The following is a 40,722-nucleotide window of genomic DNA, read 5'->3' as shown; positions in this document are numbered from 1 at the left end:
CGACTGCTCGACCGGCGGTTCGGCCGAGCGTTCCGCCACGCCGGCCAGGAACTGCGCGAACAGCGCGTCCAGCACAGCGACCAGTACCTCGTCCTTCTGTGCGTGGAAGCCGTCGTGCCATACCCGCAGTGACTCCGATGCCGCGACCCTGGCGTGCACCGTCGTGATCAGCCGATCGACCCGCCGCAACTCGCTGACTGCCCACAACGACTGCTCGACCGGCGGTTCGGCCGAGCGTTCCGCCACGCCGGCCAGGAACTGCGCGAACAGCGCGTCCAGCACAGCGACCAGTACCTCGTCCTTGAAGTACCAGTAGACGGTGTTGGAGGTCACCCCCGCCTCACGCCCGATCCGCGCCACCGTCGTGGGGTCGTAGCCTTCTTCCACGAACAACCGCGTGGCCGCGGCGACGATTTCACCACGCTTCTCTTCCCGGTCCTGCGGGCGTCGGTTACGCGGCATCCCCCACCTGGCCAGATCGGTCACGCTGGAACCCCACTGTAAAGGGACACAGCGCCACAGGCGATCTCGACCCGGCACGGCCGCACCGGACACCCTGGCAAGGTCGCCCTTCGACGTGCGGCCGCTGCTCCTCATGATCGGTCGGCCCGCAAATCCGGACTGGATCTGCCAGCCGCCCCAGCCTTGCCGCATCCCGACCGCCGACCATGAACACTAGCTGCTTCGGCGGGAACCAGGATCGACCGAGACCGACTCGAAACGGCTCGAACCAATCACCGGAGGGTTCTCCGCCCCTGACGGTCAGTGAGCCGCTGACCTTCGTACCGGTCATCCGGAATCGGCACCACCCGACATCGTCGGCCGGTATGGTCACCCGCGCGAGGTTTGCCGGGTTCGACGGTTGGCGAGGGAACGGGTGGCGGGGGAGGCCGGGCGGCTGCTGACCAGTTTCGGTCACCGGTATGCCGTCGTCGTGCGGGTCGCGACCTTGCCGCCCATAGCGGCGATCGGCCTGCTCAGGAGCTCACCCGCCGCATTCGCGGCCACGGCCGTGGTGGTCGCCGTCGCCGTGGTCTGGACCTGCGCGCGGGGATGGTGGCTGCGGCGGGCCCCGATCGCCGTGGACGTGGCGGTGCTGCTGAGCTTGTGCCTCACCGTCTTCTGGACCGACGCCGAGGCGGACGGCAACACGGGCTGGCTCCGGCTCCTGGTCGTCTTCGCGTGCGTGACCTGGCAATGGCACACCCCGCTGCCGGCCGGTGCCCTCGCGGCGCTGATCGCCGGTGGCGGGATGCTCGTCGTCTTCGCCGCCGCGGGGCTCACCCTGAGCGCGTCGCAGGTGTGGGTGCCGGCGATGGCCGCGATGTCCAGGGTGGCCTGGGTGCTCGTCACCCGCGCGGCCGAACGCGCCGATCGGACGGCGGCCGAGGCCGAACAGGTGCGCCGAGAGGCCGCCGTGGCGGCAGCGGTCCGCGCCGAGGAACGTGAGCTGGCGAACTCGCTGCACGACACCGCGGCCACCACCCTGCTGATGGTCGGCCTCGGGCAGGTGCCCCCGGACGCGGATTGGCTGGCCCCGCAGGCACGCCGCGATCTGGCCCGGTTGCGTTTCCTCGACGACGGGCGGACATCGCCGGAGGCCGACCTCGTCGAGTTGCTCCGCGCGGACCTCGGCACCGGCCACCTGACCGTCGCGCTCGACGTACCGCCGCGGCTGTCGCTGCCGTCCGAGGTGGCGGGTGCGATCGCCGGAGCCGTCCGGGAGGCGCTCAACAACGTGCGCCGCCATGCCGGGACGGACCGGGGACGGGTCCGGCTGCGCGGCGACGCGCAGGCGCTCTCGGTCGAGATTTCCGACGAGGGAAAGGGGTTCGCCGGCGACCGGGTGACGGCGCGACGCGGGTTGCGGGAATCCGTGCACGGCAGGATGAACCGGGTCGGTGGCACGGCGACGATCACCTCCGCCGAAGGGGCCGGCACGGTGGTCCGGCTGAAGTGGTCGGCATGAGCGGCGGCGAAGCGACCCAGGACCAGCTGAGGCGCGGGCTGCGGATCGCCGTGCTGCTCGTCGCGATACTGACCGTTGACGTGCTCGGGTCGAGTAATCTCGTGCGGGGCCTGAAATCCCACGAACTGCCCGCCGTCCAGTTCGCCGCATTGGCCGCGCTGACCGCGGTACTGGCCGTCGAAGTGGTGCTGGTCGTACTGCGGCGGCCGTGGGGCGTGGCGCGGTGGCCCGCCGTCGCCCTCGTGCTGGCCGCGTCCGCGCTTGCGTACCTGACCTTGCCGGACGGCAAGACGGCGACCACGGTGGACTGGATGTTCGGCGCGGCCAACTGGGTCGGCATCGTCGTCCTGCTCGACCGTCCCTTGAGGACGATGCTGGCCTTCCTGGTGGCACACGAGTCGCTCGCCTTGGCGAACCTGCTGCTTTTCCAGGACGTGAGCCGGAGCGTGCTGGCCCGGTTCGTCACCGGTTCGGTGACGGTGATCGGCCTTCCGCTGTGCGTCGCCGTGGTCGCGGCCGTGCTGGGCCGGATCGGCGCGCGGGCGGCCGAGGCCACGCGGGAACTGGAACGGTTGCGCACCGCGGAGGCCGTAGCGGCGGGCGCGCACAGCCGTCGCGAGCAGCGGCTCGCCGAGCTGACCGACACGACCGTACCGTTGCTGACAGGTCTGGCGGACGGTTCGCTCGCGCCCTCGGATCCCCTGGTGCAGCGCGGATGCGCGATCGAAGCGGCCCGGATGCGCCGGCTGTTCGCCGAAACCGACGAGGTGGAGAACCCGCTGCTGCACGAGCTGAGACAGTGCGCGGACATCGCCGACCGCAAAGGCGTCGAGGTCGATCTGGACGTGCGTGGCCACTGGCCCGTGCCACCCGTGGCCGTTCGGCGGGACCTCACCGATGCCGCGCTCACCGCGCTGGCGACGGCCGGATCCTGGGCGCGGGTCACCGTGGTCGGAAGCCCCGGATCGGTGTCGGTCAACGTGGTCGCGGACTGCGCGGAGCCGATCGCGTCCACGCCGAGGACACCGGACGTGCGGATCGAGATCTTCGACGGTGACGGAACAGTCTGGATGGAGGCACAATGGCAGCCGGTGGAGAGCTGATCACCGCGGTGATCGTGGACGACCACGCGGCGATCGCGGCGGGTGTGCGGTACTGGTGTGAGCAGGCGGACCCGCCGATCGGTCTCGTCGACGCCGGAGCCCGCCTCTCCGACGTGTGGACCGGCCCCGGTGCCGCCGCCGACGTGGTGATCTTCGATCTCGAGCTGGTGCCCCGCAAACCGGATTTCGGCGAACTCCGCCGTCTGGTCGAGAGCGGCCGCCGCGTGGTCGTGTACTCCCAGCACGCGGACAACGCCACCGCGATCAAATGCATCGATCTCGGCGCGCTCGCGTATCTGACCAAACGGGAGGGGCCCGAGCACCTCGTGCCCGCGATCAGGGCCGTCGCAGGCGGGCAGACGTACACGGCGCCGTCGCTGTCCGGCGCGCTCGCCGCGGACGACTCCCCGGGCAGGCCACGCCTGTCCCCACGGGAAATCGAGGTACTGCGGGCATGGTTCGCCGCCTCCTCAAAGGAACTCGTCGCCGCGAAACTCCACATCACGGTCAAGACCGTCGACACGCATATCGCCCGGGTGCGCGTGAAGTACTCGAACGTCGGACGTGAGGCCCGTACCAAGAGCCAGCTCGTCACCAGGGCACTCGACGACGGTGTCATCACGCTAGCCGAGCTCAACGAGGCTTCGATGTAAGGCGTTCACCGGACATCCCGGGAGCCGCGACCGGTCTAGCGTCACCGGAGCAGGGGGCGCCGCGGGCATTCGGTGTCGAGGGGACCGGATGCCCGCGGCACCGCTTCGAGGAAGACGTCCGAGGGAGTTCGATGAGCCAGCCCGGTCCGCCAGGGTCGTATCCCGTGCCGCAACCGGGGTGGCAGTACCACCGGCAGCCACCTCGCAAGAAGAAGACCGGGCTGCTGATCGTGCTGCTGGCGCTGGGCACCGTCATGGTGCTCGGGCTGGCTTTCGGCGGGTACTGGATCTTCGTCAGGGAAGGCGGCTCCGACGCGCCACCGCCCGTGGACGCCTCGCAGGACGTGGCGAAGGCGCCGATCGGTTGTGCCGTCTTCGACAAGAGCGAGGTGGCCCGCTACATTCCCGGCCGGACGGATTTCGAGGCGGGATCGGCCAACTCGACCTCGGACTCCCTGGAACAGGGGCAGTGCGCCTGGAACAACACCGACACCTTCATCAAGGACAAGGTCCGGGCGGCGCACGTGATCGTCACCAGCTACGTCTACCACGCCACCCGCACGAAGTCCGGGGTGGACGCCGCGACGGAACACCTGAAACGCCGGGTCCGGAACGGGGTCGCGGTGAACGTGCAGGACGCTGACGAGGCTTTGCTCGTCGAGCAAGGGAAACGCGGCCACTCGGTGGCGGTCACCGCTCGGTATCGCAACATCGTGTACCACGTCGACTACACCAACCAGACCGACGGCGCGCCGGTCAAGGACGGGGTGACCGCACTGGCCACCGCCGCCATCGGCAAGGTGGCGCCGAAGCGCTGAGCGCGGTCACCTCCGGGGCTGTTTCACGGCTGGTGTGGTTCGTTCGACCGACAGTGCGCCGGCGCGTTTTCGCCGTTCTGGCCACCGCCGGCCTGGTCATTTCGGTCCTCGGCGCGGGCTCCGCCTCCGCCGCGACCAAGGGCAAGATCTACATTTCCGACATCTGCGGCAAAGTGGTCTCCACCACGATCCACCGCACCAACGGCTCGATGATCGCGGACACCTCGTCAGCGCCCTCGGGCAGCTACTTCGGCTACCCGGTCGACACCGGCACCTACCAGGTCCGCGTGCCCGCCGGGAACCGGGACGTGACGATCCTCGACCTCGGCGGCAAGGCGCACTCGGTCATCGTCAGGGCCTGCTGACCTTCCAGCAGGTGTTCGCCCGGCGCAGACGTTCGGCCACCTGCGCGCGGACGACGTCATGCGAACCCGGGGGAGCGCCGTGCAGCACTTCCCAGCGGACGTCGTGGGCCGCCGGCCACAGGCTCGCCGCCCACGCGACCTCCTGCTCCTCGGTGGTGAACCGGCGGCCCCGGATGTCCTGATAGGCCGACAAGAACGCCTCGGAGCTTTCGATCGGCGGCAGTCAGGCGGGCCCGGTCTTGGGAAAGACCGCGCTCGCCGCTCCCGCCAGTGCGGCCTCCGGCTGCCACGCCAGGCTGTCCCAGTCGTGCACGGCCCAGATGCGGCCGTCGCGCCAGCGGAGGTTCTGCGCTTCGAAGTCGGCGTGGCCGAGTACGCGGGGCAGGTCGGCGGAGAGCAGCCGTTCGCGGATCCGTTCGGCCGCTTCGACGACGTACGCGGGCACGGCGTCCTGGTCCCGCCGATCGAGGTCCCCGATGGACGGCCACAACCCGGGATCCGTGTGGTCCCACCGTATCCAGCGGGGATTCGGCAGTGGCGGCGGGACGGTCACGTCGGCCAGTCCGGTCATCAGCCGGGCGAACACCGCCGCGTAGCGCGCGGCGACGTCCGGTGAGTCGCCGCGCAGCAGTTCACCGCCGGGCCTGGATTCCTCGGCGTGCACGGCCAGCGTCCCGACGCCCGTCGCGGGCGTGATCGGCCGGGCGCACGGAAATCCCCGGTCGGCCAACCGCAGCCCGAACACCGCCGAGATCGACCGTGCCTCGAACAGCACGGCGACCGGCTTGTCGCCCAGGTGATCCACACACCACCCGGGCAGCCAGTCCGGCAGATCGCCCCCTGTCACGTATCCGTCACCTACCGGAGACGTTCATGGTCGTACTCGGCGAAGGCCTCCGCCGCGTCGCCGTCCAAGATCATCGACAGCGCGTAGGAGATGGTCCAGATCCACTCATCGAGGCGAGCCGCGTCCTCGTCGTCGATCAGGCCGTTCCCGCGGAGCATGCCGTCGGGCGCGACGCCCCAGGCCCGCGCGAAGTGGCAGATCCCGACCACGGCGGAAACGACTTCACGCGGCACCGAGTCGGCCTGCAGCTGTTCGGTGAGAGCGCGCAACGCGGCCATCACCTCATGATAATTCTCCTCGCGCAACCCACTGAAGGGTCGCAAAGACCCGAGAAACCCTGTCCGCCACCGCGGATCGTCCACATCCGGGTGCGCGCCGGAGTGGAACAGGAGGGCTTCGCGGGCATCGGCAGGGCTCACGAGGGGACCGTAGCGCGAGACCGCACACGTCGCTCAGTCCGCCAGCGCCGAGCCGAGGGTGCGGGCGGCGCGGGCGACGGTGTCGGACATCGTGACGGGTGACTGCGGCAGCGTGAGCACGGTCGCGATCGAGCCGACCGTCCGGCCGGTCGGCAGCCTGACGGACGCTTCGACGGCGACGAGTTCGTGTTCCGCTTGCCAGGTGGGGCAGAAGCGGCCGGTGCGCTGGGGCACGGTCGATCCGGGCCGGAGAAGGACGCCGTCCTCCGGCCGGGTGAGGCTGGCGGCGGCGATCAGGATGCGGCCGTCACAGGGTACGGCGAGTACCGAACTGGCTCGGGTGGCCGCGGCCAGGCGCCGGAGCTCGCCGCGCGCGAGTTCCAGCAGCCGCGGATAGGGCTGCCACGATTGGCCGAGCCGGAATGCCTGCGCGCCGACGCGATAGCGGTTTTCGTTGCGCTGGACAACCTCCAGTGCGGTCAATTGCTCGAGTAATCGGTAAGCCGTCGATTTCGGTATCGAACAGGAATTGGCCAGCTGGGTCAATCCTGCTTCACCTTGATGTCGTACCAAGGCATCCAATAGGGTGAAGGCGCCTTCGAGGACGCTTCTGGCTCTTCTCTTGGTCTCCACTGAAATCCCCTCGCGCGGTCCGCTGGACGGAATCCTTGCTGACAAGGCCATGCCGCCGGTGTCAGGCTGGAACTGCCCCGGTCCGTATCTTCGGTCAAAAAGCGCGGGCTGGGAAGAGCACGTCAACCGAACGGAAAGAGGTACCGGCAAAATGCGAAGATCCATTCGGATGGGTACGGCATTGGCGGGTCTGCTCGCGGGCCTGCTCGTAATGCCACCGGCCGCGGGCGCGGACGATATCGGTATCGCCGCCTCGCCGGCGTCTCAGAAGCCCGCCGCGGATTTCGATGGCGACGGGTTCGCCGACAAGGCGGTTTGGCGGCCGGGTAACGGTGTCTGGTACGTGATCCGCAGCAGCAACGGCAGTGTCGTGACCCAGCAGTGGGGTGTCTCGGGCGACGTGCCGGTGGCCGCGGACTACGACGGCGACCATCGGGCCGACTTCGCCGTGTGGCGGCCGAGCAACGGTATTTGGTACATCATCCAGAGCAGCACCGGCGCGGTGGTGACCCAGCAGTGGGGCGTGTCCGGCGACGTTCCGCTGACCGGCGACTTCAATGGTGACGGCCGCTCCGATTTCGCGGTGTGGCGGCCGAGTAATGGCACCTGGTACGTGCTCGGTATCGCCACGGTGCAATGGGGTGTCGCCGGTGATGTTCCGGTCGCCGGCGATTTCAACGCCGACGGGCGCGCGGACTTCACGGTTTGGCGCCCGAGCGACGGCGTCTGGTACGTGCGGGGAATCGCGACCCAGCAATGGGGTGTCGCGGGCGATATTCCGGTGGCCGGCGATTTCAATGCGGACGGGCGCGCCGATTTCGCCGTTTGGCGGCCGGGTAACGGCGTCTGGTACGTGCTCGGTATCGCGACCCAGCAATGGGGTGTGGCGGGCGACGTGCCCATGGCGGGCAATTTCGGCGGCGACCCGCGGGCGGACTTCGTGGTGTGGCGGCCGTCGAACGGGACCTGGTACGGCCATGGCCTGTTCACCACCCAGTGGGGGACATCGGGCGACACCCCGGTCTGAGCCGTGAACGGGAACCTCCGTCTTCCGTTCGCGGAAGGCGGAGGACCGGACGCGGGCGGCTACCCCCCTGACGAGCAGCCACTTTCCGTCGCGCAGCCTGCCCTCGTGAGCAAGTACGCCGGCATCGCCGCGGGCGGAAACGGAGAGCCGTTGGCGTATCCGGTCAAGAACTGAGTTCCGCGTCGCGGAGATCGGGCATGTCTCTCAGCTGCCTGCGCGACGTGATGCCGAGCTTGCGGAAGATGTTGCGGAGGTGGGCGTCCACCGTGCGGGGGCTGAGGAACAGGCGGGTGGCCACTTCCTTCGAGGTCGCGCCTGCCGCGACCTGGCGCGCGATATGCGTCTCCTGCATGGTCAGGTGGTCGTAGGAATGCCCGGAGCGGCTGCGGGCGACCTCCCCGGTCGCGCGCAGCTCGTCGGCCGCCCGCCGGGTGAACGCCTCCAGTCCGATCCGCGACAGCTGTTCGTGCGCGGCGCGAAGGTTTTCGCGCGCCTCGCGGCGGCGGCCCGCGCGGCGCAGCCACTCGCCGTACCGCAGCCGCGCCCGCGCGAGATGCACCGCGAGCGGGTCGTCCGCCAGGTACCGGAGTGCCTCCAGGTGGTCGGGTTCCTCGTCGCTGACCATGGCCCGCGCGCCCGCCGCGATTCCGAGGGCGAAGGCGGTTCCCGCGGGCTCGGTGCGGGCGGTCAAGGAGTCCAGCGCCGATCGGGCGACGGAGTCCTTCCCGCACCGCACCGCGGCTTCCACGAGTTCGGGCAGCGCGATGCCGGTGAGGAAAAGGTCGCCGCTCGCCACGGCCCGGGTCGCCGCGTCCAGCGCGGCCGGGTAGTCGGCGAGCCCGTTGTACAGCACGGCCGTCGCCCAGTGGGCGTTCGCGGTCAGCTGCCCGTTGCCGCGGGTCGTCGCTTCGGCGAACAGGTCGAGCACTTCCCGGCGGCGGCCGCGCATCGCCGCCAAGTGCACGCGTGGGTACAGCTGCGGCGGATCGCCGACGGCGTCCGCGATCGCCTCCTCTTCGGCGATCGCGGCCATCGCCCGCCCGAAGTTCCCGGTGAGCACCGCGTGCGACGCGACCTGGGACAGGCCGAGCCGGATGGTCATCGGCGATCCGGTGTCCCGGCCGGTGCGCACCAGCCAGCCGACGATCGTCGCGTGCAGGCCGATGTCCCACAGTTCGCCCGCGAGCACGGTGGCCAGGGCCGGTGTCCTGGTCCAGCCGGCATCGTCGCCGGTGAGAACCCGGCGAAGCGCCGGCACACCGGAATGGTGTCCTTCGGTGGTCAACCGCACCAGCGCGTCGAGGAGATCCGGCGGTCCTGAGGCGGGAGGCGCCGTGCGGGCCGCGTCGAGAACCCGGTCCAGGACTCCCGCGGCCCGTCCGACCACGAGCCCCATTTCCAGTGCCGCGACGAAGAACTCGCGTGACCGCTCCGGATCGACGGCGGCGAGGCGCTCCGCTGCCCGCAGGATGAGTTCCGGCCCCCGGACGGCCCCCTCCGCGCCTTGGACGAAAGCGATCTGCCCGCGAAGCAGGTCGACCGAGGCGTGCTGGGGAACATCCAAGGTCTCGGTGTCGACGCTGGCCAGCAGATCCGCCGCCGCGTCCGTCGCGCCCGCCTCCAGCGTGGTCCGCGCGGCCGCGAGTGTCCGCTCCGTCTTTTTGACGAGGTCGAGTGAAAGCGCCGCCGCACGTTCGAGGAACGCGGCCGCGGCCGCCACACCTCCGCGCGCCTGCGCACGCGACGCCGACAATTCCAGCTCCGCCGCGACCTGTTCGTCCGGCCCGGTGGTGGCCTGGGCCCGGTGCCAGGCCCGCCGGTCTCCGGCGGTTTCCGGGTCGGTGACTTCGGCCAGCGCCCGATGGGCCGTGTGGCGCTGCCCCGGTTCGGCCGCGCGGTACGCGGCGGAACGCGCCAGCGGATGGCAGAAGCGCGCCCGCGTGTCGAACCGGATCAGCCCGGACGCCTCGGCCTCGGCGCTCGCGGCGGGAACGTCGATGTCCAGCCGCCGCGCGGCCGCCCACAGCAGGCCGGGATCGCCGGTGGGATCGGCGCTCGCGAGGGTCAGCAGCCGCCGCGCGTCCGCGGGCAGTTCCGCCATTCTCGCCCGGAAACTCCGCTCGATCCGGCTCGCGATCGGCGACGGAGCCGGTGGCGCGAAACCACCCGCCTTCGGCAGCTCGATGAGCGCGAGCGGGTTGCCGCGTGCCTCGGCGAGCAGGCGATCGCGCACGCGTTCGTCCAGCGTCACGGTCTTTTCCCCGGCCAGCAAGGCACGCGCCTGCGTATCGCTCAAACCGCCGACCGTCAGCCCCGGCAATTCGTCCAGCCCGCGAACCGGATCCTGGTCACGGGCGGCGAACACCATCGCGATCGGTTCGGCCGCGATCCGCCTCGCCAAGAACGTCAACGCCCTCGCCGACGCCGTGTCCAGCCAGTGCGCGTCGTCGACCACGCACAGCACCGGACGCGTCCCCGCGGCGGTCGCCAGCAGTTCGAGCGCGGCGAGACCGACCCGGAACGGATCCGGCGCCCCGTCGGCAAGGCCGAAAGCGACGAGGAGGGATTCGCGGTAGGGAGCCGACAGCGTGTCGAGATGCGCCAGCACCGGAACACACAGCTGATGCAGTGCCGCGAACGGCAGTTCACCCTCGAATTCCGACCCGGACGCGCGGATGAGCCGGAACTCCTCCGCCGTCGCTCGTGCGACGTGGTCCAGCAGCGCGCTCTTGCCGATCCCCGGCTCACCACGGAGGACGAGCACCCCGCCCTCGCCCCGGCCCGCCGCGTGGAGGAGGGCGAGGAGGCGATCGATCTCGGCTCGTCTGCCGACGAGCGAACGGGGGGACGTCGTGGGCATGGTCTGAACCCTAGCGAGGCGAAGTAGGTGATTGTCGCCGACGCGAACGGACGGGTTCCCGCGCGATCGTGGCGGCATGACAGTACGAGCGACGAAACGGATCTCACGCGGGGTGGCGATGCTCGGCCTGGCGAGCGCCATGTTCCTGGTCATCCTCGACGCCGCCATGGTGAACCTCGCCGGGTCCACGATCCGGCAGGGCCTGGCGCTCAGCGCCGCCGAACTCACGGTGGTCGTGGACAGCTACCTGGTGACGTTCGCGGGCCTGCTGCTGCTCGGTGGCCGTCTCGCCGACGTGCTCGGGGCCAGGAGGGTGTTCCTGGCCGGAATGGCCGTCTATCTCGCGGCGTCGGCCTTCTGCGCGCTCGCCACCAGCGGCGGGCTGCTGATCGCCGGGCGGATCGGGCAGGGAATCGGGGCGGCGGTCCTGATGCCCGCCGCGCTCTCACTCGTCCTCGGCCTCTACTCGTCGCCCGCGGAACGCACGCGCGCGATGGGGATCTGGGGCGCGGTCGCGGGGGCGGGCAGTCTCGTCGGCGTCTTCCTCGGCGGAACGCTGACCGAACTGCTCGGCTGGCAGGCGGTGTTCGTGACCCCGGTGCCGTTCGGCGCCGTCGGGGCGATCGTCGTGTGGCGCGCCGTGCCGCCGGTGCCCGGCAGGCCGGGCCGGTTCGACGCCCTGGGCGCCGTCACGATCACCCTCGGGATCTCCGGGGTCGCGCTGGGCATGGTCTCGGCTTCCGACGCCGGCTGGACCGCGCCCGGCACGGTCGCCGGTCTCGTGGCGGGACTCGTTTCCCTGACGGCGTTCGTGTTCGTCGAGCGGCGTTCCTCGCGCCCACTGGTCCCGCTGGGCGTGTTCCGCCGGAAGCCGGTGGTCACCGCGAACCTGGTGATGGTGCTGATCGGCGGAACCCTGACCAGCCTGTTCTTCTTCCTGCCCCAGTACCAGCAGGACGTACTCGGGATGAGCCCGCTGGCGACCGGCATGGCCCAGCTCCCGCTCGCCGTCATGATCATCGTGGGCAGTGTGCTCGCGCCGATACTGGCGAAACGGATCGGGCTCGCCCGCGCGCTGCCGTCCGCCCTCGCCGTCCTGCTCGCGGGATTCCTTTGGCTGGCAGGGGATCCGACGACCAGCGGCTTCTCCGTCAGCCTGCTGGGCGCGTTCCTGCTGATCGGCACCGGGCTCGGCCTTGGTGCCGTCAACGCCACCGCGATGGCGGTCCGCGACAGCGCGGACGGCGAGTCGGGTCTGCTCAGCGGCCTGGTGAACGCCGCGCAGCAACTGGGCGGCGCGGTCGGGCTGGCCGCGCTCGCCGGAATCGCCATCGGCGCCGCGGGGACGCACGGGGAAATCTCGTTCACGACCGCGTTCCTCGGTGAAGCCGTGCTCGTCGTCATCGCCCTCGCGGTGTCACTCGTCTCCGCAACCAGAACCCGTAACTGAACTTTGTCGAGAAAGGATATTCCACAATGGACACTGTAGTGGTGACCGGCGCGACCGGAACCATCGGAACCGCCCTGATCCCCGCCCTGCGAGCCCGCGGCGTCGCCGTCCGCGCGATGACCCGGGACCCCGGTCGTTCCGTTCCCGGCGCCGAGACCGTCGTCGCCGACCTGCGTGACCCGGAAGCGGTCGCCGCGGCACTGAAAGGCGTCGACGCGGCGTTCCTCAACAGCCCTTCCGCTCCCGACGCCGCCTCGCTCCAGATCCGGTTCGCCGACCTCGCCCGGGAGGCGGGTGTGAACCGGCTCGTGCTGCTCTCGCAGTACGCGGCGCGCGCCGACTCACCGGTGCGGTTCCTGCGCTGGCACGCCGAAGTCGAGGCGCACGTCCGATCACTCGGGATCGAGCACACCGTGCTGCGTCCCAATCTCTATTTGCAGGCGTTGCTCGCCTTCGCCGGCACCATCGCGCAGGGATCCTTCGCCGCACCCATCGGCGACGCCGCCGTCAGCGCCGTGGACACCAGGGACATCGCGGACGCCGCCGCGGCCGTGCTGACCGGTACGGGGCACGCCGGCCGGACCTACACGCTGACCGGACCGCGTGCGGTGACCCACGGCGAGATCGCCCAGGCGCTCTCGGCCGCCATGGGGCGGAACGTCACCTTCCACGACACCTCCGCCGACCAGTTCGCCGCGGCGCTGACCGGGTTGCTCCCGCCGTGGCAGATCGACGGTCTCATCGAGGACTACGCGCACTACGCCAGGGGCGAAGCCGCCGAAGTGCACACGGCCGTCACCGACCTGACCGGAAAACGCGCGCGCGACGTCGCCGACTTCGCCCGCGACCACGCCGCCGATTTCCTGTCTGTGTGAAAGGGAACCCCGATGATCTACCACTGCGTCCGGTTCACGCTCAAGGCAGGCGTCTCCGAGGAGGAAAAGGCCGCGGGGCTCGCGCGGATGGGCGAGCACATCCACACCATTCCCGCTATCAAATCACGTGCCGTCAGCCCTGACTTCGGCGGTGAATTCGATTACGGCGCCGTCACGGTGCTCGAAGACATCGAGGCTTACGAGGAATACGTGAATCATCCGGCGCATCTCGAAATGGACCGGTCCGGACTTCCGCTGATCGACACGTTCGTGTCCCACGACATCACCGACGACCCGGATTCGGAGATCGGCGCGAAGATCGCCGACGTGCACCGGCGCCGGTTCGAGAACGTGCCCGATGTGGCGGGACTGGTCGCCGATCTCAAGGAGTACAGCGGCAGTGCCGCACCTGGCAGGCATGGGCCACCGACTACCCCTTCCGGTGGTTCTCTTCGAAATTAGTCGACTAAGTGCGAGGGTTTTCGGCCGCCTTGCTCTAGGTGATGCAGCTCGGTGGCCGGTTCACCCTTCAGTGTTGTTCGCGCGTTTCGCTTGTTGCTTAAAATTGCGAACGCTTGTTCGATTGTTTTGCGGTATCGTTGAGGGGTGTCCGAGACTTTCCTTCCCGAGTTGCCGCAGGAACTGTGGAAGCCGAAGCGCTGCCACGCTCATCACATTCACCATTGGGAAGATGGTGGCCCGACGGATCTTCGGAATCTGGTGCTGCTGTGCGGTTTCCATCACCGGCTGATCCACCACGGCGACTGGCAAGCCCGCATGACAGCCGACAGGCTACCGGAATTCATCCCACCCCAATACCGAGATCCGCTCCGACAACCCCGACACAACACCCCGCACCACCGCTGAACCCCGAAGAGCCCGCCAGTCACACCGGCGACGGGCCCCTCGGCATGTCCACGTCCCGACGCTCCGTGAAGGCCTCCTTGCCTACCCTCAGGGTAGTGAAGGAGGCCTTCACTACCTGCCACGCTCGATCCTGAAGTCCATAAAGGACTCCCGGCTCACCATCAGGTGCCCACAGGCCCAGGGCCGAGCGGCCGCGCCAACTCCGGAACCGGCGAGAGCAAGACGAGGCAACCAGCAGAAATCGACGCCCCGTTCTACCGGTAAGGCTGCATGGACCCGGATGTCCTACCGGCCTGGGTTTGTGCCAGTTGTTCAGCGGCGACACGAAGCCGATGGCCACCCGGACACAGCCACCGGGCTTCGAACCGGAACCCTCCGGCGAACCGGTCCTGGACAACGAAACCCAGGCTGGGGCTTCGGCCGCCGGACCCCGCGCCTGGACCGGGTCGTCCGCGACGTCCCCGCGCACGCCGAGGTCGACGGGATACCGGCGATCGGCCGGTGCGCCCCATCCCGAGCCGGCCTCGGCGTGCCGGCGGACCAACGTCAGCTAGGAACCGTAGTTCGGTTTGACCGCTTCGGAACGACCGAGCCGGTCACGGAGACCCCGCGCGCGCTCCCTGTCCGCGCGGGCCGATGCCGGGTCGTCCATCTCCTCGGACAACGCCGCCCTTTCGTTGAGCGTGTCGATCTGAGCCTGTGTCAGTCCGATGCGTTCGTAGAGTTCCTCGGCCTCGGACAACCGGCGGCGCGCGTTCGCGTGGTCGCCCTGGCGTCGCATGAAGCGTCCGGTCTCCTGCAGCGCGCGGGCCTGGCCCATGGCCGCGCCGTGACGACGGAACAGGCCGAGTGCCGTCTCGCACTGGGTGAGTGCCCGATCGGCAGCGTCGAGCGCGGCCAGGTTCTGGGCCGAACGCAACAGCACGTACGCGTAGTTGGTGTCGTCCACCGGAGTACGCGAGCCACCGTGTTCCGGCGCGAAGTAGCGGACGCAGGCGTCGAACTCTTCGGCGGCCTCGTCGAACCGGCCCTCCCGGTACCGGTACGAGGCCCGCATCGTCCGTGCCACATGGACCCCGAGCGGATAGCCCGCCTCCTCGAACAGGCGCACCGCCTCGTCGAAGAGTTCGGGCGACGTCTCGCGGGCATGCGCGCTCGTCAGGTACACCCGCGCCCAGCCCTGTTCGCGCCGGTCGCCCGCCTTGACCGCGGCGTCCCAGGCCAGCCGGGCCGTCCGGACGGCTTCTTCCGCCTGATCGCACAGCGAGGCCTGCACCCAGGACAGATAGTTCCGGTGGACCGCTTCCTCCCGGTCGCTGCCGAGCGCGATGGCCGCGTTCACGGCGAGTTCGAACACGTCGTACCAGGTACTCGCGGTCCCGCCGATCTCCGAGTACCAGTGCATGGACTCGGCCAGGTCGAGCACCGGCCGGTGGTCACCGCGTGAGGCGACGCTTTTGACCGCGGCGTGCCAGTTCTTCAGTTCGACCTCGAGCCACCTGCCCGCTCCGGAATGGTCGCCGAACGACGGCGTCGCGACCGGGAGGGGGCTGACTCCGTCGGTCGGGTGGAAGTAGCGGCCCGCCGCCGTCGCGGTGCGCACCAGCCAATCGGCCAGCCGGGTTTCCGCCGCTTCGACGACCTCGGGGGCCTCCTCGCGGGACAGCCGTTCGGCCGCGAAGACCCGCAGGAGGTCGTGGAACTGGTACCGGCCGTTCTCCTGCGACGTCTGCAGCAGGCTCGCGTCGGTCAGTTCCTCCAGGAACACGGCGGCGTCGTCCTCGTCGGCCGCTTCGATGAGCGTCATCGCGGCCCCCACCGAAAAGTCCGCGGCCGGGACGAGAGACAGCCGCCGGAACACCGCGGCGGCGTTCGGGCTGAGCTGGCGGTACGACAGTTCGAAGACGCTGCGCACGTCGAGATCGCCGGCGGTCAGCGTGGTCAGCCGTCTGCCGCGGTCCCGGAGCTGATCCACCAGACGCGACAGCGGCCAGGTCGGGCGGCTCGCCAGCCGGTTGCCCGCGATCCGCAGCGCCAGCGGCAGCCGCCCGCACAGATCGACCAGTTCGAGTGCCTCCCGTGGCTCCCTCGCGACCCTGTCCGCCCCGATGATGGTCGACAGCAGGGCGACCGCGTCGTCCTCGCCGAACACGTCGAGGGCGAGCCTGTTCGCGCCTTCCAGCCCCACCAGCATCTGACGGCTGGTGACCAGGGTGAGACACCGCGGCCCGCCGACCAGCAGCGGCCGGACCTGAGCCTCGTCGGCCGCGTCGTCGAGGACGATCAGGGTGGCCCGGTCGTGCAGGAGGGAGCGGCACAGGCTCATCCGGTCCTCCTGATCGGCCGGGATGCGGACGGCGTCGACGCCCAGCGAGCGCAGGATCAGATGCAGCACGTCCGCCGGGTTCGCCTGCTCGGCGGACATCCCGCGCAGCTTCAGGAAAAGCCTGCCGCCGGGGAACTCCGCGGCGAGGTTGTGCGCCACGCGGACCGCGAGGGTGGTCTTGCCGGTCCCGGGAGGTCCGCTCAGGATCGCGACCCGCCCGGACCTGCGGCGACCGCCGCCCAGATCCGCGGAAAGGGCGCACAACGCGTCGAGATCGCCTTCGCGGCCGGTGAGGTCGTCGACGTCCGCCGGCAGGATGCCGATCAGGTGCGCGCCGGTGATCCCGGCGGGTGCGGGCGCGGGGGCGCGGCCCTGCCGCGCGACCTTCTGCAGGCCCGTCAGCTCTTCGTCGGTCAAGGACAGTGGCGCGGCGAGCGCTTCGATCGTCCGGCGTTGCGGGCTTTTGGCGATCCCGCGCTCCATGTCGCTGATGGCGCGGACACTCACCCCGGACCCCTCGGCGAGTTCCTCCTGCGTGAGGCCGGCTCGGACGCGATAACCCTTCAGCAGCACCTTGAACGTCGTGGCTGCCTTTCCCAGGGCGGCGTTCGTCATGGCCGGATTATCCCGTCCCGGCCGGCGGGCTCAACTTGACGTTGGTCTCAAAAGCACGCGCGGATCCCGTCCTCGACTGTCCACTGTGGTCAGTCAGGCCGGCCTCGACCGCCGCCATAACGGCTGGTGATCGCCTCGGCCCGGTCCCGCAAGGAGGCGCGTAACCAAGGCGGCTCAAGGGCCTCCGCGTCCGTGGCGAGTTGCCACAACGCCCATTCGGCGTGACGCGCGTCCTGGAAGGTCACCTCCATGCGCAGACGGCCGTCCTCGGCGGCTTCTTCCGTGAGTACGGCCAGCGCGGTGCCCACCAGTTCGTCCCGCCGCACCGGATCCACCAGCACCGACACGGCGACCTGGTCCCCGCCGCTCCGGAACCGTGTGCCGCGTTCCTGCCAGGTCCGGTCCAGGTCCACCCGGTCCGGGCGTTGCGCGGGTTCGGGGAGCTCCTCGGCGGCCCGCACCCGGGACAGCCGGTAGGTGCGGTCCTCACCGGACCTCGTGGCCAGCAGATATCCCCGATCCCGGACGGTGACCAGACCGATCGGATCCACCGTGCGCCACCGCGGTGCCCGGCCCTCGGCCGCGTAGTGGATACGCAGTTTGTGTCCCGCGAACACCGCGCGCCGGACCTCGGAGACGACGGCGTCCGGCACCTCCTCGGCGGGCACCCGGCGCGAGAGCAGATCGGTCTCCGGGTCGATGAGCAGGCGCCGGGCCGCGCCCGCCGCGGTGTCCCGCTGGCCTTCCGGCAGCGCGTCGACCACCTTGAGCATGGCCGACGCGAGTGCCGAGCCGAGGCCGAACGCCTGAGCGCCGCGCCGTGATCCGGCGATCAGCAGCGCGAGCGCCTCGTCGTGGTTCAGCCCGGTGAGTTCGGTCCGGAAACCGGGCAGCAATCCGAAACCGCCGTGCCTGCCGCGTTCGGCGTACACCGGGACACCTGCCGCCGACAGCGCCTCGATGTCACGGAGCACGGTGCGGGTGGAGACCTCCAGTTCGCGCGCGAGCGTGGTCGCGGACAGGCGGCCGCGGTGTCGCAACAGCAACACCAGTGAGACCAGCCGGTCGGCGCGCATGGCCGGAACTCTAGCGGAATACACGACACAGGATGTCGTGATTGGCTGCGAGGCTCACCCTCATGACAAGCAGGACTGTGGCCACCGAGCCGAACGATCTGGGCAAGTTGTTCATCGAGCGAGGCAACGCGGGCGATGTCGACGGACTGGTGGCGTTGTACGAACCGGGCGCCGTACTGGCGTTCCCGCCGGGCAACATCGCGACGGGGCACGCGGAGATCCGCAAGGTGTACGAGGAGTTCGTCGCGGCCGCGCCGGAACTCCTGCCGGGCAGGCAGCATCCGGCGCTGGTGGGCGGCGACCTGGCGCTCACGGCGTCCACGCTGACCACCGGTGAGGCGACCATCGAGGTCGCCCGCCGTCAGCCGGACGGGTCCTGGCTCTGGGTGCTGGACCAGCCGGTGTTCGTGCCGTGACGGGACGGCTCGCCGGTGACGGACCCGGGTCCGTCACCGGCGAGCCGTGCGCGGCGTCAGAGTGTGCAGTTCCTGGCCGAACCCGTGTTCACCTTGGCTCCGGTGAACTCCTCGATGATCGCGATGTTCTCCGGGGCATAGTTCTTGGCGACGATCTTGGCCACGTCCGCGCTGCCGAGTTTGGCGGCGTGGGGCGCGGATTGATCCAGCCAGTAGGCGGTACGGAGGAATTCGATGAGTACCAATTCGCGCAATTCGGGCTGGGCCTTGATCTTGGCCCAGTAATCGGGATGTTCGGTCTTGGCGACGCGAAGGTAGAGCTGAAGGTAGCGCAGGTTCGTCGCCGCGATGTCCCGCGAATTGCTCGCGCCCACGCCCTGGATGTACTCCGCGACGACCGTCGCCGCGGGCAATCCCATGAGCCCGGCGTTGAGTTCCGCGATGACTCCTTGGATCCGATACGAGCCCTGCTGCTGATCCCGCAGGTAGATGTCGTCCATCGAACGCGTGAGATCATCCGTGATCAGCGGCAGGATTTCGCGACGGGGGAATCCGCCGTGGATCGGGACCTTCATCGCCTTGCGGGAAGCGTCGATCCACGCCGAGACGTACACGTCCCACGATGTTCTCGAAGGATCCAGGTCCCACATGTGGGTCTCTTCGTGGATCGCCACCATCAGGGACTCCGCGAGCGCGTTAAAGCTGGTCTTGTTGACGAACTGGCTGAAGTACTTGTCCTTGGCCTGGGCGATCGCGAGGCCTTCGCCGCTCGGCCAGCGCCGCTTGTACACGGCTTGGATCGTCTGCAGCCACTTCGTGGACTGGAAACCGGCCTTTATGTCACTTACATCGGCTTTCGGTTGTACGGGTTCTTCATAACAGAAGGGGGCTCGGGCGGTCGCCGTCTCTTGAGCGGAGACGGGGAATGGGGTGAGGGACAGGGCGAGGCACGCGGTCAGCACGGTAATGCCATATCGGCGCATAAGGACCTCGGTTCACGGTAGGGTTTTCCGTGGGTCGGACGGAAGTGTCCCCCACCGATCACCGTCATTCAATGATCAGGCCCGGACTGCGGCTGTACAGGCTAGGAATTATGGCGGCGAACGGGCGAATCCGCGGCCAGCCGGGATCGGCGCATGCTGTAACCGAAGTAGATGAGCAGGCCGAGCGCCATCCAGCCGGCGAAGACGATCCAGGTCTCGCCGTCGAGGCTGAGCATCATGTAGCCGCAGCACAGCACCCCGAGGACCGGCGTCACGGGGGAGAACGGCACGCGGAACGAACGCGGGGCCTCCGGTTGCCGCTTTCGCAGCAGCAGGACGGCGACGTTCACCAGCCCGAAGGCGAACAGGGTGCCGATACTGGTGGCGTCGGCCAGTTTCCCGAGTGGGATGAACGCGGCCAGCGCCGCGACGAAGCCGGAGACCACCAGGGTGTTGATCCGGGGCGTGCCAGTCTTGGGATCCACTTTGGACAGGGAGGCGGGCACCAGTCCGTCGCGGGACATCGAGAAGAGGATGCGCGTCTGTCCGTAGAGGACGGTCAGCACGACACTGGAGATCGCCACGATCGCGCCGACGGCGAGCAGCCCGGCCCACAGCGGATTGTCGGACACGGCGCCGAGCACGTGCGAGAGTGCGGCCTCCTGGCCGTCGAAGTCCTGCCACGGCAACGCGCCGACCGCGGCCACGGCGACAAGGCAGTACAGCACGGTGACGATGGCGAGCGAGAGCAGGATCGCCCTCGGCAGGTCCCGCTGCGGGTTCTTCGCCTCCTCGCCCGCGGTCGACGCCGCGTCGAAGCCGATGTAGGAGAAGAAGAGCTTCGCGGCACCGGCGCTCAGTCCGGCCAGGCCGAGCGGCAGGAACGGGGTGAAGTTCGCCGCCCGCACCGCCGAGAACGCGATCGCACAGAACAGCACCAGCGTGCCGACCTTGATCACGACCATGATCGCGTTGGCCCGCGCGCTCTCCTTCGCGCCGGACAGCAACAGGAACATGGCGAGCAGCACGACGAGGATGGCCGGGACGTTGACGATCCCGCCCGAGCCCGGGGGCTGGCTGAACGCGTCGGGGATGGCGAAACCGAACGTCAGCCGCAGCAGTTCGTTGAGGTACTGCCCCCAGCCGACGGCCACCGACGCCACCGAGACGCCGTACTCGAGCACCAGGCACCAGCCGCAGACCCAGGCGACCAGCTCGCCGAGCGTGGCGTACGCGTAGGAGTAGGACGAACCGGACACCGGGATCATTCCGGCGAGCTCGGCGTAGGAAAGCGCCGAGAACAGCGCGGTGATGCCGGCGAGCACGAACGACAGCACGACCGCGGGGCCCGCCACGGGGACCGCTTCGCCGAGCACGACGAAGATCCCGCTGCCCAGCGTCGCGCCGATGCTGAGCATGGTCAGCTGCCCAAGGCCGAGGGATCGCTTCAGCGTGCCGTGATCACTGTCGGCGATCAGATCGGCGACCGGTTTCCGCCGCACCGCCGCGGCTCGCAGAGTCATGCCGAGGACCGTATCTGCCGTGCCGGACACGCAGAACAGGAGATCGTTGCCGGGTTACCTGGATTACAGGCGATTCGTTGAATGGTACCGGCGACGCTCAAGCACCCGAAAGTTGCCGATCGTGCACCCTGCGCCAGATCAGCAGGGAGAGCACCGCGCCGCACAGGCAGAGGAACATGTCCCACTGCGTGTCCCAGACATCTCCCTGGGTGCCGAGGAAATCGTCCGCGCCCGCACCGGCGACCATCGCGCTGAACCATTCCACGAACTCGAAACCGGCGGCGATCGTCACGCAGACGCTGACGGTCAGGAACGCGACCCAGGCGCCGGGCCGCAGCGGGGTCCGGCGCAGCAGCACCTCGCGCACGGCGATCGCCGGGACGAAACCCTGGACGACGTGGGCGAACCGGTCGTAGTTGTTCCGCTGAGTGTCCATCAGCCCCTGCACCCATTCCCCGGCCGGGGTCTCCGCGTAGGTGTACTGCCCGCCGTAACACAGCACGATCGCGTGCAGCACCAGTAGCCAGCACAGCAAGCGGGTCAAGGGAAAGCGCTTGCGCAGGGCCACCACCAGCGGCAGCCCGATCAGCACCCAGACGACTTCCAGCAGCCAGGTGCCGGGGGACCTGGCCAGGACACCGGTCACCACGAGCACGACGACCACGGAGCCGGCCAGCAGGATGCCTTCCGTCCGGCCGACTCCGCGCACCATGCGTGGGACCCTACTGTGACGGGCCCCGGCTCGCTCAGTTCAGCTTGCGCATGTCGGCGGGCAGGCCGCCGCCGGCATAGACGTCCTCGGCGAGCTTCGCGAGCGCGGTGAGCGCGACGTTCTGGCTGAACGGCCCGTAGGACACCCGGGAGACGCCGAGCTTCTGCGCGGTGGCCAGCGGGATCGAGCCCGGGACGCCGATCAGGTTCACCTTGCGCTCGCCCAGCGCCTCGACCAGCCTGCCGACCTGGGTCTCGTCGAGCTTGCCGGGCACGAAGACGTTCGACGCGCCGGCGTCCAGGTACGCGCGGCCCCGGGTGATCGCGTCGGCCAGCACCTCCTCGGGGTCACGGTCGCCCGCCCGGAGGAAGGCGTCGGTGCGGGCGTTGAGCACGAAGTCGATCCCGGCGGACTGGGCGGCGGCGACCGCGGCCTCGACGGCCTTGACCGACTCGTCCAGCGGTTTCATCTGGTCTTCGAGGTTGCAGCCGGCCGCGCCCGCCTCGATCGCGCGGGCGACCGTGCCGCCCGGGTCGCCGTAACCCGCTTCCAGGTCCGCTGTGACCGGCAGGTCGCCCGCCACCCGGACGATCAGGGCGACCTCGGCGATCATCTCGTCGCGGGGGATCACCTCGCCGTCGGGGTAGCCGCGGGCGGCGGCGATACCGTGGCTCGGGGTGGCGAGAGCTTGTGTACCAGGGGTTTCGGCGACGACCTTCGCGGTGATCGCGTCCCACACGTTGACGACGAGCAGCAGTTCGGGGGCGGCGTGCAATTCCTGCAGCCGGGTGGCCTTCTCGGCGATGGAAACCATGCCTTCAATGTAGAGGTTTCGCCCGGCGGCGCCGATTCCTGTTACACGCCGGGCCGGAGCGGCGACTGGTAGGGATAGCACTTCGAGGGAGGTCCCGTGGAGCTGACGATCAACGCCGCCGGCGACGAACAAGCGCTGACCGAGTTCTACAGCTGGCTCCGCGACGACGTCGGCGTGACGCGGTCCGCGACGAACAGCCTCGCGGGCTCGCGGAGCACAGGGGAGATGGGGGTCTTCGAGGTCATCTGCCTGTCCATCGGCTCGCTGACCGGGCTGGCGAATCTGGGCATCGCCTGGAGCGACTTCCTCCGCTTCCGCAAGGAAACGCCCCCGTTCACCATCACGGTCGAGAGGGAGCTGACCGCCGAACAGCGCGCCATGCTCCGGAACCTGGACCTGCCGCTTTCGTGGTGAGGGGAGTCGGACCGCGCGACACCAAGGGCTCCGGTGAGTGCGCCCGCAGGTGGTCGTGAGTGGCGTTTCGGGTTCTAACCCGAAACGCCACTCACGACCACCTGGACCGAACGGCCACCGACGGCCGCACCTTCGCCTTACGACCCCGCGCCGCTTCCCAGCCACCGCAACGTTTCCAGTGCGACGGCCACGTCAACCGCGTTCTCCGCCAGCGGCCGGGGGAGCAGTTCGTCGGCCCGTGCCAGCCGCCGGACGACGGTGTTCCGGTGGGTGTAGAGCCGTTCCGCGGTCCGTGTCGTGTTGCCCAGTTCGTGCACGTAGGCCCGCACCGTCTCCCGGGTCTCGGCGTCGGCGTGCCGGAGTTCGCCGAGGGTGTCGGCGATGAATTCGCCCGCCTGCGCCGGATCGCCGGTGAGCAGGGCGAGCAGCTGGATGTCCTGGTACCGCGCGATCTGCTGTGGCGAGGTGAGCCGGGCGAGCATCCGCTGGGTGGCGGCGGCGTCCAGATGGCTGCGGCGGAATCCGTCGATCCCGCTGCCGGGCCGTCCCAGCGCGACCCGGACGTCGGGGTGCGGCGCGAGGTCTTCGGCGAGCCGGTCCGCGCGCGGCGGGGTCCGGCCGGGCAGCCAGACCCACAGGGCGGCGGCGCTGGCGACGACGGTCAGCCGGTGTGAAGCGCCGCTCGCCCGCATGAGCGTTTCCGCGGCGGTTTCGAGCTGCTGGGACGACGGTGTCGCCGAGCCGCTCCAGACGATCGCGGCCGTATGCGGTCCGGCGAGCGGGTAGCCGAGCTGGGCCTCGGCCCGCGAGCGGCTGATGGGCGCGCCTTCCAGCAGCAGGGTGACCGTGGCCCGCCGCTCGGCGTGGGCGCCGCGGGTCAGTTCCGAGCGTTCGGCGGCCATCCGTTCGGACACGGCGGCGACGGTGTCCTCGATGAACGTGGTGATCGACAACGACGAGACGTCCAGCAGTTCGCGGAGCAGGACCGGGTCCGACGTGAGGTCGAAACAGATCTCGATCCACCGGCGCCAGGCCACCCCCTGCGCCCGCCGGTAGGCGTCGAGGCCGCCGGAGTCGAAGCCGCGCCGCACCATGTCGCGAGCGCCGTCGAGCACTTCCCGGTTCAGGTTGGCGGCGACGCGTTCACCGGGGCGCTGCACGTTGGCGGCCGCCCAGTGCAGCAGATTCGCCAGATTGGCGCGTTTGGTCCCCTCGGTGAGCACGGGGTCCTCGGCGACCGCGCGCATACTGCCCCCGCCGAGCGAGGCCTCGTGCAGCTCCTCGATCCATTCGGCACGCGGATGCAGCACGATCTCCGCGCCCCGCCGGAAGAGGTCACGCGCCTCGGGCGACAGGGTCGGCCATGGCGATGCGGCACTTTGCACCATAGGTCCATCATGATGGTGCAGATAGTGCTAGCGCAATTCCCCACCTGCCCCGCATCGTGGAGGCAACCGAGACGAGGCTGGAGTACCGCATGACGACGAGCACACCCGTCGAGCACCTCGACGTGGTCATCATCGGTGCCGGGATTTCCGGGATCGGGGCCGCGCGCTACCTGAAGACCGAGAACCCTGGCAAGACGTTCGCCATCCTGGAGGCGCGCGGCGCGTCCGGCGGTACCTGGGATCTGTTCCGCTACCCGGGCATCCGGTCGGACTCCGATCTCCACACCTTCGGCTACGAGTTCAAGCCGTGGCGGGACAAGCAGTCCATCGCCGACGCGCCCCGGATCCTGTCGTACCTGCGCGAGACGGTCGCCGAGAACGGCCTCGAACCCGCCATCCGCTACCACCACAAGCTGCTCTCGGCCGCCTGGTCGAGCGACGAGGCCCGCTGGCTGCTCGAGATCGAGCGGACCGACACCGGCGAGCGCACCAGCCTCAGCGCGGGCTGGCTGTTCAACGCGGGCGGTTACTACCGCTACGACGAGGGCTTCACCCCGCGTTTCGAGGGCCGGGACCGGTTCGCCGGCACGATCGTGCACCCGCAGCACTGGCCCGAGGATCTCGACTACGCGGGCAAGCGCGTCGTCGTGATCGGCAGCGGCGCCACCGCGGTCACCCTGATCCCGGCGATGGCGGGCACCGCGGCGCACGTGACGATGCTGCAGCGCACCCCGACCTACGTCATGCCGGTGCCGCGCGAGGACAAGATCGCCAACGGCCTGCGCAAGATCCTCGGCGAGGAGCGGGCCTACGCGCTCACTCGCCGCAAGAACATCCGCAAGGGACTGGCGGTCTGGCAGTTCTGCCAGAAGTTCCCGAAGACCGCCCGCGGGCTCATCCGTTACGTCAACAAGAAGCAGCTTCCCAAGGGCTATCCGGTCGATGAGCACTTCAACCCGCCGTACGACCCGTGGGACCAGCGGCTGTGCGCCGTGCCCGGCGGTGACCTGTTCGCCGCCATCCGCAAGGGGCAGGCCGACGTCGTCACCGACAAGATCGCGACCTTCACCGAAAAGGGGATTCTGCTCGAATCCGAGCGCGAGCTGGAGGCGGACATCATCGTCACCGCCACCGGCCTGAACCTCCAGGTGTTCGGCGGGGCCACGCTCAGCGTCGACGGCAAACCGGTGATCCTGCCGGAAACCGTCGCGTACAAGGGAATGATGCTTTCGGACGTGCCGAACGCCGCGTTCGCGATCGGCTACACGAACTCGTCGTGGACGCTCAAGATCGGCCTGCTGTGCGAGCATTTCTGCCGTCTGCTGGCGCATATGGACGCCCACGGCCATGACGTCTGCCGTCCCGTCGTCGCCGACCCGGACATGCCGACGAAGCCGTTCCTGGACTTCGCCGCCGGATACGTCCAGCGCGCTCTCGACCAGCTCCCGCGTCAGGGTGACCGCATGCCGTGGCTGACGTCGATGAGCTACCACTCCGACATCAAGCTGCTGCGCGCGGACGACATCACCGACCCGGAGCTGCACTTTTCGCACGCCGAGGTCCGGGAAGCGGTGAGTTCATGAGCGACAGCTTCGCCGAGCTGCCCGGCGGCCCGCGGATCTGCTACCGCGAGGACGGCCCGGCCGACGGTGTACCGCTGGTGCTGATCGCCGGTCTCGGTCTCGACCTCACGTCGTGGCCGCGGACGATGATCGAGGGGTTCATCGGTCGTGGTTTCCGCGTCATCCGGTTCGACAACCGCGACGCGGGCTGCTCGGATCGCATCAAGGCGCCGAATCCTGGCAAGCTCCGGCAACTGCTGGCTCGGCCGCTCCCTGACGCCTACGACCTGGGCTACATGGCGGCGGACACCGTCGGCCTGCTGGACCACCTGGACGTCGAGAAGGCGCATCTGGTCGGTATGTCGATGGGCGGCATGATCGCCCAGACGGTCGCTGCCCGGAACCCCGGCCGCGTCCTGTCGCTGACGTCGATCTTCTCCACCACTGGACATCGTCGCGTCGGGCAGCCTGCGAAGTCGACGTTGCTGCGCATGGCGAGGCGGCCCGCCCAGACGGTCGAGGAATCCGTGGTCGGGCACCTGTCGTTGATGGGTCACCTCGGCTCGGCCACGTTCCCGCTGGACAAGGACGTCGAAACGGCCTGGGCCGAGGGCCTGTGGGAACGGGCAGGGGGACGGCGCGCCCGCAGCGGTATCGCCCGGCAGATCGGCGCGATCCAGGCCAGCGGCGACCGCACCGCCGAACTCGCCCGCATCACCTGTCCGACGGTCGTGGTCCACGGCGACACCGATCGCATGGTCCACCACAGCGGGGGGCGGGCGACGGCCAAGGCCATCAGGGGTGCCCGCTACGTCGAAATCCCCGGCATGGGGCACCACATCGCCCCGGACCTGATCGAGCGGCTCGTCGAGCTGACCGCCGAAGTGGCCCTCGACCCGGCGGGAGAAACCCGATGAGCAGTGTTCGCGGCAAGGTCGCCGTCGTCACCGGTGCCGGTTCCGGCATCGGCCGTCAGCTGGCCCTCGAACTCGCGCGGCGCGGTGCCCGGCTCGCGGTGTCCGATGTGGACGAAGGCGGGCTGGCCGACACCGTCGCCGAGGTCAAGGCCTTGGGCGCGGAAGTGCAGGGCGCCACGCTGGACGTCAGCGACCGGACGGCCGTGCTGGAGTACGCGACCGCCGTCGCTGGGCAGTTCGGTGTGGTGCATCAGATCTACAACAACGCGGGGATCGCCGGCGGCGGGCAGACCGTGCTCGACGCCGACTGGGAGCTGTACGACCGCACGCTCGCGGTCAACCTCTTCGGCGTCATCAACGGCACCAAGGCTTTCCTGCCGCATCTGATCGACTCCGGCGACGGCCAGGTCGTCAACGTCTCCAGTCTCAACGGGTTCATGGCCCAGCCGACGCTCAGTGCCTACTGCGCCAGCAAGTTCGGCGTTCGCGGCTTCACCGAAGCGCTGCGCACCGAGATGATCGCGGCCGGGCATCCGGTGCGGGTGACCGTCGTCCACCCGGGCGGGGTCAAGACCGGCATCGCCTCGGCGGCGTTGAAGGAAGCCGAGGCCCGCGGCATCGAGCCCACCGCCGAACAGCGGGAACGCGTCCGGGTGTACAACGAAAAGCTGCTGAAGATGCCGGCCGGCCAAGCTGCCCGCATCATCGTCGACGGGGTCGAGGCAGGAAAGCCTCGGGTGCTCGTCGGGAACGACGCGAAACTGGTCGACCGGCTCGTCCGGCTGCTCCCGCGCCGGTACCCGAAACTGATCGTCGACTTCGAGCGGCGGCGTCTCGCTCGCTAGGCGTCGACGCTCCGGTGCCCGAACAAGCCGAGCAGCCAGGTGTAGCGGACGGCTTCGCGCGCCTGGCCGTAGGCGTCTTCGGTGCCGATCCAGATGGCCTGCGTGATCAGTTCGATGGTGGCGGCGACGACCGTGCGCGCGGTGAACGGCGGCGGTGACGGCACCGCGGGATCGGTGGCGCGCAGCCATCTCGCCGTCCGGTCGAAGACGGCTTCCCCAGCGCGCAAGGTGTTCTCCCGTACTTCGAGCCCCGCGTCGCCGAGCGCGTAGATCTCCAGCAGGACGGCGCGGACGGCGATGGGACGCCGGTGCACGTAGTCGACGAGGAAGCCGCAGCAGGCGGAGACGGCGTCCAGCGGGGTCGCTGCTTCGGCGCCCGCGGCGACGCCCTGGGTGATGAACTCGGTGGTGATCTCGCGATAGGCGGCGAGGAACGCGTCCTGCTTGCCGGTGAACTGTTCGTAGAACGAGGTCCGGGACACGCCCGCCGTGGCGGTGATGTGGCCGACGGTGGTGGCGACGTAGCCGCGCTTGCCGGTGTTCTCCAGTACCGCGTCGATCAGTCGAGCGCGCTGGGTCTCGGCGACCTCGTCACGGCTGAGGTTGTGGGGCCCCTTCGGCAGCTTGCGGTGCTCGGTCACGTGCGGCACCGTACCGGCTCGGAAGTCCGTGAAGGCCTCCTTCCCTACTCTCAGGGTAGGGAAGGAGGCCTTCACGGACACGCGGGATCAGCTGACCGGCACCTCCGGGGCAAGGGAGTTGCCGGGCGCGATCTTCCCGCAGCTGGACGGCGCGGTCTTGCCCGCGAACCGGTCGTTGAGCCAGCCGATGGCCTGCGGCGCCCAGGCGACGGCCGCCCCGACGTGGCTCAGCGTGTTGTACTGGTCGTACTTGATCGACTTGTTGCCGGTGTCGCAGTACTGCCGCGCGAGCGAGCGCACGTCACCGGCGACCATCACCCCGTCGCCGGTCCCGATCCCCGGCGGGTTGCCGAAAGTGCCTTCCACGACACCGTTGTTGCCCTGCGCGATGTAGCCGGGCACGGTGGGCGTCGGCGCGGAACCGAGGTTGATCTTGTTCACGGCCTCGACGTACGGCAGCACCTTGTTCGGGTTGACGTACTCGGGCTTGACGAATTTCTCCCACGTCAGCCCTGGATACCGGCCGAGCGCGTCGACGATCGACGCCTTCTCCATGTCCTTGAGCACCTGAAGGCCGTAAGAATTCGCGTACGGTTTGAGATCGATGCCGAAGGAACGCGAGACGCCGATCAGCGCCATCGGAATGACCCCGGTCCACGCGACGCTGCCGTTGACGTACTTGAGATTGTGCGACGGTTTGACGAGCACTCCGCCTTCGGTGAAACCGACGAGGTTCTTGTTGACCTCGGGCGCGTAATCCGGCGCGAGCGCGGCGGCCCAGCCGGTCGCGATGGCGCCGCCCGAATACCCGATGAGACCGAACCGGGTCTTGTCGTTCATTCCCGTTTCCGGTGCCTTCGTCGCGGCACGGATGGAATCCAGGGTGTTCGTGCCGTATTCCGGCCCGGCCGCGAAGTTCGCCTTCTGGCCTTCGGTGTCGGGAATGACGACGTTGTAGCCCAGCAGCAACGCGGGCGCGATGAACAGTGCCTCCGCGTTGGCGATCAGGCCGCCGAGCGAGACGTCACCGGCGATCGCCCTCGACGGGCCGTGTTCGGGGTTGAGCGAGTCGTAGAACGATTGGTACGAAACGGCTTTGGTGGTGTCGCCGGTGAGGCTGCGCACCACCGAAGTGACGTTGGCGGACGGCTTCCCCTGCGCGTCGGTGCTCCGGTAGAGCAACTGGGTCACCTTGAGCGGCGTGGAAATACCGACGACGTGGTAATTCAGCGTCCGGGTCTTCAACACGGTCCCGGGGCTGTACGACGACAGCGGATCGCTGCCGTCGTAGCTGTAGAACGGATCGGTGGCGGGGACGGCGGAGGCGGCGGGCGCGGCGGCGAAACCGACGATGACGGCGATCGCGACGGCCAGCAGACGAGCGGGCTTTCGGGTCATGACTCCCCTTTGAATCATGAAGTGGATCACGTTCGGATGCCCGGAACCTACCAGTCGGTAACTGATGATGTACAGACTCGTACATGATTAATTGCGCGACGTTGACCTTTCTTCCGCTCCCGTTCGGACGGAGCACGGCTCGGGCAGGGTCCGGGTTGTGATCCAGCACAAAAGCGGCAGTGCGATCAACGGGACCAAGGCCGTTCGCAAGGAGGTGTGGTCGGCGACCGTCCCGATGACGGGGCTCGCCAGACCGCCGATGCTGACCGTCAGGCCGAGGGTGACGCCACTGGCGGTGCCGACGCGCGTGGGGAGGTAGTCCTGGGCGAGCGTGATCTGCAGGGAGAACGGGATGTACAGGCCTACCGCGGCCAGCAGGACGAAGGGGAAGAACGCCGGGCCCGGTACGAACACGACACCCGCGACCGCGCCGACGGTGGCCGGATACGACCGGCTCACCACGGTGACGCGGTCCCGGCGCCCGGCCAGCCTGCTGCCGAGCACCGTGCCCGCGGCGCCGCCGAGGTAGAGCAGGAACAGGGCGGCGCTGCCCGTCCCCGTGCCGCCTCCGGCTCGTTGCTGCGCGTAGAGCGAGACGAACGTGCTCAGTCCGACGAACACGATCGAGCGGAAGACGACGGCCACCGACAGCTTCGTGAACGACCTCCAGTCGTCGACCCCTGTCACCTCCGTCGACGAGCCGCCGGTGCGGGCAGTCCTGGCGAGGGCGAGCAGCACGGGCAGGCACAGCACGGAACCGGCCAGCGCCGGTACGACGAGCAGTGGTGACATCCGCAGGCCGCCGAGTGTCATGACCGCGGCGACGAGTACGGGGGCGGCGGCGAAGCCGATGTTCCCGCCGAGGGAGAACCAGCCCATGGCCGTATGCCCGCCACCGCCGGCGATCCTCGCGACCCGCGCGGCCTCGGGGTGATAGGCGGCCACCCCGATTCCCGATACGGCTACAAAAGTCAGCGTCAACGCGTAGGAGTCGACCAGCCCGCCGAGAGCGATGCCGAGCCCGCCGAGGAGCGTGGCGGCCGGCAGCAACCACGGCATCGCCCACCGATCGGTCAGCGCGCCGAACAACGGCTGCGCCACCGACGACAGCAACGAAGCGGCGAGCACGATGCCGGACACCGCCGCGTAGCCGTAGGCGCGCTCAGCGGCGAAGAACGGCACCAGTGCGGCGACCGAACCCTGGTACACGTCCACGCACGCGTGTCCGGCCGACAGCAGGACGATCGCTTTGTTCTTCGGCACGTCGCCATGCTCGTCGCGGGCGGCCTTGTCGCGCTTCCGATAAATTGACAATCGATGACGGAAATCCGCCACATGCCCGCGGCGCCGACCCAGGTCCGGTCCCTGGCCTCCGGCACGACGATCGACGCGCACCGCCACGACGATCACCAGGTCGCCTACGCCGCTCGCGGCGTACTGGCCATCACCACCGACAGGGGCTCCTGGGTCGCGCCCGCCACGAGGGCCATCTGGGTGCCCGCCGGGACCGTGCACGCCCATCAGGCGCACGGCGACCTCGAACTCCGCCTCGTCGGCCTGCCCGCCACCGTGAACCCGTTGCGGCTGACCGAACCGAGCGTGCTGGCCGTCGGACCGCTCCTGCGCGAACTCATCCGCGCCTACACCGATCCGCCGCACGACGACACCCCGGAACGACGGCGGCTGCGCGCGGTACTGCTCGATCGGCTTCGCGTCTCGCCGCAGCAACCTCTGCACCTGCCGACGCCCGCCGACCCGCGGCTGCGCGCACTGTGCGAGATCCTCAGCGCCGATCCGGCCGACAACCGGACGCTGGCCGCTCTCGGCGCGCGGGTGGGGGCGAGTGATCGCACCCTGGCACGGCTCTTCAAAGCCGACCTCGGCATGACCTTTCCGCAATGGCGCACGCAGCTGCGGCTCTGCCGCGCTTTGGTCCTTCTGGCCGAGGACACCCCGGTGACCGCGGTGGCGCATGCTTGCGGCTGGTCGTCCACCAGCGCGTTCATCGACGTCTTCCGCCGCGCCTTCGGGCATACGCCGGGCACGCACTACGAGCGGTGAACGCGAAAGCGGGGCCGGTCCACAAAGGACCGGCCCCGCTCGTCGTTCGCTTCTTACGCCTCGCTACGGCGACGGCGCACCAGCAGCACCATCAGCACACCCGCGCCGAGGAGCGCGCCGCCGATGATCAGCGGCATGGTCGCGGAAGCACCGGTGTTGGCCAGCTCGTCGCCGCCACCCGATTCGGCGCCACCGGGGGTGGTGGGGGCCGGGGTTTCGGTGACGGGCGCGCCGCCCTGCTTCCAGCTCGCGGTCGCGTTCGCGACGACCGAGGTCTTCTCGGACTCCGCGACGATCAGGGACTGGGCGGGCACCTTGTCGTAGTTCTCGCCCACGAACAGGCGGCCGGTGTCGAGGTGGCCGCTGACCTTCAGCGAGAACGAGCCGGAGCCGTCCTTGGCGTCCTTGGGGACGTCGACGTAGACCTTGGTGCCGTCCTTGACGTCGGCGGCCTTGATCTCCTTGCCGTCGGCGTCGGTGACCTTGACACCCTCGGGCAGCTTGCTCGTCAGCTCGGTGATGTCACCGCTCGTGGCGATGCTGAACGGGCCGATCCGGGTACCGGTGGCGCCGTCGGCCTTGGCCGGGCCGATGTTCAGGGTCGGCTTCGGCTGCTGGCCGATGCCGGCGTTGTCCTTGCCGACGAGGTAGTCGTAGAGGGCCAGCACATCGGCGGAGTCTTCCGCGGCGCCGCCCGAAATCGGGTTGGCGCGCTTCAGGTCCTTGCCGTCACTGAAGTGCCAGACCGCGGCCTGCGTCGCGGTGATGGCCTCCTTGACGGAGAGGCCGCCGTTGAGCTTGACGTCGCTCTTGCCGAGCGTGCCCTCGAGCGCCTTGACCGACGCCGCCGGGTAGCCGTGGTGCAGCACCCAGTTGAGCTTCGCGCTGTTCTTGTTGAACGGCGAGTTGGTGTCCGGGTACTTGTTCCACGGACGTTCGATCATGTCCTGATCGGTGCGCATGCCGACCTCGACCTGCACGCAGTACATCTTGAGCTTGCTGCCGTCCGACAGCTTCAGCGTGAACAGCACCGTGTCGGCGGGCTTGCCGTTCTCGAAGTTGACGCCGAACCCGCCATTGCCCTCTTTTTGGACGACCCGGCCCCGCGCCGCGCCGTCATCGGCGAGGGCGGCCGGAGCGGCCATCGTCAACGCGACGGCCGCGGTGGCCACCGCGATCCCGCCGCGAACCAGAACTGACCTGCCGTGCATGTGTCTCCCATCCGGATACGGACCACGAATGCCAGCGCCGCATGCGACCACAGGCCCCGACCGCAACGGCTCGCCCGATCGGGGGATAACTAATCCCATCGAGCGAGAGCGGAGCATACAGAGGTCTCACAAGTCGCTACTCAGGGGTATGGCTGATGTCCGAATTGCCCCGAACGAAGGGTGAACGTCAGGAAAACGATCTTGGGCGGGTAGAGAACGATTCTCCGGGGGAAAGAAACCGACGGAAAGCTCGCGAATGGAGGTACCGGCGCTCCTCCGGTCGCTGTTGAATTGGACCAGACCATTCACTGGCGATTGGAGTCCCTCATGACGCGACGGCACCTCCGCCGGGGGTTGTCCCTGGTGGCCGGACTCGCCTTGGCGGGCGCGCTGCTCCCGACCGCGAGTAGTGCGGAACCCCGGGAAACGCGGGGTGTTCCGCTCGGCGAGCTGACCGCCACGGCGACCAAGGTCGCGTCCGGGCTGGTCAATCCGACCGCGATCACGGCACTGAACGACGGGAGCGGCCGGATCCTCATCGTGGAGAAGAGAGGCGTCGTCCGGGCCTACCATCCCCGGACCGGGCTCGCCGCCAAGCCGGTTCTGGACATCAGCGACAAGGTGAACGGCGCGGACGTCGAGCGCGGGCTGCTCGGCCTGGCGATCGCCAAGGACAGGCGGGCTTACGTCGCGTACACCCGCAAGTCCGACAGCGCGGTGACGCTGTCCCGCGTCCGGCTGGACACCGGCGAGCTCACCGAGCTGATCACCCAGCCGCATTCCGAGTTCCCCAACCACAACGGCGGCCAGCTGGCGTTCGGTCCGGACGGGTATCTGTACTGGGGGATCGGTGACGGCGGCGGAGGCGGCGATCCGCTGGCCAGTGGGCAGCGCCTGGACACGTTGCTGGGCAAGATCCTGCGTATCGACGTGAACCGCGCGTGCCGTCCGCTGAAGTACTGCGTCCCGGCAGGTAATCCGTTCGTCGGCGTCGCGGGCGCGCGTCCGGAGATCTGGTCGTACGGGCTCCGCAATCCGTGGCGGTTCTCCTTCGACCCCGCCGACGGTTCGCTGTGGATCGGCGACGTCGGCCAGGGCCGGTTCGAGGAGGTCGACCACCTCGCCAAGGGCAAGGGCGGCGCGAACTTCGGCTGGTCCTGCAAAGAGGGGCCGGTCGTGTTCGACGAGACGCGCTGCGAGGACGGCGTGACCTACACCGAGCCGGTCTTCCACTACATCTCCGGCGCGGAAGGCTGCGCGGTGATCGGCGGGCACGTCTACCGCGGCAAGAAGTACGCGGCACTGGCGGGCGGGACCTATCTCGCCACCGACTTCTGCCAGGGGACGGCCTGGGCCGTCCGCAAGAAGACCGACGGCACCTACGAAAGCGCCCGGATCGGCGAATTCCCGCTCGACGCCACGACGTTCGGCACCGACCAGAACGGCGAGCTGTACCTGGCCGACGAACAGCCCGGCGGACTGCACCGGATCTCGTTCGCGCGCAAGGGCTGACGAGACTCCCCGGCCGCGTCCGCCCGGCGCGGCCGGGGCACCCGGTCGCGTTTCATCAAGTTTTCATCATCCCTCCATAGCGTGAGGTCGTCCGGTGAAAACAGTGATGGAGGGCGACGTGGAGCAATCATTCCCACCCGGAGGCGCGCAGTGGCCGCCGCCGCAGGGCTGGGTCCCGCAACCGGTACCGGCGCCGCCCGCCCGGAAACCCCGGTGGCTGCTGTTCGGCGGGATCGCCGGACTGGTGCTGGTGCTCCTCGCGGGTCTGACGACCTGGCTGCTGTGGCCGTCGAAGGCGGGCCGTGAACCCTTCGAGCAGGCACTCGCCGGCCTTTCCTCGGCGCCCGCCGTCCGGAACAGCACGTCCACCGTCGGTGGGATGATCAAGACGGACGTCAAGACCACCGCGTACGGCGAGACGTCCGGCACGTTGTCCTTCCAGGGCAAGAAGATCGACATCCTGGTCGTCGGCGGCAAGGTCTACTTCAAGGCGCCGGACGGCATGCTGCCCGGGGCGATGGCGGACGCCGGCGGGACCGACGAGCTCAAGGACCGGTGGATGACCGGCGAGGACGCGCTGTTCGGCCCGGCTCTGCAGCAGTTCGAATCCCCGGAGAAGCTCGCCGCCCGGTTGCGCGCGGCGATGGACCAGGCGGACGAGATCCCCGGGGACCAGAACGAGACCGTCCGGGACGTTCCGGCGCTCAAGGCGAGCACGCCCGCGGGTGACCTGTACGTCTCGAAGGAGGCACCGCACCGTCTTCTCCGCTACTCCGTGAAGATGCCCGGCGGGATACCGTCCATGCCCGGCGCGGAGTCACGGCCGTCGATGCCGTCCGGCGCCGGCCTCGGCGAGTCCGATGTGGACGCTCTGTCGCCTCAAGAGACCAGCGCCGTTTACGAGACCCTGATGGTGAACGCCCAGAAGCTGTCCGGCGCCGTCGACACCAGCGTGCGGTTCGACATGGACGGCGCGGCCACCGTCGCGTGCAGTTCGGCGGGCTGCACGGTGACGGCGAACGTGTCCAACTCCGCCTCAGCGAACAACGGTGGGAAGGTCAGCGGCCAGGTCAACGCCACGATGACCGCGAACGTGACCATCGGTGGCCGCTCGGCGGGCAGTTGCCGGGAAACCGCCAGCCTGCCGTTGAACGGCTCGGCCTCGATCAGCTGTGTCAATGGCGGGGCCGGGAGCGTCTTCTCGTCCGTCGAAGCGGAGAAGAAGGCGGATGCCGAGGCGCGGTCACGTGCCTCCGGCGGGGTGCCGGTCCAGTACCGGATCGAGAGCATCGCGTCGGTCGCCGTGCTGGCCCAGGCGGTCGGGGAGGTCGAGGTCAGCCGTCTGGTCAGCGAGCTGGCCGAACGGCGGTCGAAGTTCGGCGGCTGACCGGATAAAGAACAGCGCCGGGCGAACGGCTTCGATGCCGCGCGCCCGGCGCTTTCGCGTCCCGTTCGTCCGGGTCAGTCCGTACCGGATTCGATCGCGGCGTGGTCCAGCAGTTCGTCCTCGGCCGAAGCCTTGCCGCGCGAGGCGATCGCCTGCGCGCCGCCCGCGTCCATGGCCCCGATCAGGCCGGTCGACGCGGCCTGCGCGGCGCCGATCAGCGTCGGGTGCCCGCCGCCGACCATGCCGAGCCCGGCGTACTGCTCGAGCTTGGCGCGTGAGTCCGCGATGTCGAGGTTCCGCATGGTGAGCTGGCCGATCCGGTCCACCGGGCCGAACGCCGAGTCCTCGGTGCGCTCCATGGACAGCTTGTCCGGGTGGTAGCTGAAGAACGGGCCGGTGGTGTCGAGGATCGAGTAGTCCTCGCCGCGCCGCAGCCGGAGGGTGACCTCGCCGGTGACGGCCGCGCCGACCCACCGCTGCAGCGATTCGCGCAGCATCATCGCCTGCGGGTCCAGCCAGCGGCCTTCGTACATGAGCCTGCCGAGACGACGGCCTTCGTTGTGGTAGCTGGCGAGGGTGTCCTCGTTGTGGATCGCGTTGACGAGCCGCTCGTACGCCGCGTGCAGTAGCGCCATGCCCGGCGCCTCGTAGATACCGCGGCTCTTGGCCTCGATGATCCGGTTCTCGATCTGGTCGGACATGCCGAGCCCGTGCCGCCCGCCGATGGCGTTGGCCTCCAGGACCAGGTCGACCGCGGTGGCGAACTCCTTGCCGTTGATCGTCACCGGGCGGCCCTGTTCGAAGCCGATCGTGACGTCCTCCGGCGCGATCTCGACCTCGGGGTCCCAGAACCGGACGCCCATGATCGGGTTCACGATCTCGATGCCGGTGTCGAGGTGTTCCAGCGACTTGGCCTCGTGCGTCGCGCCCCAGATGTTCGCGTCGGTGGAGTAGGCCTTCTCGGTGCTGTCCCGGTACGGCAGGCCGTGGGCCTGCAGCCACTCGGACATCTCCTTGCGGCCGCCGAGCTCGCTGACGAACGCGGCGTCCAGCCACGGCTTGTAGATCCGCAGGGACGGGTTCGCGAGCAGCCCGTAGCGGTAGAACCGCTCGATGTCGTTGCCCTTGAAGGTGGACCCGTCGCCCCAGATCTGGACGTCGTCCTCGAGCATCGCGCGCACCAGCAGCGTGCCGGTGACCGCGCGGCCGAGCGGGGTCGTGTTGAAGTAGGTGCGGCCGCCGTTGCGGATGTGGAAGGCGCCGCAGGCCAGCGCCGCGAGCCCTTCCTCGACCAACGCGGCCTTGCAGTCGACGGCGCGCGCGATCTCGGCGCCGTAGGCCTTCGCCCGGCCCGGGACCGACGCGATGTCGGGTTCGTCGTACTGGCCGATGTCAGCGGTGTAGGTGCACGGCACTGCACCCTTCTCGCGCATCCACGCGACCGCTACCGAGGTGTCGAGGCCGCCGGAGAAGGCGATCCCGACGCGTTCGCCGACAGGCAGAGAGGTGAGTACCTTGGACATGATGGAAGTATATGCATAGGAGTGTATGACCATGCAAGCCGGGGTGGGCAGGGCAACTCGGGTGGGTGGCCGCGTGGGTCGTGAGTGGCGATTCGGGTTCTAACCGTCGTTACCACTCACGAGGGGACCTGGGCCAGCCTGAACGTGCCGTTGCCGGCGTTCTGGTGTCCGTGAAGGCCTCCTTCCCTACCTTGAGCGTAGGGAAGGAGGCCTTCACGGACCCGCGATCGACCGGCAGTCACCTCCGGTAGGTACGCAAGACACCGTTGGCTCTAACCCGAATCGCCACTCACGACCTGTCCGCGGACCCGTCCGTGCCGAATACCTGGCATGAAGACTTCGCGGGCCGACCGGGAACCACGCCTCCCTCTTCTCGGGGCTGCGCTGATCGGTGTCGTGGCCCTCGCCGCGGCACTGGCGGCCGGTCACCTGGTGGCCGGGTTCATCAGCGCCAACGCCTCGCCGTACCTCGCGGTCGGCAACGGGGCGATCGATCTGACGCCGGTGGAGCTGAAGGACTTCGCGGTCCGGACGTTCGGCGTCTACGACAAGCTCGTCCTGCTCGGCGGGATGGCCGTCGTGATGGTGCTCGCCGCCGCCGTGGCGGGAATCGTCTCGCGCCGGTCACCTGTTCCGGGGGTCGTGCTGATCGCCGCCTTCGGTCTGCTGGGCGGACTCGCCGTGTCGCAGCGTCCCGACCTCTCCCTGGTCGCTCTGCTCGCGCCGCTGGCCAGCCTGATCGCAGGGGTCGGCGTCTTCCTCTGGTTGCATCGCCTGGCCTCGGCCAGGTCGCGGGCCGAGGAGGAGCCTTCCGGCGCCGCCCCGTCCCGCAGGTCGGTGCTGCTGGCCGGAGCCGGTGCCGTCGTCGCCGCGGGTGCGGCGGGCGCCGGAGGGCAGCTCCTCGCCGGTACTCGAGACGCGGAGTCTTCGCGGACGGCTATCGGACGGCTCGTTCCCGTCAAGCCGGCACCGCCGATCCCGGCCGATGCGGATTTCGCCAAACTGGGCACGCCGACGTTCCTCACCTCGAACCGTGACTTCTACCGCGTCGACACCGCGCTGTCGGTGCCGCAGGTCCGCGCCGAGGACTGGAGCCTCCGGCTGCACGGCATGGTGCGCAACGAAAAACGGTTCGGCTACGACGACATCCGCAACCGGCCGCTGATCGAGCGCACCATCACCATGACCTGCGTGTCCAACGAGGTCGGCGGGACCTACGTGTCCACGGCGAACTTCATCGGCGTCGACCTCGGGGATCTGCTGCGGGAGGCCGAAGTCCTGCCCGGTGCCGAGCAGATCTTCTCCACCAGTGTCGACGCCTGGACGGCGGGCAGCCCGGTCGTGGCCGCGCTCGACCCGGAGCGGGGCGCGATGCTGGCGATCGGGATGAACGGCGAACCGCTCCCGGTCGAACATGGTTTTCCCGCGCGAATGGTGATCCCCGGTCTCTACGGCTATGTTTCGGCGACGAAATGGGTCCAAGACCTGGAGATCACCACCTGGAAAGCGCGCCGCGCGTACTGGCTCGACCGTGGCTGGGGTGAACAGGCCCCGATCAAAACGCAGTCCAGGATCGACAGCCCGAAAGGATTCGAAACGGTACCCGCGGGCAAGGTCCGGATCTCGGGCGTGGCGTGGGCGCAGCACACCGGTGTCGAGCGGGTCGAAGTCCGGCTCGGCGCGAGCGGAAACTGGCAGCCCGCAACGCTTTCCCGCGAGGTGAACATCGACACCTGGCGGATGTGGTGGAGTGAATTCGAGGTCCCGGCGGGGAGTCATCAGGTCACCGTCCGGGCCGTCGACAAATCCGGCTACACCCAGACCGACGCCCGTGCCGGAACCGTTCCGGACGGCGCGACGGGCTGGCATGTCATCAGTTTCACCGCACGGTGATCGGCGTCACTCGAAAGAGTGGCAATCCGATTTCGCGGTAGGTCCGAATACCCGGCAAGAGTCCGAAAAACAAATGGAGTGATTTTCCGTGAGCAAGCTTCGCGTCGCAGGAATCGGTTTCACCGCGGTCGCCGCGCTGGCACTGTCCGCCTGCAGCAGCAACGACAGCGCTTCGTCCGGCAGCTCCAGCAGCGCCCCCGCGCCCGCCCCGTCCTCGTCGATGTCGGCCCCGATGTCCAGCGCCGCTTCCGGTGACGGCGTCACCACCAACGCCGACGTGTTCGGCCCGGCCTGTTCGCAGCTGCCGCAGGGCAGTGCGCCCGGTTCGCTGGACTCGATGGGCCCGCAGCCGGTCGCCAGCGCCGCCTCGACCAACCCGCTGCTGACCAAGCTGGTCGCCGCGGTGAAGGCCACCAACCTGGTCGACACGCTCAACAGCCAGCAGGCCATCACCGTGTTCGCCCCGGCGGACCCCGCCTTCCAGGCACTGGGTGACGCCAAGTTCAACGAGCTGGCCGGCAAGCCGGACGAACTGGCCCCGATCCTGCAGTACCACGTCGTCGGCAAGCGTTACGACGCCAAGGGCCTGGAGTCCGCCAAGTCCGTGGAGAGCCTGAACACCGCGGGCGGCCCGGTCAAGATCGAGGGCTCCGGCGAGAACATGACCGTCAACGGCGCGAAGGTGCTGTGCGGCAACATCCCCACCAAGAACGCCACCGTTTTCGTCATCGACAAGGTGCTGACCCCGGGCACCAACAAGAACTAGGTCCCCACACCCTGATCGCGGTGGCCACGCTCTCGGGCGTGGCCACCGCGATCTGCGTGTCAGGGAACGAGTGCGGCGGCGTCCACGTCGGTCACGACGATCCGCAGGCTCGCGTTCTCCCACGGGGTTCCGGTGAGCACCGTGCGCAGGGCGGCCCCGGCGACCTCCGTGAGCGGCGGGATCGGCACCTCCAGCGCGACCACGCGGATCTCGACGACGTTCTCGGAGATGTCGACGGCCATCACGTCGAGGTCCCACGGCACCGCCGAGGCGGCGGCCGTGGTGGACGGTGTCGCCGCGCGGAGCCCCGGCACCTCGCGGAGCGTGCTCAGCAGCGACGCGGTCAATTCGGAACGTGCGGTCACAACAGTCCTCCACGGATTTCGATGTCCAAAATGGACACCGAGACGGCCGACGGGGTGAGCCCGGTCGCCTCGGTGACCGCCTTGCCGACGGCACGCTGTACCGCCTGCGCTGTCGCCGCGGCCTGGTCCAGCCCGGAGAGGGAGAGGTCGATCTCCACCCGGACGTCCGGCGGATCGTGCTCGACGAACGCGCGGACGCCTTCCGTCGGCGCCGGTTCGAGGCCTTTGATCCGCTGCCGCGCGATCCGGGTCAGCGAGCCGGCCAGCCCGCGCAATCCGGGTTCCAGGCGGACCACGCCGGGGACCCGGGCCGCGGCGTGCGCGGCGACGGCCGCGATCACCGGAGGGGAGATCACCGTCTCGACCGATGGTCTGGCCGGGGCCTGCTCACGCGTCATAGATGTCCTCCACCACCAGATCGAGCCGGGCCAGCCGGAGACCCACCCTGGCGCCGGCCGCCGCCGTGACCCGCTCGCGGACGAGGTCCA

41 protein-coding genes and 1 pseudogene (1 of these 42 running past the window's edge) are annotated in these 40,722 nt (G+C 69.2%); 21 read left to right on the top strand and 21 right to left on the bottom strand.

Translation table 11 applies throughout. The annotated features are described in order from the left end of the window. Positions 1-486 (bottom strand): TetR/AcrR family transcriptional regulator (locus AC0685_RS23330; RefSeq protein WP_478227466.1); only part of this gene is annotated, 486 nt, incomplete at its 3' end. A 376-nt stretch (positions 487-862) separates the two neighbouring features. Here AC0685_RS23330 and AC0685_RS23325 point away from each other — a divergent pair. From AC0685_RS23325 to AC0685_RS23305, 5 genes are all read left to right on the top strand, one after another. Then, positions 863-1,969, top strand: coding sequence for a sensor histidine kinase (locus tag AC0685_RS23325; RefSeq protein WP_478227465.1), 1,107 nt, complete (start codon positions 863-865; stop codon positions 1,967-1,969). Then, positions 1,966-3,072, top strand: coding sequence for a hypothetical protein (locus AC0685_RS23320; protein ID WP_478227464.1), 1,107 nt, complete (start codon positions 1,966-1,968; stop codon positions 3,070-3,072). Before AC0685_RS23325 ends, AC0685_RS23320 begins: the two co-directional genes overlap by 4 nt. Then, on the top strand, positions 3,051-3,725 hold the full coding sequence (locus tag AC0685_RS23315; RefSeq protein ID WP_340684095.1) for a response regulator transcription factor: 675 nt from the start codon (positions 3,051-3,053) through the stop codon (positions 3,723-3,725). The genes AC0685_RS23320 and AC0685_RS23315 overlap by 22 nt, the downstream gene beginning before the upstream one ends. 131 nt (positions 3,726-3,856) lie before the next feature. Beyond that, on the top strand, positions 3,857-4,543 hold the full coding sequence (locus AC0685_RS23310; protein ID WP_478227463.1) for a hypothetical protein: 687 nt from the start codon (positions 3,857-3,859) through the stop codon (positions 4,541-4,543). Between the two features lie 53 nt (positions 4,544-4,596). Further along, complete coding sequence (locus AC0685_RS23305) at positions 4,597-4,908, top strand: hypothetical protein (RefSeq protein WP_478227462.1); 312 nt, start codon at positions 4,597-4,599, stop codon at positions 4,906-4,908. On the opposite strand, the gene AC0685_RS23300 is transcribed toward AC0685_RS23305, so the two are convergent. From AC0685_RS23300 to AC0685_RS23285, 4 genes are all read right to left on the bottom strand, one after another. Further along, complete coding sequence (locus AC0685_RS23300) at positions 4,895-5,101, bottom strand: hypothetical protein (RefSeq protein ID WP_478227461.1); 207 nt, start codon at positions 5,099-5,101, stop codon at positions 4,895-4,897. The genes AC0685_RS23305 and AC0685_RS23300 overlap by 14 nt on opposite strands. Positions 5,102-5,131: 30 nt before the next feature. Continuing rightward, positions 5,132-5,755 carry a phosphotransferase gene (locus tag AC0685_RS23295; RefSeq protein WP_478227460.1) on the bottom strand — a complete coding sequence of 208 codons (624 nt, stop codon included), beginning with the start codon at positions 5,753-5,755 and terminating at the stop codon, positions 5,132-5,134. Between the two features lie 11 nt (positions 5,756-5,766). Then, a complete protein-coding gene (locus AC0685_RS23290) occupies positions 5,767-6,033 on the bottom strand; it encodes a hypothetical protein (protein WP_478227459.1) in 267 nt (88 codons plus the stop codon). A gap of 174 nt (positions 6,034-6,207) precedes the next feature. Further along, positions 6,208-6,858, bottom strand: a complete 651-nt coding sequence (locus AC0685_RS23285; protein WP_478227484.1) for a helix-turn-helix domain-containing protein — start codon at positions 6,856-6,858, stop codon at positions 6,208-6,210. A gap of 118 nt (positions 6,859-6,976) precedes the next feature. Here AC0685_RS23285 and AC0685_RS23280 point away from each other — a divergent pair, with 118 nt between their 5' ends. Both AC0685_RS23280 and AC0685_RS23275 read left to right on the top strand, forming a co-directional pair. Further along, positions 6,977-7,834, top strand: a complete 858-nt coding sequence (locus AC0685_RS23280; protein ID WP_478227458.1) for an FG-GAP repeat domain-containing protein — start codon at positions 6,977-6,979, stop codon at positions 7,832-7,834. A 3-nt stretch (positions 7,835-7,837) separates the two neighbouring features. Then, the gene (locus AC0685_RS23275; RefSeq protein ID WP_478227457.1) at positions 7,838-8,008 is read left to right on the top strand and encodes a hypothetical protein; all 171 of its coding nucleotides are present in this window, start codon (positions 7,838-7,840) and stop codon (positions 8,006-8,008) included. Here AC0685_RS23275 and AC0685_RS23270 read toward each other — a convergent pair. Beyond that, positions 7,998-10,694, bottom strand: a complete 2,697-nt coding sequence (locus tag AC0685_RS23270) for an AAA family ATPase (RefSeq protein WP_478227456.1) — start codon at positions 10,692-10,694, stop codon at positions 7,998-8,000. The genes AC0685_RS23275 and AC0685_RS23270 overlap by 11 nt on opposite strands. A gap of 76 nt (positions 10,695-10,770) precedes the next feature. Between AC0685_RS23270 and AC0685_RS23265 the strand changes: the two genes are divergently transcribed. From AC0685_RS23265 to AC0685_RS23250, 4 genes and pseudogenes are all read left to right on the top strand, one after another. Beyond that, the gene (locus tag AC0685_RS23265) at positions 10,771-12,144 is read left to right on the top strand and encodes an MFS transporter (protein ID WP_478227455.1); all 1,374 of its coding nucleotides are present in this window, start codon (positions 10,771-10,773) and stop codon (positions 12,142-12,144) included. 26 nt (positions 12,145-12,170) lie between these two features. Then, positions 12,171-13,019: an SDR family oxidoreductase gene (locus tag AC0685_RS23260; RefSeq protein ID WP_478227454.1), complete on the top strand. Its 849-nt coding sequence runs from the start codon at positions 12,171-12,173 to the stop codon at positions 13,017-13,019. Positions 13,020-13,031: 12 nt separating this feature from the next. Continuing rightward, entirely contained in the window at positions 13,032-13,481 is a 450-nt protein-coding gene (locus AC0685_RS23255) for a Dabb family protein (protein WP_478227453.1), read from the top strand. Between the two features lie 186 nt (positions 13,482-13,667). Then, positions 13,668-13,886, top strand: a pseudogene (locus tag AC0685_RS23250) (HNH endonuclease signature motif containing protein); the annotation flags it as partial. Between the two features lie 550 nt (positions 13,887-14,436). On the opposite strand, the gene AC0685_RS23245 reads toward AC0685_RS23250, so the two are convergent. Next, entirely contained in the window at positions 14,437-16,827 is a 2,391-nt protein-coding gene (locus AC0685_RS23245; RefSeq protein ID WP_478227452.1) for a helix-turn-helix domain-containing protein, read from the bottom strand. Between the two features lie 89 nt (positions 16,828-16,916). Further along, positions 16,917-17,903 (bottom strand): helix-turn-helix transcriptional regulator, encoded by a 987-nt coding sequence (locus AC0685_RS23240; protein WP_478227451.1) that lies wholly within the window; start codon positions 17,901-17,903, stop codon positions 16,917-16,919. Between the two features lie 77 nt (positions 17,904-17,980). Between AC0685_RS23240 and AC0685_RS23235 the strand changes: the two genes are divergently transcribed. Further along, a complete protein-coding gene (locus tag AC0685_RS23235; protein WP_340688774.1) occupies positions 17,981-18,319 on the top strand; it encodes a YybH family protein in 339 nt (112 codons plus the stop codon). 56 nt (positions 18,320-18,375) lie between these two features. Here AC0685_RS23235 and AC0685_RS23230 read toward each other — a convergent pair whose 3' ends face one another. The 4 genes from AC0685_RS23230 to AC0685_RS23215 all read right to left on the bottom strand — a co-directional run bounded on the left by AC0685_RS23230 (position 18,376) and on the right by AC0685_RS23215 (position 22,351). Beyond that, positions 18,376-19,110 (bottom strand): hypothetical protein, encoded by a 735-nt coding sequence (locus AC0685_RS23230; RefSeq protein WP_478227450.1) that lies wholly within the window; start codon positions 19,108-19,110, stop codon positions 18,376-18,378. Between the two features lie 293 nt (positions 19,111-19,403). Further along, the gene (locus AC0685_RS23225; RefSeq protein WP_478227449.1) at positions 19,404-20,825 is read right to left on the bottom strand and encodes an amino acid permease; all 1,422 of its coding nucleotides are present in this window, start codon (positions 20,823-20,825) and stop codon (positions 19,404-19,406) included. A gap of 97 nt (positions 20,826-20,922) precedes the next feature. Next, positions 20,923-21,537, bottom strand: coding sequence for a DUF2238 domain-containing protein (locus tag AC0685_RS23220; RefSeq protein ID WP_478227448.1), 615 nt, complete (start codon positions 21,535-21,537; stop codon positions 20,923-20,925). Positions 21,538-21,571: 34 nt separating this feature from the next. Next, positions 21,572-22,351 carry an isocitrate lyase/PEP mutase family protein gene (locus AC0685_RS23215; RefSeq protein WP_478227447.1) on the bottom strand — a complete coding sequence of 260 codons (780 nt, stop codon included), beginning with the start codon at positions 22,349-22,351 and terminating at the stop codon, positions 21,572-21,574. Between the two features lie 96 nt (positions 22,352-22,447). Here AC0685_RS23215 and AC0685_RS23210 point away from each other — a divergent pair, with 96 nt between their 5' ends. After that, a complete protein-coding gene (locus tag AC0685_RS23210) occupies positions 22,448-22,765 on the top strand; it encodes an effector-associated constant component EACC1 (RefSeq protein ID WP_478227446.1) in 318 nt (105 codons plus the stop codon). Between the two features lie 137 nt (positions 22,766-22,902). Here AC0685_RS23210 and AC0685_RS23205 read toward each other — a convergent pair whose 3' ends face one another. Then, on the bottom strand, positions 22,903-24,153 hold the full coding sequence (locus AC0685_RS23205) for a PucR family transcriptional regulator (protein ID WP_478227445.1): 1,251 nt from the start codon (positions 24,151-24,153) through the stop codon (positions 22,903-22,905). Positions 24,154-24,242: 89 nt separating this feature from the next. On the opposite strand from AC0685_RS23205, the gene AC0685_RS23200 reads away from it, so the two are divergent. Genes AC0685_RS23200 through AC0685_RS23190 form a run of 3 tightly spaced genes read left to right on the top strand, consistent with a single transcriptional unit; the run spans position 24,243 to position 27,477 of the window. Beyond that, complete coding sequence (locus AC0685_RS23200; protein ID WP_478227444.1) at positions 24,243-25,736, top strand: flavin-containing monooxygenase; 1,494 nt, start codon at positions 24,243-24,245, stop codon at positions 25,734-25,736. Next, complete coding sequence (locus AC0685_RS23195) at positions 25,733-26,632, top strand: alpha/beta fold hydrolase (RefSeq protein WP_478227443.1); 900 nt, start codon at positions 25,733-25,735, stop codon at positions 26,630-26,632. The genes AC0685_RS23200 and AC0685_RS23195 overlap by 4 nt, the downstream gene beginning before the upstream one ends. Continuing rightward, positions 26,629-27,477, top strand: a complete 849-nt coding sequence (locus AC0685_RS23190) for an SDR family NAD(P)-dependent oxidoreductase (RefSeq protein WP_478227442.1) — start codon at positions 26,629-26,631, stop codon at positions 27,475-27,477. Before AC0685_RS23195 ends, AC0685_RS23190 begins: the two co-directional genes overlap by 4 nt. Here AC0685_RS23190 and AC0685_RS23185 read toward each other — a convergent pair. From AC0685_RS23185 to AC0685_RS23175, 3 genes are all read right to left on the bottom strand, one after another. Further along, positions 27,474-28,118, bottom strand: a complete 645-nt coding sequence (locus AC0685_RS23185; RefSeq protein ID WP_478227441.1) for a TetR/AcrR family transcriptional regulator — start codon at positions 28,116-28,118, stop codon at positions 27,474-27,476. The genes AC0685_RS23190 and AC0685_RS23185 overlap by 4 nt on opposite strands. Positions 28,119-28,205: 87 nt before the next feature. Then, complete coding sequence (locus tag AC0685_RS23180; RefSeq protein ID WP_478227440.1) at positions 28,206-29,516, bottom strand: lipase family protein; 1,311 nt, start codon at positions 29,514-29,516, stop codon at positions 28,206-28,208. An 87-nt stretch (positions 29,517-29,603) separates the two neighbouring features. Then, entirely contained in the window at positions 29,604-30,779 is a 1,176-nt protein-coding gene (locus AC0685_RS23175; protein ID WP_478227439.1) for an MFS transporter, read from the bottom strand. Between the two features lie 54 nt (positions 30,780-30,833). Between AC0685_RS23175 and AC0685_RS23170 the strand changes: the two genes are divergently transcribed. Next, positions 30,834-31,577, top strand: coding sequence for an AraC family transcriptional regulator (locus AC0685_RS23170; protein WP_478227438.1), 744 nt, complete (start codon positions 30,834-30,836; stop codon positions 31,575-31,577). Between the two features lie 53 nt (positions 31,578-31,630). Here AC0685_RS23170 and AC0685_RS23165 read toward each other — a convergent pair whose 3' ends face one another. Next, a complete protein-coding gene (locus AC0685_RS23165; RefSeq protein ID WP_478227437.1) occupies positions 31,631-32,788 on the bottom strand; it encodes a thioester domain-containing protein in 1,158 nt (385 codons plus the stop codon). A 327-nt stretch (positions 32,789-33,115) separates the two neighbouring features. Between AC0685_RS23165 and AC0685_RS23160 the strand changes: the two genes are divergently transcribed. Further along, positions 33,116-34,300: a PQQ-dependent sugar dehydrogenase gene (locus AC0685_RS23160; RefSeq protein WP_478227436.1), complete on the top strand. Its 1,185-nt coding sequence runs from the start codon at positions 33,116-33,118 to the stop codon at positions 34,298-34,300. A gap of 118 nt (positions 34,301-34,418) precedes the next feature. Beyond that, complete coding sequence (locus AC0685_RS23155; protein WP_478227435.1) at positions 34,419-35,687, top strand: SON protein; 1,269 nt, start codon at positions 34,419-34,421, stop codon at positions 35,685-35,687. A 74-nt stretch (positions 35,688-35,761) separates the two neighbouring features. Here AC0685_RS23155 and argG read toward each other — a convergent pair whose 3' ends face one another. Beyond that, a complete protein-coding gene (gene argG, locus AC0685_RS23150; protein WP_378436634.1) occupies positions 35,762-37,210 on the bottom strand; it encodes an argininosuccinate synthase in 1,449 nt (482 codons plus the stop codon). Between the two features lie 330 nt (positions 37,211-37,540). Between argG and AC0685_RS23145 the strand changes: the two genes are divergently transcribed. Continuing rightward, the gene (locus AC0685_RS23145) at positions 37,541-39,103 is read left to right on the top strand and encodes a molybdopterin-dependent oxidoreductase (RefSeq protein WP_478227434.1); all 1,563 of its coding nucleotides are present in this window, start codon (positions 37,541-37,543) and stop codon (positions 39,101-39,103) included. An 88-nt stretch (positions 39,104-39,191) separates the two neighbouring features. Further along, the gene (locus tag AC0685_RS23140; RefSeq protein ID WP_478227433.1) at positions 39,192-39,869 is read left to right on the top strand and encodes a fasciclin domain-containing protein; all 678 of its coding nucleotides are present in this window, start codon (positions 39,192-39,194) and stop codon (positions 39,867-39,869) included. Between the two features lie 59 nt (positions 39,870-39,928). Here AC0685_RS23140 and AC0685_RS23135 read toward each other — a convergent pair whose 3' ends face one another. The 3 genes in view from AC0685_RS23135 to AC0685_RS23125 are tightly spaced (each overlapping or abutting the next) and all read right to left on the bottom strand, a layout consistent with a single transcriptional unit that may run on beyond the window. Then, positions 39,929-40,234, bottom strand: coding sequence for a hypothetical protein (locus AC0685_RS23135; protein ID WP_340684071.1), 306 nt, complete (start codon positions 40,232-40,234; stop codon positions 39,929-39,931). Continuing rightward, the gene (locus AC0685_RS23130) at positions 40,231-40,632 is read right to left on the bottom strand and encodes an Asp23/Gls24 family envelope stress response protein (protein WP_478227432.1); all 402 of its coding nucleotides are present in this window, start codon (positions 40,630-40,632) and stop codon (positions 40,231-40,233) included. Before AC0685_RS23130 ends, AC0685_RS23135 begins: the two co-directional genes overlap by 4 nt. After that, on the bottom strand, positions 40,622-40,722 hold the 3' end of the coding sequence (locus AC0685_RS23125; protein ID WP_478227431.1) for an Asp23/Gls24 family envelope stress response protein. It continues 466 nt past the right edge of the window; the window shows 101 of its 567 coding nt (coding positions 467-567); its start codon lies beyond the right edge, outside the window — the gene reads right to left on this strand; the stop codon is at positions 40,622-40,624. Before AC0685_RS23125 ends, AC0685_RS23130 begins: the two co-directional genes overlap by 11 nt.

Source organism: Amycolatopsis sp. NPDC043889 (assembly GCF_056435645.1).
The sequence above is the reverse complement of the archived record's forward strand: the minus strand, read 5'-3'. Positions and strand labels throughout refer to the sequence as shown.

Coding starts and splice junctions, on each gene's coding strand:
- AC0685_RS23320 (WP_478227464.1), top strand. CDS start 1,966: ATGAGCGGCGGCGAAGCGACCCAGGACCAGCTGAGGCGCGGGCTGCGG.
- AC0685_RS23315 (WP_340684095.1), top strand. CDS start 3,051: ATGGCAGCCGGTGGAGAGCTGATCACCGCGGTGATCGTGGACGACCAC.
- AC0685_RS23310 (WP_478227463.1), top strand. CDS start 3,857: ATGAGCCAGCCCGGTCCGCCAGGGTCGTATCCCGTGCCGCAACCGGGG.
- AC0685_RS23290 (WP_478227459.1), bottom strand. CDS start 6,033: ATGGCCGCGTTGCGCGCTCTCACCGAACAGCTGCAGGCCGACTCGGTG.
- AC0685_RS23285 (WP_478227484.1), bottom strand. CDS start 6,858: ATGGCCTTGTCAGCAAGGATTCCGTCCAGCGGACCGCGCGAGGGGATT.
- AC0685_RS23280 (WP_478227458.1), top strand. CDS start 6,977: ATGGGTACGGCATTGGCGGGTCTGCTCGCGGGCCTGCTCGTAATGCCA.
- AC0685_RS23270 (WP_478227456.1), bottom strand. CDS start 10,694: ATGCCCACGACGTCCCCCCGTTCGCTCGTCGGCAGACGAGCCGAGATC.
- AC0685_RS23265 (WP_478227455.1), top strand. CDS start 10,771: ATGACAGTACGAGCGACGAAACGGATCTCACGCGGGGTGGCGATGCTC.
- AC0685_RS23260 (WP_478227454.1), top strand. CDS start 12,171: ATGGACACTGTAGTGGTGACCGGCGCGACCGGAACCATCGGAACCGCC.
- AC0685_RS23255 (WP_478227453.1), top strand. CDS start 13,032: ATGATCTACCACTGCGTCCGGTTCACGCTCAAGGCAGGCGTCTCCGAG.
- AC0685_RS23245 (WP_478227452.1), bottom strand. CDS start 16,827: ATGACGAACGCCGCCCTGGGAAAGGCAGCCACGACGTTCAAGGTGCTG.
- AC0685_RS23240 (WP_478227451.1), bottom strand. CDS start 17,903: ATGCGCGCCGACCGGCTGGTCTCACTGGTGTTGCTGTTGCGACACCGC.
- AC0685_RS23225 (WP_478227449.1), bottom strand. CDS start 20,825: ATGACTCTGCGAGCCGCGGCGGTGCGGCGGAAACCGGTCGCCGATCTG.
- AC0685_RS23220 (WP_478227448.1), bottom strand. CDS start 21,537: ATGGTGCGCGGAGTCGGCCGGACGGAAGGCATCCTGCTGGCCGGCTCC.
- AC0685_RS23215 (WP_478227447.1), bottom strand. CDS start 22,351: ATGGTTTCCATCGCCGAGAAGGCCACCCGGCTGCAGGAATTGCACGCC.
- AC0685_RS23205 (WP_478227445.1), bottom strand. CDS start 24,153: ATGGTGCAAAGTGCCGCATCGCCATGGCCGACCCTGTCGCCCGAGGCG.
- AC0685_RS23200 (WP_478227444.1), top strand. CDS start 24,243: ATGACGACGAGCACACCCGTCGAGCACCTCGACGTGGTCATCATCGGT.
- AC0685_RS23195 (WP_478227443.1), top strand. CDS start 25,733: ATGAGCGACAGCTTCGCCGAGCTGCCCGGCGGCCCGCGGATCTGCTAC.
- AC0685_RS23190 (WP_478227442.1), top strand. CDS start 26,629: ATGAGCAGTGTTCGCGGCAAGGTCGCCGTCGTCACCGGTGCCGGTTCC.
- AC0685_RS23180 (WP_478227440.1), bottom strand. CDS start 29,516: ATGACCCGAAAGCCCGCTCGTCTGCTGGCCGTCGCGATCGCCGTCATC.
- AC0685_RS23170 (WP_478227438.1), top strand. CDS start 30,834: ATGACGGAAATCCGCCACATGCCCGCGGCGCCGACCCAGGTCCGGTCC.
- AC0685_RS23165 (WP_478227437.1), bottom strand. CDS start 32,788: ATGCACGGCAGGTCAGTTCTGGTTCGCGGCGGGATCGCGGTGGCCACC.
- AC0685_RS23160 (WP_478227436.1), top strand. CDS start 33,116: ATGACGCGACGGCACCTCCGCCGGGGGTTGTCCCTGGTGGCCGGACTC.
- argG (WP_378436634.1), bottom strand. CDS start 37,210: ATGTCCAAGGTACTCACCTCTCTGCCTGTCGGCGAACGCGTCGGGATC.
- AC0685_RS23145 (WP_478227434.1), top strand. CDS start 37,541: ATGAAGACTTCGCGGGCCGACCGGGAACCACGCCTCCCTCTTCTCGGG.
- AC0685_RS23130 (WP_478227432.1), bottom strand. CDS start 40,632: ATGACGCGTGAGCAGGCCCCGGCCAGACCATCGGTCGAGACGGTGATC.